Here is a 47,940-nt window from a genome sequence, read left to right as displayed (position 1 = left end):
CACGGCCTGTCGGCCTTCGACGCGATCCACCGCGCCTTCACCGGCAACCTGTGGATGCCGCCCGTCGCACTCGACGCCTGATCAGCTCGTATCACGCAACGTCACAGATCCTTCTGATTGCTTACCCTCGAACACTGTCCGCGACATCGCCTCACCCAGGATCTCCCGGCTTCGGCCCCGAACGTCCTTAGCAGGCCGATCGGCGTCGGATGAAAGGAAACGGTGCATGAGCAGGCTCACCCGTACTGTCGCCACTCTCGCCTTGACCTGCGCGTTCGTCGTTGCTTGCAGCAATTCTGACAATCAACAGCAGACATCGACTTCTAGCATTAAACCACTAGAAAAGGTGACTTATCTGACCTCGTTCGGCAACTTCGGGCGAGACGCGTACGCCTGGGTCGCGAAGGACAAGGGGTTCTTCCGTGAGGTCGGCCTTGACGTGGACATCAAGCCCGGGAGCGGTACGGGCGACAACATTTCGAAGATCGAGGCCGGAGCTGCGATGTTCACCCCGGTCGACCTCACCGGCCTCCTGCTGGCGCGTGGCAACGGCGGCGCTGAGAGCATCGTCGTGGTGGCCGGAATCCAGCAGCGCACCATGGCCGCGCTCATCAGCCTCCAAGGCAACGGGATCGCCACGCCGAAGGACCTGGAGGGCAAGACACTCGCCGACAGCCCGGGTTCGGTGGTGCGCAACCTCTTCCCCACCTACGCCAAGCTGGCGGGCATCGACGCGACGAAGGTCACCTGGGTCAACGGCGCACCCGCGAACCTCATCGGCCTGCTGGCCAGCGGCAGCGTGGCGGGCATCGGTCAGTTCGTGGTGGGCGAGCCGACGGTGGAGTCGGTGGCCAAGGGCAGGCAGGCGGTCGTGCTTCCCTACAGCGATGTGATGAGTGATCTCTACGGCAACGCGTTGGTCACCACGACCAAGATTGCCCGGGAGCAGCCGGACCTGGCCAAGCGTTTCATCGCGGCCCTGATGAAGGGGCTCGTCCACAGCATCGACAACCCAGACGAGACCGGCCGAATCCTCCAGAAGAACGTCCCAGCATCGGTGGCCGCCCCCGCTGCCGCCGAATGCACCCTGATGAGTGCTTTCGTCCGGCCGGAGGGCTCGGGCGACGTGGTTGGCACGATCGATACGAAGCGAGTCGCCCGCAGCATCGAGCTTCTCCAGGACGCCGACGCCATGCCGGCCGGGCTGACCCCCGACCAGCTCATCAGCGCAGACCTGACACCGAAGCCCTGACCGGACGAGGAGCAGGTGACATGGCCGAGGCGGGCGACTCCCGACCCGCGAGACGTGTCGTTCCCAACGGGCGCGCGACGGTCATGGCGGTGGGCTGGCCCGCTCTCGGGCTCGCGGTCGCGATCGGCGGCTGGTGGGTGGTCACTTCGGCGTTCCCCCTCGTCCATCCGGCGGTGCTGCCACCGCCCGCCGAGGTCCTGGCCGCTTTCCAGGTGAAGTCGGCGGAACTGCTCGGCGGACTGACCACGACAACGCTGGAGACGGTGGCCGGCTTCCTGATCTCGGTGGTCGCCGGAGTGCTGATCGGGCTGCTTCTGGCCGCCTCGCGGGCGGCCGAGCGGATGTTTTCCCCGCTGCTGGTGGCGATCAACGCGGTGCCGAAGATCGCGCTCGGGCCGCTGCTGGTCGTCTCACTCGGCTGGGGGCAGCGGCCGATCCTGACCATGGTTTTCCTGCTCTCTTTCTTTCCGATCGTGCTCTCCACCGCGACCGGCCTGACCACGACGCCCGCCGAACTCGCCGAACTGGCCCGATCCCTGGACGCCTCGCGCTGGCAGACCTTCCGCAAGGTACGACTGCCGGCCGCACTGCCGCACATCTTCGTCGGGCTGAAGGTCGCCATGCCGCTGGCCGCGATCGGCGCTGTGATCGGCGAGTTCCAGGCCGGCGAGGGCGGCCTCGGCTACCAGATCGTCCAGTACAGCGGAATCGCCGACAGCGCCACCGCCTGGGCGGCGATCACCCTGGTGGGAACGATGAGTGTCGCGCTCTACTCCGCCCTTGTGCTGGTCGAGCGACTGGCGTTGCCCTGGGTACGGGAAACCACGTCGGAGCGCTGACCTTCATAGCGCAGGCTCCTTCGTACCGTGCTGGACGAATATGCCGGTCATTACCATCGGCACAGGCCACACCGCTCTCTCCGCCTCCGGGCTCCCACCGATGATGACTCCGGTGTGATCCCGCTGCCGATGGGCAGGATCGAGCGCCGTCAAGTCCTCGGCGGGCTGATCAGCGAGTATCAGCGAGTCGGCTGACTTATTTGCGCGAGTTGCGCCCTCTTGTACAGCCGCGTGGCGACTATCGCGTCTGGCATGAGACCCTCCTTGGTTGTCAGGAGCGGTGGATGATGATGTCGCCGTAGGCGGTGTGGGCCTGCACCTCGACGGTCTTGTCGGACTGCGCGGGGCTGTCGCTGGAGTCCAGGGAGACGTCCACGGTGCCGTACTGCGAGCTCACGTCCAGCCAGGCGGAGGTGCCTTCGGGAATCCCGAGCTCCAGCCCGCCGCCGGTGGTCTCCAGGACGACCGAGCCGGAGGCCACCTCGCCGATCCGGAGGCTGCCGTAGGCGGTCTTGGCGGCCACGCCGGACAGGGCACGATCGACGGTGATGTCGCCGTACGCTGAGTTCAGCCGCAGCTCGCCGGTGGCCTCGCCGAGGGTGAGCTGACCGTGGGAGGTCTTGACCACCGCCGTGCCCTGGATCTCACCGATGCGGATGTCGCCGTGGGTGTTGGTGACCTCGGCGTGCCCGGCCGCGCGGGTCACCGAGATGTCGCCGTGAGTGGAGCTCAGTCGCAGCCTGCCGGCCTGCTCGACCCGGATGTCGCCGTAGGAGGTGGTGAATCTCACCTCATCGAGGCTGCCCCGGCAGTGCAGGCTCGCCGCCGCGTTGGCGTCGAGGCGGGATCCCGCGGGCAGGTCGATCGTCACGTCGACCGAGCCGCCCGAGTCGAGCAGCGAACGGAGCCACTGCGCGGGCGCCTCCACCAGCTTGTCGAGTGAGCCGCCCCACCCGGGCGTCGGCGCGGCAGGCTTCTTGGCCGCCTTCACCAGCAGCCTGCCGCCGGCGTAGTCGATCTGGGCCCGCTCGGCGGCCTGCACGCCGGTGTCGTCGAACTCGTCGCTCGCGCGTACCTCGACGACGGTGTCGGTGCGATCGCTCGCGTTGATCCGGATGTTGGCGGTCGCCATGTCGATGATGACGGAGATGGGTTCAGGGGTGTCGAACGTCGGCATCGCGGTGCCCTCCTCATGGGTTCGAGCGGTCATTAGCGCACCCAGCCGGTGTAGCGCTTGCCGGTCTGCGGGGCCGCACGCGGTCCGGAGCGCCGGCTTCCCCCGGCGGGTTCGAGCGCGGCGGAAACGGCGCGGACGAGCCAGGCGTTGACCGAGAGCCCGTCCCGGGCGGCCGACTCCTCGATGCGCGGCTTGAGGTGCTCGGGGACGCGCAGCGAGATCCGCGCCGTGCCGCCCTCGTCGCCGTCCGGCGGGGGCGGCGCGGCAGGCGGCCCGGCGCCTCTCTCGGCATCCCCGGTCTCGCCCGCGGGCTCGAACGGCCGGCCGGCCGGCGGTGACGTCACGACGAAGCCGGGATCACGGCCGCGCAGGCGTACCTCGACCGAGCCTGGGGCGAGGTCGCGGGTGATCTCGTCCGCGGCCGCGGACAGGGCTTCCAGCAGGGCGAGCCGGGTGGCCGGCTCGAGCGCTGCGGCGAGCCGCTCGGCGAGCGCGCGAGCTTCCTCGCCGCCTGCTCCGGCGGCGATCGCGAGTTCGCGGCGGAGCTGATCGACATACGGCGCAAGGTCCATGACGTCACTATGGCATCACACTGGCGTCATAGCAATACCTGGTCGATGCCATGAATGACGTCACCCGGTCAATGACGGCGGGGAGGATCAAATGCCAGAGAATCCCAGCACCGCTAGGCTTTCGACGGGCCACAGCGCGTGGGGAGGTCAGCCTTGGATCGCACGGGAACCAACCTTCCCGCCGTCGGTGGGTACAACCAGACAGTCGTTCTCGACGCCATCCGCCGGCGCCCCGAGGGGATCACCCGGTCCGAACTCGCCGCCCTGACCGCCCTGAGCGGGATGACGGTGACGAAGGTCTGCCGGCGCCTTCTCGATGCCGGTCTCGTCGACGAGCACGGCACGCGCACGAGCGGCCCCGGCAAGCCGGCGGCGGTCGTCAAACTGAACCCGAGCGGCGGTTTCGCGGTCGGGGTGCACATCGATCCCGCAGTGGTGACCTACGTACTCGTCGACCTGTCCGGCACGGTTCGGGACCACTCGCGCACCGGCACACCGACCGCGGGAGACCCGAGCGCGGTCATCGACGAGATGGCGAACGCGATCGAAGCGCTCATCGCGGGTTCCGCCGTCGACAGGTCCCGCATCCTCGGTATCGGTATCGCGTCGCCCGGCCCGGTGAACGTCGACGACGGCGTGCTCTTGAACCCGCCGATGATGCCCAACTGGCATCGGGTGGCCTTACGGCGCTCGCTCGCCGAGGCGACCGGCCTGCCCGTGCTGCTGGAGAAGGATGCGACGGCCGCCGTCGTCGCCGAGCTGTGGTTCGCGGGCCCCGGCAGCAGCCGCGACTTCGCGTTCATGTACTACGGCACCGGTCTCGGCACCGGCCTGTCGGTGTCGGGCGAGGTCGTTCGCGGTATCAGCTCCAATGCGGGCGACGCGGGCCACATGACCGTCGATCCCGGCGGTCCGGTGTGCACCTGCGGCCGACGCGGCTGCGTCGGGTACATCACCGTTCCGCGAGCGCTCGTCGAACGCGCGGTGCTCGACGGCGTGCTCTCAGCAGCCGAGGCCGGCAACCTCGAAGACACGGTCGATGTGGATGCGGCGTTCAGCAGGCTGGCGACCCTCGCCGCGACCGGGAACTCCGAGGCGAGCGCAATTCTGATCGACGCCGCACGTTCTCTGGCGCGCGCGATCGTCGTGATCGTGAACCTTCTCGACATCGACGAGGTCATCTTCGGCGGGCCGTTCTGGGCGCGCATCTCCCCGGCGATACTCAATGCGCTGCCGGATGCGGTGCGCAACGATCCCGCCCTGATTGCGCCGCACCCCGTCCGGTTCGCCCAGTCCGCGATCCCCGTCGATGTCGCCGCCGTCGGGGCGGCGACTCTCGTGCTCGACAACACCTTCTCGCCCCGGCCGTCCGCCCTGCTGCTCGCGGCGGAGTGACCACATCCGACTTTGTCCTTACAAAGTGTTGCGGGCAATTTGAAAACATGATTTGCTAACCTGCCATGGCGCCCGGCGCTTGCGTCCTGTCCATTCCAACCAGAAGACATCCCGAACCCCCTTGCCCGAGGTGTCAACGTCGACCCGTCTAGCGCCGTCGCTAGTCGTTCTCTGGAAGGAAATATGAGCAACACAGTCACGCGCATCCGCCTCGCGGGTGCCGTCGTCGCCGCGGCAGCCAGTGTCGCGGTACTCGCCGCGTGCTCGTCGCCCGCTCCGTCGGGTGATGCATCCGCAGCCTCCTGTGAGCCCGCGAAGGGCAAAGTCACCCTCCAGTACTGGAACACCGTTCCGGGCATGGACCAGGTCGTCGCCCTGTGGAACAAGAAGAACCCGAACATCCAGGTTCAGACGAAGAACATCTCCAACGACCAGTACGGCACCATCGGCAACGCCCTCAAGGCGGGCAAGGCGCCGGAGCTCGCTCAGGTCGGTTACGACGAGCTCCCCAACCTGCGCACCCAGGACGCCTTCGTGGACGCCTCGGCCTGCTCGGAAGCCACCGCGGCCAAGTCGAAGTTCGTGCCGTGGACCTGGTCGCAGTCCAGCTTCGGCGACACCGGCGTGTTCGCCTTCCCGCAGGACACCGGCCCGATGGCCCTCTACGTGCGCAGCGACATCTTTAAGCAGCACGGCCTCGAGATCCCGAAGACCTGGGACGAGTACGCAGCGGATGCGCAGAAGCTGCACGACGCAGACTCCAACCTCAGCATCACGTTCTTCGACCCGAACAACGCCGAGTGGTTCAACGGACTCCTCTGGCAGAACAACGCCGAGATGTACGGTTACTCCGGCGACAAATGGCACGTCACTGTCGAATCCGACCAGAGCAAGCAGGTCGCCGAGTACTGGCAGAAGCTGATCGACGCCAAGCTCGTTCGCACCGACCTCGCCCACGGTTCGACCCCGATGTACGCCGCGTACCAGAAGAACCAGATCGCCAGCTACGTCGGCGCCGCCTGGGGCTACAGCATGTTCCGCGACAACCTGCCCGACCAGGCCGGCAAGTGGACGATCGTCCCGATGCCGACATGGGGTTCGAGCGCCGCATCCGGCGACTGGGGCGGATCCACCGTCGCGTTCATGAAGGGCAACACGCACCTGTACGAGTCGGTCAAGTTCAACTCCTGGCTGAACACCGACCCAGAAGCCCTCGCGCTGGAGAACAAGCTGGGCGGCCTCTACCCGGCAGCCACCGCCGGTTCGGCGCTTCCCGCACTCTCGCAGGGCGTCCCGTACTACAACAACGAGAAGATCTTCGACGTCTTCGCCGACTCGTCCAAGAACATCGACACCAGCTTCACCTGGGGTCCCACCCAGAAGACGGTGAACCTGGCGCTTCAGGATGCGATGGCCAAGGCGGCAGCCGGCAGCGGCAGGCTCACCGACGCACTCTCGGCAGCCCAGGCGACCGCACTGAAGTCGATGAAGGATCAGGCGATCCCGGCTGCGGCGGGCAACTGACCGCAGCATGACTGACATCGCAACCCGCGTGGTGGCAGCGGCCGGAAGCCGTCGTCGTCACAACGGCGGCGGCCCCCGGGCGGGCACCATCGCCGCGTTCCTGATCCCGTTCTTCCTCCCGTTCGTGCTGTTCTACCTGGTGCCGATCGTCTACGCGATCTGGCAGAGCTTCCTCGTCGTGCGCCGCACCGGCGGCCAGTACGGCACGTCGTACACGACCTTCGGCGGTTTCGACCAGTACGTGCAGGTGTTCCAGAACACCGAGTTCTGGGCGAGCATCGGGCGCATCGCACTGTTCGGCATCGTGCAGGTGCCGGTCATGCTGTTCGTCGCGCTGATCATGGCGCTGCTGCTCGACACTCCCCTGCTGAAGCTCAAGTCGTTCTTCCGCATCTCGGCGTTCATGCCGTATGCCGTGCCCGGCGTCATCGCCGCGATCATGTGGTCGTTCCTCTACTCGCCGCAGCTCAGCCCCATCGTCGACGTGCTGAAGGGCATCGGCCTCCAGCCCGACTTCCTCGGCCCAGGCGCCGTGCTGTGGTCGGCGGCGAACGTCTCCACCTGGCTCTGGACCGGCTACAACATGCTGATCATGTTCTCGGCACTGCAGTCGATCCCGCAGGAGCTCTACGAAGCCGCCAAGCTCGACGGTGCGAGCAACTGGGCGATCGCGTGGCAGATCAAGGTCCCGATCATCGCCCCGTCGATCATCCTCACCACGGTGTTCTCGATCATCGGCACGCTGCAGCTCTACGCCGAGCCGGCCGTGCTGCGCCAGATCTCCTCGAACATCTCGAGCACGTTCACACCGAACATGCTCGCGTATGCGGTGGCCTCCGGAAACAACTACCAGCTGGCAGCGGCGATCTCCGTGGTCATCGCCGTCATCACCTTCGTCTTGAGCTTCGGGTTCATGCGACTGACCTCGAAGAAGGCCGGACTGTGAGCAACCAGACCCTGATCCGCGAAAGCCGTGTCAGCCGCACGGCTGCCATGGCTCTGATGTTCCTCCTGGCGATCTACTTCCTGCTGCCGATCTACTTTCTGATCGTCGCGGCGACGAAACCGCAGGGTGACCTCGCCTCCACCTTCGGGCTGGCGTTCTCGCACTTCGACCTGTTCAAGAACCTGAGCACCCTGTTCGGCCGCAGCAACGGCATCTTCGGGCGGTGGGCTCTGAACAGCGTGATCTACGCGGTGCTGGGCGCGGCCGTCGGAACCCTGATCTCCGCGCTGTGCGGCTACGCGCTCGCCAAGTTCAAGTTCCGGGGCCGCGAGTTCCTGTTCTCCGTCATCCTCGGCGGCGTCCTCGTTCCCACCACCGCGCTCGCGCTCCCGCTGTTCCTGCTGTTCTCGGCGACCGGGATCGTCAACACCTACCTCGCGGTGTTCTTGCCCAGCATCGTCAGCCCGTTCGGCGTCTACCTCGCCCGCATCTTCACCGCCGCCGCCGTCCCCGAGGAGATCCTCGAGTCGGCGCGCCTGGACGGCGCCGGCGAGTTCCGCACGTTCTTCTCGGTGGCGTTCAAGCTGATGATGCCGTCGCTGGTGACCATCTTCCTGTTCCAGTTCGTCGGCATCTGGAACAACTTCTTCCTGCCGATGGTGATGCTGCAGAAGGAGTCGCTCTTCCCGATCACGCTCGGCCTCTACGAGTGGAACGGTCAGACCGCCCGTGTCTCGCTCCTTCAGGAATCCGTGATCACCGGCTCGCTGATCTCGATCGTGCCCGTGATCATCGTGTTCATCCTCCTCCAGCGGTTCTGGCGCACCGGGCTCGCCTCCGGCTCCCTCAAGTAACCACTAACAGAAGGTCCCTCGCCCTATGCAGAAGTCCGCCGTCTTCGTGCCCCATTTCCATTGGGACCGGGAATGGTATGAGCCTTTCCAGGTGTTCCGGCACCGGCTTGTCGCCGCTCTCGACACCGTGCTGGAGACGGCCGAGGCGAACGCGGACTTCCGGTTCACCGTCGACGGGCAGATGGCCGCGATCGAGGACTACCTGGAGATGCGACCGGAGAACCGCGATCGAGTCGTGGCCCTGGTCGCCGGCGGCCGGCTCGCCATCGGGCCGTGGCTCATCCTGCTCGACGAGTTCCTCTGCTCCGGCGAGACCATCGTGCGCAACCTGCAGATGGGATGGGCGGCCGCGGCGGACCTCGGTGGCTCGATGCCCATCGGCTACCTGCCGGACATGTTCGGCCACGTCGCGCAGATGCCACAGATCCTCGCGCGCGCCGGAATCGAGCATGCGGCGCTGTGGCGCGGTGTTCCCGGCTCTGTCGACGGTCACGCCTTCCGCTGGCGCGCTCCCGACGGCTCCGAAGTACGCACCGAGTTCCTCTTCGACGGCTACGACAACGGCCTCGACGTCTTGCTGGTGCCCGACCAGATCGGGCGCGCGCTCGGCGAGTACGCGGAGATGACGGTCGAGCGGTGGGGTGACGACCCGGTGCTTGCGATGGCCGGCACCGACCACAACGCGCCCGACCCGCAACTCGCGACCTGGCTGCGGCGCGCATCCGGCGACGAGCGCGTCATCACCATCGCGACGCTCGACGAGTACATCCGCGAGCACGTGCGCGACGAGGTCTCCGCCGTCGTCACCGGTGAGCTGCGCAGCCACGTGCGCGGCAACATCCTCCCGGGCGTGCTCTCCGTGCGGCTCGGGCTCAAGCAGCGAATGTCCGTCGCCGAGCGCACCATCGACCACGCGGAGCGGGTGAACGCTCTGTGGTCCCGGCGCGACGACTCGCCGTTCCTCTCGCTCGCGTGGCACAAGATCATCGAATCGACTGCGCACGACTCGGTCGTCGGCTCCGGCACCGACGAGACCTCCGATCAGGTCGAAGCGCGTCTCGCCGAAGCCACGCACACTGCGCGGGCGGTTCGGGATGCGGCCCTCGCCGAGCCCGCCGCCCTGGTGCCGAGCGACGGCTACCTGGCCGCCAACCCGCTGCCGTTCCCGCGCACGGCATTGGTCGAGGTGGATGTCGTGGCCCCGCCGGAGGGAGCCGTTCTGGTCGCGACCGCCGCCGACGGCTCGGCGCATCCCGTGCAGCTGATCTCAGAGGCCCCGACCGTGCTCAGCGACGAGCGCATGGACGCCTCGCAGCTCGAACGTGTGTTGCGCCGCATCCACCGCCGCGAGCTCTTCGGCCGTCTGATCGACCACTACGAACTCACCCCGGGGTCGCTCGTCTTCCACCTCGCCGAGGTGCCGGCCAGCGGACCGTTCGACCTGCTGATTCTGCGCCGGGAGGTCGCTGCCGCGGCCGCCGCGCATCCGGGTGAGTGGACGGTGCTGACGCTGGCGGAAGCTCGCGCGACCGCGCTTGTGCCCGTGCACGTCCCCGCCTCCGGGCTGGCAAGTTTCCGGGTCGAACCGAGCGACCAGACTGCCGCGCAGTCGACGACGTTCGCACCCGCGACGGCGACGGCCCGCGCGCTTTCGAACGGACTGGTCGAGGTCGCGATCGCCGCCGACGGCACCCTGGACGTGACCGGGGCCGACGGCACCGTGCTGCATGGAGTCGGCCGCCTCGTCGATGGCGGTGACCGCGGCGACAGTTACAACTACGCTCCGCCGGCTCAGGATGTGCTCGTGTCGGAGCCGACGGAGGTCGCCGTCGAACTCCTCGAGAACGGCCCGCTGCGTTCGAGGATGCGTGTCACCCGCGTCTACGAATGGCCCACCGCGCTCTCCTCCGAGCGCGACCTGCGCGGCGGCCAGACCGTGCCGACCCCGGTGGAGACACTCGTGGAGGTGCGCGCAGGTGAGCCGTTCGTGCACGTCTCCACGTCGTTCCTGAACCAGTCCGCCGACCACCGGCTGCGCTTCCACGTACCGCTGCCCGAGCCGGCGGCCGTGTCCGCCTCCGCCGGGCAGTTCGCCGTCACCGAGCGTGGGCTCACCGCCGAGGGCGGCTGGGGCGAATACCCGATCCCGACCTTTCCCGCGAGCTCGTTCGTGTCGGCCGGCGCCGCCAACGTACTGCTCGACCACGCCACCGAGTACGAACTCGTCGGCGACGGCTCCGAACTCGCCATCACTCTGTTGCGCGCGATCGGCTCGATCAGCGTCAACATCCATCCACTCCGTGACGAGCCCGCGGCGACCGAGATCCCCGCACCGGGCGCGCAAGATCTCGGCGTGCGCATCGGGCACCGTTTCGCCGTCGTGCCCTCGGCGACCGGCTGGCAGGGCGCGAACGCGGTCGCTCTCGCCGAAGACTTCCGCAACGACGTGCTGGTCGCCCGCGGGACCGCACCCGCCGAAGGTCAACTGCCCCCCGACGCGACCGGCGTGCAGGTCGACGGTGCGGACATCCTCGTCTCGAGCATCCGCCGCGTCGCCGACGATCGCGGTGCCGGCACCGAGGTGCGGCTGACCGCGATGAGCGACACGGGATCGACCGCCCGCGTGACCGGCGCGTTCACCGAAGCCACCACGGTCGACCTGCTCGGTCGGCCGCTCTCCGCGACGCTGGTCGCGGAGAGACTCGAACTCGCCCTCGGCCCGTGGGAGATCCGAACGGTCGTGGTCCGGTAGACAACTGCCCGCGCCATCCCAGCGCTGCTCACCACAGGTATGCGTTCTTCATCCCCTGAGATGGCCATTGCAGCTAGCTGGAATCTGCGCAACCCAACTATCTGCCATCCCAAGATGGAGGCTGGCATCGAAGACGGCAGGTGTCGGCAGCGGAATCATTAGCAGAGAAAGGAGTTCCGCCACGGAAGTAGCACGATCCAAATGAGCGCAACATATCTGTTCAACGAGATCCCGATGGATATGCCGCACCGCCGCGTGCGCCATGCCACCGCACACCCCTATCGGCAACAGGCCAGCACGCCAGTCAGGCGGAGTTGCCGGCATCACGCGGTACCAGCCGATCCCGCTGGACCACCTGTGGAAGTGATCTCGAGGGCCGCCGGCGACCGACCACGAGTGACGGTTCGCGCTCTGGACTCCATCACGAGCGAGGGAGAGCTACGCCGTAGGGCGATCCATGTGCTGCTCACCAACTGGACGGGCACCTACACGGTCCCCTCACGCACCCTCTATCCCCACCAGTGGAGCTGGGACTCCGCGTTCATCGCCGTCGGCACCGCCCGATGGTCGCCGCGCCGTGCCCGCACGGAGCTGCTGACCCTGTTCGGCGGGCAGTGGATCGACGGCCGTGTGCCTCACATCGTCTTCAACCCGGCGGTACCGCCCGATGCCTACTTTCCCGGCCCGGAGTTCTGGGGGGCGCGGGCGCCGTCCGGAGCCAGGACCTCCGGCATAGTGCAGCCTCCCGTGCACGCCATGGCCGCCTGGCGTGTCCACCTCGCCGAGCCCGACCGGGCCTTCCTACGCCGCCTCTACCCGTGGCTGGCCGCGCAGCACCGCTACCTCCGTGAGGCACGGCGGATGTCGGGCACCGACCTGGTGTCGATCGTCCATCCGTGGGAGTCGGGCATGGACAACAGCCCCGCCTGGGACGGCCCGCTCGCGGCCGTGCCCGCCCCGCCGATCGGCGAGCGGCGGCGCGACCTGGCGCACATCGTGGCGGCCGAGCGGCCGACCGACCGCGACTACGAGCGCTACATCGAGTTGGCCCGCGCCTACCGCGACGGCGGTTACACGGGCGCCACCGCGTTCGTGGTGGAGGACCCGATGTTCAACGCGGTGTACGGCGCGGCGGAGGCCGACCTGGCCCGGATCGCAGCCGTCTGCGGCGCCGATCCCACGCCGCACCTGCGCCGGGCGGAGGAGATCACTCAGGCGTTGCTGGACCGGCTCTGGGACGAAGAGAACGGCATCTTCCACGCCCGTGACGTGGTCACCGGCGAGCTCCTGCCGGCCGACAGCGTCTCCGGTCTGGTGCCGCTGATCCTTCCCGGGCTGCCCGCCGACGTCGCCGACCGGCTGATCGCCACGGCCGTCGACCGGTTCGGCCTGGGGGATCACCTGCTGCCGAGCTACCCGCCCGGCGGGCCCGCGTTCGAGCTGTCCCGCTACTGGCGCGGCCCGAGCTGGATCAACACCGCGTGGCTGGTCCTCCAAGGGCTCAGGAGCCGCGATCCCGACCTGGCCGCGAAGCTGACCGCCGGGATGATGGAGGCCGTCGCGACCGCGGGCTTCCGCGAATACTTCGACCCGATCACCAGCGAGGGGCACGGCTGCCGTGACTTCAGTTGGTCGGCCGCCCTCCTCTTGGACGTGCTCGTCCCCTCGGCGGCGCCCCCAGGGGTGGAGGACGGCCTGGACGCAGTTCTTGCGGCGCCCAGCGATCTCGACGAGGAGGCACGAAGCCTCGTCGAAGGGGACGACATCGGTGTCAAGGTGCTCACGTAGCACCTCGCCCCGCGCCTGGATCAGCCCGATCGTGATGATCCGCGGAGTCTGGGGAATGGAATCACCACCGCACAAGCGCCGATCCGCCGGCGCACCGCAACCGGCGGTGCGGCTGGTCATGACCGGCCTGGCGGATGGCGGATCGCACACGGGGCCGCAGGCGAGGCAGCAGCAAATCGGGGAGATGTGATGAAGGGGTACGACTTCGAGGGACCGGCTCTGGGACTCGGGACCCTGGTGCGTGAGGACGGCACCGCAGATCCCTCAGAGCAAATCCGGATCCCCCTGAGCACGCTGAACCGGCACGGACTGGTGGCCGGGTCCACCGGAACGGGGAAGACCAAGACCCTCCAGCTCATGGCGGAGCAGCTCTCAGCCCAGGGCGTTCCGGTCTTCCTCGCCGACATCAAGGGCGACCTGTCGGGGCTCGCATCCCCGGGCACACCCTCGGAGCGCGTCACCCGGCGTGCCGCCGAGGTGGGGCAGAGCTGGCACCCCGAGGCCTGTCCGGTGGAGTTCTTCTCCCTGGGCGGTCTGGGGGCCGGCGTCCCGCTCCGCGCCACCATGACCGCCTTCGGACCGACCCTGCTCGCGAAGGTCCTCGGGCTCAACGAGACGCAGGAGTCGTCGCTCGAGCTGATCTTCTATTTCGCCGACAAGCACGGAATGCCACTGCTGGACCTCAAGGACCTGATAGCGGTCATCCGGTACCTGACCGCCACCCCAGAGGCGCTGAGCGCGATCGGCGGGCTGGCGACGGCCACGGCGGGAGTCATCCTCCGCGCGTTGACCACGTTCGAGGCGCAGGGGGCGGAGGCGTTCTTCGGCGAGCCGGAGTTCGACGTGCGCGACCTGCTCCGGGTGACACCAGACGGCCATGGGCTGATCTCCGTTCTCGAGCTGCCCGCCGTGCAGGACCGGCCGCGGCTCTTCTCCACCTTCCTGATGTGGCTGCTCGCCGATCTCTTCGATGCGCTGCCCGAGGTGGGCGATGTCGACAAGCCGAAGCTCGTGTTCTTCTTCGACGAGGCGCATCTGCTGTTCGACGACGCGTCCAAGGCGTTCCTGCAGTCGATCACTCAGACCGTACGGCTGATCCGGTCGAAGAGTGTGGGCGTGTTCTTCGTCACCCAGACGCCGAAGGACGTGCCGGCCGATGTGCTCGCCCAGCTCGGGGCGCGCGTGCAGCACGCCTTGCGCGCTTTCACCCCCCAGGATGCCAAGGCGCTCAAGGCCACCGTGTCGACGTTCCCCAAGTCCTCCTACGACCTGGAGCGACTGCTCACCGAGCTCGGCATCGGCGAGGCCGTCGTCACGGTCCTGTCGGAGACGGGCGCGCCGACCCCGGTGGCCTGGACACGCCTGCGCGCTCCTCAGACGCTCATGGCACCGTCGAGCCCGGACGTGATCCAGGACGTCATCGCCGCCTCGCCGCTTCAGCAGAAGTACGGCACGGCGGTCGACCGCCAGTCGGCCTACGAGATCCTCTCCGCGAAGCTGGCCGAGACTGCCGCGCCCGAAGCCCCGCCGCGCAGCGAGCAGGAGCGCGAACCGGAGCAGTCCATGCTGGAAAGCGTGCTGGAGTCGAAGGAGCTCCGTTCCCTGGCACGGTCGGCGGCCTCCGCCCTCGGCAGGGAGATCACCAGATCCATCTTCGGCACCGCCCGTCGCGGGCGACGCTGATCCAAAGCGCATGGAGCCGGCCCTGTGCATGCAGGAACGTGTCGGTGACCACCGCGGCGGCCCGGTTCTCCACCGCCATCGGCGCGAGTCCCCGCCCGCAGGCGGTCGAAGATCATGCACGCGAGCGCCGCGCCGCCTGGGGGCTGTCCGAACTCTCGGCGACCTCCCGATGGCCATGCGGCAAATCCTCTTCTACCTCGGAAACCGTGGCTGTTAGCCTCCCGGGCATGTCGGCACCAGATCTCACCGCCGCGCTGGAGCGCATTCCCGGCTGGTTCTGGCCGGCAGACCAACGTCTGTTCGAGTGGTTCCTGTCGGGCAGCGCCTCGGGCAACGTCCTCGAACTCGGGACGTACCTCGGCAAGAGCGCCGTCCTGATCGGCGGGCATGTGCGGCCAGGGGAGACCTTCACTGTCTGCGACCTGTTCGAGTCGGACGCGCCCGATGGGGACAACGACGCCGAGACCAGCAGGTCGTACTCCACGCTCACCCGCCGCCAGTTCGAGCAGAACTACCTGAGCGTCCACGACAACCTGCCTGAGATCGTGCACGGGCCGACGTCGATCATCCTCGACCACGTGCAGGCGGGCACCTGCAGGTTCGTCCATGTCGACGCGTCGCACCTCTATACGCACGTCAAGGGTGACGTCCTGGCGGCGCGGGCCGTGCTCAAGGACGGCGGGATCGTCGCCTTCGACGACTACCGCAGCGAGCACACGCCGGGCGTCGCGCTCGCGGTCTGGGAGGCTGTCGCCGGCCTCGGGCTGGCGCCGATCTGCATCAGCGCGCAGAAGTTGTATGCCACCTGGGGCGATCCGGTGCCTGTCCAGCGGCGCCTGCTCGAATGGCTCAGGTCTCGTACCGATCTGTGGCACACGACGGACGTGCTCGGGGATCGGGATCTCGTACGCGTCAACCAGCGCAAGAAGCCGAAGCCCGCGCCGCCCGGGAACGACCTGGACCGGCTCACCGCCGAGCTGCGGCGCACAACGGCGGAGCTTAAGAAGGTCACGGCGGAGTCGCAGAACGCCGTCCAGGCCCTGAAGAAGGCCACCAGAGAGGTCAGCCTCCTTGGCCCCGTCGCTCACCGTGCGGCCGGTTGGCTCCGCCGACGCTCCACTCCTCGAAAGTAATCCTCGCAGCTCGGCGAGGTGGGCACCGGGCGGGGCGGATCGCGCCGCGTCACCACGAATCATGACATCTCCGCATGGCTACGTTCAGTGAGGGTATATCACTCTCCGTACCATTAATAGGGCGCCTAGCCTGAAATATGCCTATTTGTCGGGGGACTGGAGGCATCGAAGATGCGGAACGGCGGGACCATATTCGTCAGCACGTTCACGGCGGTGCTGCTCCTGACCGCAAGTTGCACCTCGGGTGGCTCGAACACGCCGCCTGCGAAGCCGCCGGAGCGGGCCCCGGTGGCCAAGCTGTCGATCACGCCCGCCGACGGCACGAACAAGGTCCCCCCTGACACCTCGATCAGTGTCAAGGTCAGCGACGGCAAGGTCACCAGGCTGACCGTCGCGGACGCCAAGGGACACGAGGTCAGCGGGCGCGCGAGCGCGGACGGGATGTGGCGGCCCACCTGGCCGTTGCAGCCGTCAACGGCGTACACGGTGAGCGCACAGGCGACCGGCACGGACGGCAAGCAGGTCACGACGCAGGCCGAGTTCACCACAATGAAGCCGAAGCGGGTGCTGGAGAGCGGCATGTCGCCCCTGGACGGCGAGAAGGTCGGCGTCGGGATGCCCGTCCAGCTCCTGCTGTCGAAGCCGGTGACCGCTCAGACGGACCGGGCCGCGATCGAGCGGTCGCTGACGGTGCAGATGTCCAAGCCGGTCGAGGGCGCCTGGAGCTGGGTGAGCGACCGGGAGGTCCAGTTCCGGCCGCGCGAGTACTGGCCGACCGGCGAAAAGGTCACGGTGGTCGCCCACCTGGCCGGCCTGCGGGTCGGACGAAACCTGTGGGGAACCAAGGACCGCAGCCTGACCTTCACCGTCGGTCCCGAGCACATCACCAAGATCAGCGAAGCGACCCACCAGGCGGTCGTGCGGAAGGACGGCGAGGTCGTCAAGACCATCCCGATCAGCCTGGGGAAGCCGGGGGACGACAGCTACTCCGGTGTCATGATCGCCCAGGAGAAGGCCGCGGAGACTCTCATGGACTCGGCCACCATCGGCAAGCCGGGCGAGTACCGCGCCCGCACCAAGTGGAACGTCAGGATGACCTACAGCGGCATGTTCTTCCACGCCGCGCCCTGGTCGACCGAGGCGCAGGGCAAACGCAACGTCAGCCACGGCTGCGTGAACGCCAATATGGCCAACGCCCGCTGGTTCTACAAGTTCACGCAGCGGGGAGACATCATCGAGGTCACGGGGACGTCGCGGAAGCTCCAGTTCGGCAACGGGCCCACGCCGTGGGCCAAGTCGTGGGAGGACTGGCTGGCGGGCAGCGCCCTCGGCAAACTGATCAACGGCTGACCCCTGGTCTGACCCGCCGCCCGGGCCCGCCGGGGAAGCGTGGAGCCGCCCGCCGCACCCGCGTAGTGGTGGAGTCGAAGCCCAGCCCCGCGGCGACCTCCCGGATCTCTTGGGGCGGCTGGAGGATGTGACTCCCGTCCCGCACGCAGACCGCGCTGAACCGGTGTGAGAGCGCGGTTCACCACTGCACCGCCACGTACTTGGACTCCAGGTAGTCGAGCAGGCCGTCGTGACCGCCCTCGCGGCCGATGCCGCTCTGCTTCACCCCGCCGAACGGCGCGGCGGGATCACTCACCACGCCGCGGTTCAGGCCGATCATCCCCGCCTCGAGGCCCTCGCTCACCCGCAGCCCGTGCGCCAGGTTCCCGGTGTAGACGTAGGACACAAGGCCGTACTCGGTGTCGTTGGCGAGCCGGACGGCCTCGTCGAGGTCGTCGAAGACCACGATCGGGGCCACCGGGCCGAAGATCTCCTCCTGGAGGATCGACGAGGACGGATCGACGTCGCCAAGGACGGTGGGCTGGTAGAACCACCCCCGCCGGTCCACTGAGCCACCCACGGTCAAGGGCCGGGCGCCGTCGTCGACGGCGCTCTCGACGAGTTCGCGCACCTTGACGACGGCGGCCTGGTTGATCAGCGGTCCGACCTGGGTTCCGGGTTCGAGTCCCGGCCCGACGACGAGGGCGTCCATCGCGGCGGCGAGCCCCTTCGAGAACTCACCGGCGACCCGGCGGTGGACGTAGAAGCGGTTGGCCGCCGTACACGCCTCGCCGCCGTTACGCATCTTGGCGATCATCGCGCCGGCGACGGCCGCCTCCACGTCCGCGTCGTCGAGCACGATGAACGGCGCGTTGCCGCCCAGCTCCATCGACGTGTTCACCACGCGGTCCGACGCCTCGCGCAGCAGGACCCGGCCCACCTCGGTGCTTCCGGTGAAGGAGAGCTTGCGCACTCTGGGGTCGTGCAGCATCGCCGACACCACCGCCCCTGAGCGCCGCGACGGTACGACGTTGACAACGCCGTCTGGCACTCCGGCCTCGGAGAGGATCGCGCCGATCGAGAGTGCGGTCAGGGGCGTGTCGCTAGCGGGCTTGAGCACCATGGAGCACCCCGCGGCGAGAGCGGGCGCGATCTTGCGAGTCGCCATCGCGGCCGGGAAGTTCCACGGGGTGACAAGGACGCACACGCCGACCGGCTGGCGCAGCACGAGGATGCGGTTGGCCCCCGCCGGGGCCGTGGCGAGGGAGCCCGCCGCACGCACTGCCTCCTCGGCGTACCACCGGAAGAACTCCGCGGCGTAGGCGACCTCATTCCGCGCGTCCGGCAGGGCCTTGCCGTTCTCGAGCACGATCAACGTGGCGAGGAGCTCCGCGCGTTCGGTCATCAGCGTGAACGCCCGCCTGAGCACCTCCGCTCGTACCCGCGGCGGGGTGGCGGCCCATTCCGGGCCGGCGTCCGCGGCGGCGTCCACGGCGGCCACCGCGTCCTCCACCGTGCCATCGGCCACATGAGCGAGGACCTCGGTGGTGGCCGGGTCGTACACGTCCATCACCGAGCCGGCCTTCGCCGGTCGCCACTCGCCTCCGACCAGGAGGTTCGTGGGGGCGAGTGCGAGTGCTTCGGCATTCATCACTGCATCACCTTCCGTACGGTGTCGGCGACGCGTGTGACCGTGGGGATCGTCGCGTCCTCGAGTGTGTCCGAGCGCTTGCCCACGTCACGTGTGCGAGCCGAGACCATCGTCGACCTCTGCGGCCTCGGGCTTCAGTTCCAGGCCCGCCGCGACGGCCATCTGGTCGAGCAGGACGGAAAAGTCCTCCTCGCTCCGGCCGCCTCCGATGGTGGCCTGGACCAACTGCTGTGTCAGGGCTGCCACGGGCATGGACACGCCCAGTTCAGCGGCCGCCCTGAGCCCGAGGTCGAAGTCCTTGCGCAGCAGAACGGGGGTGAAGGTGGGGGTGTAGTCGAGTTTCACGAGTGCCGGCGTCTTGTAGCGGGTGAACGTGGAACCCATGACGCTGTCGTTGAGGAACCTGAGGAAGGCCGCCCGTGAGACGCCTCCCTTCTCAGCGAGCACCGTGATCTCGGCGAGCGACTGTGCCACGACGCCGAGCAACAGGTTGTGGCAGATCTTCACCAGCCGGGCCGCCTCCCCCTCCCCCACGTAGGAGGCCGAACGGCCGATCGCGCCGAGCAGCGGCGCGACCCTGTTGTAGACCTCCTCAGAACCGGAGACGACGAAGCTGAGTTTCCCCGACGCCACGACCTTGCCGTTGCCGCTCACCGGGGAGGCGAGGAACTCGGACCCGCGCTGCTGAGCGGCTGCCCGCATCGCCGCCGAGGTCTCCGTCGACACCGTGGAACAGTCGACGATGATCGCGGGAACGGGACCACCCGCGGTGAGGAGACCGCCTTCGCCGACCAGCACCTGCTCGAGGTCCTCCGATGAGGACACCATCGTGAAGACCACGTCGCGGTCGGCGAGGTCACCGATCGACTCGGCCACCTCAGCCCCGTCGGCCACGAGTGCCTCGGCCTTCGACCGCGTCCGGTTCCACACCGCCACGTCGACGCCGGCCTGCGCGAGCCGACGTGCCATCGGCGCGCCCATCCGGCCTGCTCCGATCCACCCGACTCGCAGCGGCGGGAATGGTATAGGGCTCATGCGGGCTCCTTGCAATCGATTGCTACGAACGTACTGAGGCACTTGTTCAGCGTCAAGGTTCACTCACCCGCTCCGAGCTGGGCCGCCACCCAGTCCGCCGTCTTCTGACGGTGCTGTGCCGCGACGTTCATGCATCCGTGGTTGCCGTCATCGAGGAGCAGCAGCCGGGTCGTTCCTCCCGCCTCCTCCGCGAGACGGGAGGCGTGCTGCCACGGAATGAGCCGGTCACGCCTGCCGGTGACCACGAGCAGCGGGCAGGTGATGGAGCCGGCCCGCCCTTCGAGGCTGAGCGTGTGCGCGATCTCGCGCGCGTGCTCGTCGTTCTCCGCTCCGGATCGGGCACGGAACGCCTGCCGTGTGAGGTCCGGCAGCTGCCCCCAGCACTCACCGAAGTCGTAGGGTCCGGCGAGCGCGACGCAGGCGCGCACCCGGCTGTCACCACTGGCGATGCGAGGGGCGTAGTAGCCGCCGAGGCTGACGCCCCAGACCGCGAGCCGGTCCGGGGCGATGCCCGGCTCCGCCGAGACGGCGTCGAGGATCGCGCCGCCCGGGACCTCCCAGTCACCGCGGATGGCGAGGTCGTACTCGGCTTCGCCCTGCCCAGGGCCGTCGACGCTGAAGGTTCCCACGCCCCGCTCGAGGAAGAGCGTCTCGGTCGACCGGAACTCCTCCTTCGCGGAGTCCAGGCCTGGGACCATGACCACCACCGGGTGCGGCCCGGGGCCGTGGGGCAGGCGAAGCACCCCGACGAGGCGGGATCCGTCGAACGGGATCTCGATCCGCCGCCCCGGCGGATCGAGGTACGGGAGCGCGGCGTCGAGGCATCGCACCGCGGCCAGGTGCGCCTCGCGCATCTGGCCCGGATCCTGGACGAAGAGGAACTTGCCGAAGTGGTGACAGACGGAGGCCTGGACGTAGTGCTGCCCGGCCGACCGAAGGCGCCCCTCCCGCATGGCCTCGGCGCCGAGCGCCTCGTACTCCGCCCCCACCGAGGACCACGCCGAACACCAGCCGTCCCAGTCTTTCAGACCGGATATCACGCGTTCGAAATCCGCGACCGCGACCCCGTTCGTCGTGAACCTCGGGGCCCAGTGCGAGACCGCTGAGGCGACGAGCTCATCCATGATCCACTCCTGTCATTGCAATCGTTTGCATCTTGCTCGATCATATGAGCCATGTCAACGCTCCCCCTGGAAACGCCCCCAGCCCCGTTCAGCACTGGAGAACTGCATTCCAGACGTGCGCTCATGCGAGCCGCCGCCACGGCGCACGGTGCGGATGTCGTGCTCGCGTACGGTGCGAACCGGACCGGCAGCGCGATCCCCTGGCTCACCGCCTGGCCGGTCACCCGGGAGGCGCTTTTCGTGCTCCCAACGGACGGGGCGGGGCATCTGCTCGTGGGGTTCCACAACCACGTTCCCGACGCACGGCGCACCGTTCTCGACGCCGGCCTCGGCGACGAGGTCGACCCGATCGGCGACGACCCGGCACATGCCGCGGTGCGGGCGCTGAGGCGGCTCGGTCCCGCGCTCCGGGTCGGCCTCGTCGGCCCGGTCCCGGCCCGGGTACGGGACGCCGTCGGCGAGTGGGCGAGCGCCGTCGTGGTGCTGGACGAGCACTACACCCGCCTCCGTATGGTCAAGTCCGACGAGGAGCTCCGGTGGCTGGAGCACGCGGCGGCGCTGACCGACCTGGCCGCCGAGGCCCTGCTCGACGCCGCCGGGCAGGGGGCCGACGAGCGGGAGATGGTCGCCGCCGCGGAGCACGCGTACCGCACGGAAGGGGGCACACATCACATCTGCTACGTCACGACGACGTCGATGAGCGCGCCCGACCGCTGCGTTCCAGCCCAGTGGCCGAGCGAGCGCAGGACACGACCCGGTGCGGTCGTGATATTCGAGCTCAGCGCCGGCTGGGGTCCGGACCACCCCGCCCAGTTGCTGCGCACCGCGGTGGTCGGCGCCGAGCCCACCGCGCTGTACCGCCGCCTGCACGAGGTCGCCGAGACGGTCCGTGACGAGGTCATGGGCCGCCTGCGCGCGGGAGTCCTGCCTGCCGAGTTGCTGGCGAGCCTGCGACACGTCCGGGCCGAGGGATTGACCACCGTCGACGACCTCCTCCACGGGCTCGGCGGCGGATACCTGCCCCCTGTTCTGAGCGGGCGGGACCTCACACCGCGTGGCCTGCACGCCGAGCCGCTACGCGCAGGAACGACGCTCGTGGTGCAACCCAACATCTGTACTCCTGACTTCCGTGCCGGCGTGCAGACCGGCGAGATGGTCGTGGTCACCGATACCGGCTACCGCTCCCTGCATCGGTTCCCGCCCGGCCTGCTCACCCTTCCCTTCGCCCCTTCGACGGCTCGGGGCCGTACGGCTGCTCAGGACGGTGAGGAGGCTCCGGCGCGGTGACCGGAACCTCTGCGCACGCGACCGAGGAGCCGGACCTTCGACATGGCGTCTACATCAACGCGGCGAGCTCACCCTCGGGCTCAAGGACGAACAGCCCTCCCTCCATGCGATCGGTCACCCAGACGAGGCCGTCGCGATCGACGAACAGGTCGTTCGCCTGTGGAGCGGCCTGACCGGGTGGCGTCTGCGAGATCCAGTGCGCGATCTCGCGTGGACGGCCGGGATCCTCGAGGTCGTAGACCCGGACACCGGCGCTGAAGTACGTCGCGAAGATCAGACGTCCGCTCTGGAACGACCCTTGGCGGTTCTCGTGCAGGCAGTGTGGCCCGTATCGCAGGGGCAGTCCGGTGAAGTCGCCCTTCGGCTCCGGGAGTGCCCTGAGATAGCGCGGGTTCGCCGGGTCGAGGACGTCGATCAGGTGGATGCGCCGGGCCGGGGCCCACGGTCCGTCGTGTTGCTGCTCGTCGGTGACGACGAGCAGGTTCCGGCCGGGCAGTGGAAGGCACGTGTGCGTGGCACCGCCTCCCCATCGGCAGAACCCGATCGCCCGGGGGGAAGAGGGGGCCGCGATGTCGAGGACCACGAGATTCGCGTCGTCGTAGCCGAGGTAGGCGAGGTTGCCGTCGAGGAGCGCATGGTGTGCCGCGTGCCGCTGTCCGGCCGGCCACTTCGGCTGTTCACCTGCGGCCGCCCATTGGCCGGGCCACCACCATCGGCCGGCCTCCACCGGGTGGTGCGGGTCCGAGAGGTCGAGAATCATCCAGATCCGGTCGGTGAAGCCGTCCGGCGTGACGGAGACGTAGGCGAAACGCCCGCCTTCCCACACGATCCGATGAACCCCCTTGCCGGAGGACTGCCAGAACGCGATCTGCCTCGGTGCCAGGGGATCGGCGAGGTCGTACACCGCGAGGCCCGCCGAGTGCGGCCCCAGGGGTGCGGCGGGCCGGTACGGAAAACGCTCGTGATTGATCAGCAGTAAGCCGTCGGCGACCTGCACCTTGTGCGTGTGCGTGTGGTCCGGCGCAGCCCACTGGTCCACCAGCTTCGGATGCCGGGGATCCGAGACGTCGAGGATCGAGGTGCCCGCCCTCGACGTCCCCGCATGACCGACGTACACGACGTCCTCATGACGCATCACCTGCATCCCGTCGCCCTTACCGGCGAGATCGTGATGTGCGAGCAGTCGCAGGCCCTTCGCCTCAGCCGTCTTCACGTTCATCGGTCACATGTCCGCGAGCGCGGGGTTGAGCGGCAGGCCCAGGGCCTTCTGCGCACGCCAGAGCGGAACGAGATAGGTGAACTGGCGCCAGTCCGTGCCTTCGGGCACCGTCTTGTACGCGATCTGGTCACCGATGAACTTCTCCATGTCCGCCGGCTTGAACCCGCCGTCGCTCACGTGGTACGTGGGCGCGTTCTCCGCCCCGTACGCGTCCGCGTACTCGGTGGGGATGTCGAACTTCTTGGCGCGCATGATGGTGAGCACTTCTTCTTTGTTGGCCTGGTTGGTGATGAACTGACGCGCCTTCAGCGTGGCGGCGAGGAACGCGGTCACGGTTTCAGGGCTCTCCTGGAGCAGCTTGGACACGGACCAGCCGTTCTGCGGCACTTCGCGGGTCTCCTCGAACAGGACCTTGCCGCCCGCCTTCTCCAGCACCGTGCGGTGGCGCAGCTGGATGCTGGCGCCGTCGACGGTACCGGTGATCACCGCCTGCAGCCGCTCGTTCGACTGGCCACCGGTGCTGACGATCTTGACGTCCCTGTCGGGCTCGACACCGTTGTCTCGAAGCAGTTGACGTATGATCGCGTCGTTCCGGCTGCCGAACTGGCCGCCGGTGATGGTCTTGCCCTTGAGATCGGCCCCTGAGTTGATCCCCTTGCCCACGCCCAGGACGTTCGCCTCACCACCGAGGTAGACCGAGAGGAATCGCAGGTTCTGATCGCCCTTCCTGGCGGCGGCGATGGCGGTGTCGGTGTCATACAGGGCCAGGTCGAGTGAGCCGCCGATGAGCGGCGGCAGCGGGTCCTCGATCGTCTTGACCTCGACCGCGTCGATGCCGAACTCCTTGAAATAGCCCTTGGAGAGCGCGATTTCGATGTCGTGGTGGAAGAGGTAGTACGGGTTGTCCACCCCGACCACGAGACTCTTCTTGACCTTGCTCTTGTCGATCGTCCCGTTGATGTCGGCGTCGCTCTTCGGCAAGTTGGCCTTGTTCGCGTCCATGGGCCCGGTGCCCGCAGTACCGGCGCTGTCGCTGGAGCCACCGCAGCCGGCCAGCGAACCCGCGAAGAGGAGCAACACGCCGACCACTCCGATGCGTCTGGTGAACCTGTTCATTCGCTTGACTCCTGCTCTGCCGATGGCGAGGTCTGGGTCTGGGAACGACATCGTCGGGGAGGATCCGAGAACGCGATCACGTGCGCAAGGTGTCTCTCCACGGCGCGGCGCGTTGCTCGAGCCAGCGCATGGACTGGATGAGGCCCACGGACATGACGGCGAGGAGGATCAGGACCGCGTACAGCATCGGCGCCTCGAACTGATCCCCGGCTCGGTCGAGGAGAAAGCCGAGGCCGTTGCCGCCTCCGCCGAGGAGTTCGCCGATCAGCATCCCGACGAGGCCACGAGCGATTCCCTGGTTCACGCCCGCGATCACGAACGGCAGCGTGAACGGAAAAATGATCTTGGAGTACGTCTGTACCCGGCTGGTACCGAACACCCGTCCGGCGCGCAACAGCGAGGGGTCGACGGTCTTCACGCCGGCCATGCAGTTGACCATGATCGGGAAGACGGCCGAGAGGACGATGATGGTCAGCTGCATCGAGTTGTCGAATCCCATGATGAGGATCAGCAACGGGATCAGGGCGACTCGAGGCAGCGACGCCATCGCCCACACGTAAGGGCTCAGGATGAGGTCCGCGACCCTGCTCGCGCCCATCAGCAGACCGACGGGAATTCCGATGACTATGGAGATGGCCAGACCGATCAGGAAGTTCGAGAGGCTATGCCATAGTTCGGGCAGGATCGTCCCATCGGCGAAGCCGTGGTACATGGCCGAGAACATCTCCGACGCCTTGGGGAAGAACAGCGCGTTGATCAACTCGGCCCGCGCGAGGAGCTCCCACAGCAGGAAGAACACGGTGAGGTTGGCGATGGTGACCGCTGCGCTCTTGAACGGTGCGTACCTGCTGACGGTGATCGTCTCGACCTGCGCGATCCTCTGTGTGCTCTGTTCGGCCGGCGCGACGTGCGTCATGTGGTCTCACCTTCCTGCTGTGCGACGGACCGCCACTTGGCGCCGAGCGCCTCGTCCGAGAGAAGCTTCCAGAGGTGGCTGCGGATCTCGCCGAACCTGGCCGATCGCTTGATGTCATTGCGCTCGTCGAACCGGGGGCGCGGCAGGTCGACGTCGATGATCTCCCGGATCGTCCCCGGGCGGTTGGACACCACGACGATGCGGTCGCCGAGCGTGATGGCCTCATCGATCGAGTGGGTGATGAACACGACGGTCTGCCGGGTCTCAGCGATGATCTTCTCCAGCTCGGCCTGCATGGCCTCCCGCGTCATGGCGTCGACGGCACCGAACGGTTCGTCCATCAGCAAGATCTCAGGCTCGCCGACAAGAGCCCTGGCGATGCCGACCCGCTGACGCATGCCGCCGGAGAGCTCATGCGGATAAGACTTCTCGAATCCGGCCAGCCCCACCAACTGCAGGGCGCTCGCGATCCGGCGCCGCCGCTCGGGCTTCGGGACATGTCCTCGCCGGTTCTCTATCGCGAACTCCACGTTGCGTTCGACGGTTCGCCACGGCAGCAGGGCGTAGTCCTGGAACACCATCGCGCGGTCGGCCCCGGGGCCGTCGACCTCCACGCCTCGTACCTTGACCACACCGGAGATGGGTTTGACGAATCCGGCGATCATGTTGATCAGGGTGGTCTTGCCGCACCCGGACGGGCCGACAATGGCCAGGAACTCACCCTGCGTCACCTTGAAAGAGATGTCGCGCAGTGCGATCAGCCGGGTGCGCTCGCGCTGGTTGTCGTATCCCGCGCTGACCTCGACCGCCTCGATCAGCGTGGACCCGGCGGTACTCGCGTGCTCTTTGGCCGGACGATCGGTTTCATGAGACCCGACGTGCACCATTTCAGCTCCCTGCCCAACCAGTGCGCGGCGCTTACGTGCCGGCATGAGCGGACTGTGACGCGCTTCACACTGCAATCGTTTGCGGAACGGTATCTAATGATGACGGCGACGTCAATGACTTCTCACCCGAGTTCGCCCATCCGGGTGCGCGCGACGCGCCTGGGACCTGCGACGAGACGATCTACATCCGGCAATATGCGCTCGGCGTCCGCCGACCTCGGAGGCGGCGTCCGCGCGGCGACGGCGGCCGGCCGCGAACCACCACCGCCACGACTCCCGCCTACGCCCTCTACGCGTCGATGGATAACAATCGTTTGCTGTACCCTGCTGCGGAGGAGGTGCACCATGCGTACGTGGCAGATCGGCACGTTCGGCCCGTCTGTGGTGCTCGGTGTCGCCACGGCGACCGGAGCACTCGACGATGCCGGGCTCGCGATCACCCACCCCGGGCTCCTGGACGAGCGCTTCCTGCCCGGATCCGCGCCGTGATGCCTCCCCCGCCCCCCGACACCGAGCCCAGCCTCCACACTGCGTCCGTGGCACGGCGGCCGACTCTCAAGGACGTGGCCAGTGAGGCGGGCGTCCACCCGGCGACCGCCTCCCGCGCGCTGAACCCCGAGACGCGTCACCTGGTCAACGACGAGACAGCACAGCGGGTGCACCAGGTCGCGGACTCACTCGGCTACCAGCCGAACCCCATCGCCCGCAGCCTCAAGACGGCGCGTTCCGCAAGCATCGGCCTGATCATCCCCGACCTCACCAACCCCTTGTTCCCACCGATCGTCAGAGGCATCGAGGACGTGCTCGGCGGCGTGGGCTACAACGCCTGGATCATCAACACGGACAACGACCCCGCCCGTGAGACGGCTGCCGTCGAGTCCCTCCGCAACCGGAGTGTCGAAGGCTTGGTCTTCGCGACGGCGCGTCTCCACCACCCGTTCATCGAGCAACTGGCAGCCGGCGGCACCCCCACCGTCCTGGTGAACCGCAGGCTCGCGGTGTCGGATGTCCCCTCGGTGACAGGTGACGACGCCGGCGGAGTCGCGATGGCGATGCGCCACCTCGTCGACCTCGGGCACCGCCAGATCGTCCATCTCGCCGGCCCGCAGGACCTGTCCACCGGGGTGAACCGGCTGCGTGCCTTCCGGCAGGCGCTGGAGGACCACGGGCTGGAGAACTCCCCGTCGCGTCTGAAGCTCTGCTCCGCGTGGGCCGAGACCGCCGGCGCGAAGGCAGTCACCGAGCTCCTCGACGACGGAGTCGAGTTCACCGCCGTCCTCGCGGGCAACGACCTTCTCGCGCTCGGGTGCTACGACGCCCTGGCCGAACGTGGGCTGTCGTGCCCGGGCGACGTCTCCGTCGTCGGTTTCAACGACATGCCGTTCGTCGACAAGCTGAGCCCTCCGCTCACGACGGTGCGCATTCCTCACTACGAGCTCGGGGCCGAGGCCGCGCATCTGCTCCTGGAGCGGCTGAGGGCCCCGGACCGAACGGCCCGGTCCGTCCTGCTGCCGCTCACGCTGGTGAACCGGCAGTCCACCGCCCCTCCACGCCGGCTCTAGCGACCAAAGATCGCTAGCAGGTCGAAATGTTTGCTGTTCGCCCAGTTCGCCGCCGGCTGTACGGGCCACAGTCCGGAATACCGGGGCCGCGGCGGCGATCAGAAGGCCGTGTGGTCGCTACAGGAGTTCTTCGGCGCGGCTCGCGAGCCGTCACGCCGATCAGGGTCCGTACGCCAGAAGGTTGAGGACCTTCTCGACGTGTTTCGGATCGTGCGGCCATAAATTGCCGGACGCTCTGACGAAATGTGACAGCGGTATCGGCGACCGGCTGGTGCGCCGGACGCCGATACCCCCGGCACGTCAGGCCGGTGACGTGGCGGTCCGGCCGAGGTGCCGGGCGAAGAACCGGGTCGCGCTGTCGACCTCGAATCTGGGGACGTCGCCATGCCCGCCCGCGTTGGCGTGCAACGTCTTTTCCTTCGAGGCGAAGGCGTCAAACAACGCGAGACCGGATTGGCGTTCGACGTGCTCGTCGTCCCACTGGAGCAGGAATTCGATCGGGACGGTGATCTGTGCCGCCGCCTCGGTCAGGGATTCATGCCCGAGACAACCGAAGACCGCCGCGGTGATCCTGGGTTCGACCGCCGTCAACGGCACCCCGATCCCGGTGCCCTGCATGATGCCCCAGAAGCCGATCGGCCCTTCGGCGCCGATCTCCGGCAGTTCCTGGAGGGCGTCCAGGGTCGCCTGCCATTCCGGCACGGCACGCGCCGCCAGGTCGATGTGGATCCCCACGACGACCGGGCCGAGCGGCTCACCCGCCGCCTGAGCCTGCCGCAAGACGGCGATGTGCTGCTCGTCCGCCGCCGTTCGGGGCCGGTCGCCGTGTCCGGGCGCGTCGATGGCGGCGACGTTGAAACCACAGCCGGTCACGAAGCGGTGTGCACGGCCCAGGATTCCCGATGCTCTCTTGTGCTGGCCGCCGCCGTGCGCCATCAGCACCAGGGGCGCGTGATCGGAGCCGGATGCGGGCGACCACAGCAGGCCGGTGACCTCACCCAGAGCGAAATTGCGTTCGACGACACCGTTCGACGATGTCTCCGCAGTGAAATGCATAGGTTGTTGCCTTTCGGGATTGCCTTGTTGAGGCGCTCCCGGCGACACCTACGTCAATCGCCCAACCGTGAAGAAGATGGGGAGCACCCAATGGATACAGCGTTCACGGGTCTCACCTCCTCGCGCGTGTCACGGACTCCCGGACGCTATCACTTCTCACTGCCTGCGCCGCTTGGGACAGTCCGGACCGTACGGCGCGCCCGGACGCGATGGCGTTCCGGGCGCGGCTGTTCATTGATCACCGGCGAGAAGATCGAATCGTGATCCCTTCCACAATGGTGTGGATCATTGTCTTCCAGCTGGGTATCACCCACGATCTTGCCACGAACCCAGCGGCCGCTTCGACGACGGCTTGAACGACTGCGAGCACGGCGGACACGGTGTGCGTCGCACAGTAATACAAGACGCACAACGATGTGTTTCAAGCTACACATGTGGCGACGCCGCCGAGGGACCGCTCATCCCCAGGACGAAACCCCAGCTCTTGCGAGCCAAGACGATCATGAGCCAACAGTCGGCTTGTATCTGCAGGAGCTCGTGCCCAGTGGTATCGCCCGGAGGAATCGCAGCGCCGCCGCGCCGGAAAGGTAGGCGATCAGCGCCGGCGTCGGCCACCCGAACAGGGTGGGGCTCGTGCTGGGCAGCAGGCTGTTGCCGAGCATGCCCAAGGTGACGCCGGCGAACCCCGCCACGACCAATGCCAGGCGCGGCACCGGGCGGCTCGCTGCTCGAACCAGGCCGAGCGAGATCCCGCTGGGGCGCCGATCGCGCCCGCGGACGCCACGGACCTCGATCCGTCCGAAGATCGCGACCAGCAGCGCGAGAACGAGGATGAGCATGATCAGCCAGGGGACCCTCCAGGCGAACCACGCCCCCGAGCCGACGCTGGGAGTGGGCAGCACGCCTGCGAAATGCAGTGCGGCCGTGAGCAGGATCGCGGCGCTGCTATGCCAGAGGAAGATCGTCAAGATCACCGCATTGACGGCGACCACCGCCATCCACGCGCGTGAGTGCCGCAGCCACCGCTCAACCCGGTTACGCACCAGCAGCGCCACCCCGAGTTGAACGGCGGCCACCGCCAGCAGGGCCAGACTCGGAGGCGACATGTTGTGCAGCCGCTCGCCCGGCACATTGATCATGCTGACCGGGTAGGGGCCGACAAGGGTGAGCAGCAGCAACGCGCCGAACCCGCCCAACAGCAGCGGCAGCACCACGCGGGCGCGAGCCGCCAACTGGCCGTCACGCCAGGCGAACCCCATCTGGTGGATGGCCAGCCAGCCGAACAGGAAGTTGCCGTTGGCCCAGAACGGCTCGCCGAAAAGGCGAGCAAGGTCGCCGACGGCGACCAGACCGACCAGCGCCACCGGAACCGCCGGGCCATACCGGCGGTGCAGGGCGTACATCGCCGGAGTCAGCACGACCACGACCAGGTACGCCACGAGGAACCACAGCGGAATCGAGGCGAACCACACCACCAGACGAACCCGGACGGGGTCGGCATCGAACAGGCGGGCGACCAGCGCGCCACCGGCCATGATCAGCACCAGGGCCGTGGTCGGGCGGATCAACCGGCCACTCCGGTTGACCAGCCATTCGGTCGCATTTCCGCCACGGCGGCGTTCGGCGGCCAGCGATACCGCGTTGGCGTACCCGCCGACGAAGAAGAACACCGGCATCACCTGCACCACCCAGGTGAGGGGATGCGCCCATGGCAGGTCCGGCAGCGCCGACCGGCCGGTCAGCTCGCCGCCCTCGTCGTAGCCGACCACCGTCACCAGCCAGTGCCCCAGGACCACGGCCAGGATGGAGATCCCCCGCAGCAGATCGATGAACCGCTCCCGCGACGGCGGCGACTGCTCAGCACGCCGCCGAACCCCTCGCAACGCGGCGCCCATGCCGTCCATGTCGTACAGTGCCCCGTGATAGTGCCCAACGCCAGACCCCTACCCCCTCATCGCCCGCGCTCCCCTCGGATCAACATGGTGGCGACCATCACCCGTGAGGAGAGATCGAGCCTGAGCCGGTTCCTCTACCGCGTCAGCGACGACCCGGTCCGTTCAGCCGAGCACTGGCGCCAGGTCTACTTCACCCACCCGCCTGCCGAGTTCAGCGACGACACAACGACCAGCTGAGCGCCCAACCAGAGCACAGGAAGTCGGGACGGTCCGGCCGCGCTGTCGGAGACCGAGCGGCTGGTTCGGTAATGGCGGTGGAGTCGGCTGCTGGCAAGGGGCTTAAAACGGATGGAAGGGTGCCATGCAGGCTAAAAGGGTCTGTGACGCTATGAACCGCAACATACTGCATGCAAAAGACATCATGCTGTGCGGAACCTTCCATGAGTGCCCATGACGTCCAGGTGATGCGGCAGGCGGTGCTGCGATTCCTCGGCTCGCTCGACACCGAGCGGAGGGCCGCGGCGACGGCGGCGTTCGGCTCGCCCGAGCGCACCGAGTGGTCCTATCTCCCTGGTCCTCGTCCAGGGCTGCCGCTGGTCGCGATGACCTCCGGGCAGCAGGAGCCGGCGCTCGCCCTTCTCGACATCGGCTGCGGCGTGGCCGGTGCGCGCACGGCGAGAGGCGTCATCGAACTCGAGCGCGTCCGGCGCCGCCTGGTGTCCGGCGTCGACGAGATCGACGGCGACCGCTACTGGTTCCGGGTGTTCGGCGACCCGGGAGGAGCGGACCCGTGGGCGTGGCGGGTCAACGGCCACCACCTCGCGGTGCACATCACGGTCGTTGGCGACTCGATCGCCGTCACGCCGAGCTTCCTGGGTGCCGAGCCGGCCATGGTCCGAGCCGGCCATGGTCCTGTCCGGGCCGCAGAAGGGTCTGCGGCTGCTCGTCGACGAGGAGGAAATGGGCCGCGCTCTTCTCGCCGAACTCGCGCCACACCAGCGATCGATCGCGATCACCGGCGAGGTGGCCCCCGACGACGTCCTCACCCGCAACGACCCCGTGCCCGATCTCGACCGCATCCCCCGCGGGCTGTCCTACTCAGACATGTCGACGCCGTCCAAAGATCTGCTCGAACGGCTTGTCCGCCGCTACTTCGACCGCGCCCCCGGCTGGTACGGCGAGACCTGCTGGCGGGACGCGCTCAACGCCGGCCTCGACAAGGTGACGTTCGCCTGGATGGGATCCGACCAGCGAGGACAGGGCCACTACTACTGCGTCGCCGGGCCCACGTTCCTGCTGGAGTACGACAACACCCAGGACGACGCCAACCACATCCATTCCGTATGGCGCGACCTGCGTAACGACTGGGGCGGAGACCTGCTCGCGCGGCACTACGCCGACCACCACTGACCACTCGCGCCAAACCGGCGGCAATGACGCCCGGCAACAGCCACACGTCCCGGGGATACTCGCTGTCCCAGCCACCGCCGTCGACCAGATCGCCGACGACGAGCCGCTCATCACCGCGGGCATCCGTGCCGTCCTTTCGTCGGCAGGAGACATCGAGGTGGTGGCCAGCGCGGCGAACGGGAGCGAGGCCGTGGAGGCCGCCCGCCGGCACCACGTCGGCGTGGCACTGCTCGACATCGCGAGCCGGTGCTGGACGGCCTGGCCGCGGCGGAGCTGACGGGATCGCGGTTCAGCGTCTTGACATGCCGACGGCTGAGTGGATCAATTGCGGACTTGTGCGCATTCTTCTAGGAACACTCGTGGTCGCTACCATGGTCGCCGGGTGCTCGAGCGACCCCGTCGACGCGTCGCCGCCGGTCGCGCCCTCTTCGCCCACGGCCGCGAGCCCTAAGCCGCACGTGGAGACCGTAACCCCTTCGCCGACTCGTTCGCCGACCCCTTCGCCGCGAGCGACGCTGAGCCCGGTGCCGCTGACCGTCGAGCAGGCGGCCCGGCGCTATCTCGGCATCGTGCGGCCGTACAACATCGCGATCGAGCGCCTCGAGCAGGCGATCAACGGCGGCCAGCCGGTCGCGGCGCTACGCCGCCGAGCAGCGCAAGTCGCCACCGCGAACAGGACGCAGATCCGACACCTGACCGACACCGCCTGGCCCAAGGCGCTACGCGGGCCGGTGGCGCAGCTCAAGGACGAATCGCTCAAGGCGCAACGGCACTGGCTCCTGGCCGCGCGTGCCCGCGCCCGCAGCGCGCTTATCCAGGACGTGCTGAACGCCGCCCGCTACGACGGAAAACCGGCGGTGGGAAAGATCCGCAGCCTGCTCCACCTTGGGCGGTACGACGAGAACGACTACTCGTGATCGTCGAGTATTACCGCCACGGGTCCGTCGCCACCCGCTCAGCGCATCCGATGCGTGGGTCAAGCTGCTCAAGCCCGCCGATCGCCGCGGGTTGACTCCCTTGTTCTGGCAGCACGTCCAGCCCTACGGAGAGGTACGGCTGGACGTCGCCAAGCGTCTTGCCGCTCGGCGGCAGTGTAGGTAAGGCGCAGCCGGGCGGCGCGGAGTAGTTCACGATCGTGTCGTTGTCCGATGCGTCCGCGCGGGTGGTCAGTTGAAGTCGTCGTCGAAGGCGGCGCCGAGAGCGGCGGCGATCAGGCCGGGCAGGTCCGGGCGCCCGTCCTCTTGGGCCCAGCGCATCAGGGCGACGTGCATTGCGGCCAGGCAGGTGCTGGCCGCGACCCAGGTGCGGAACTCCAATTCGGGGTCCGGTGCGTCGCCGAGCAAGGCGTCGACGATGGCCTTCTGGGTGGCGAACTGGCTGTCCAGGTGGCGGGCGCGCAGGGCCGGCGTGTCGATCATCAACCGAAGGCGGGCGAGCAGCAGGTCCTTCTCGGGCGACGAGCGCGCTCCCGGCGCCTCGTCGGCGGGTCCGACGGCGGTACGGGTCGTTTCGACCAGGGTCCGGGTCGTTTCGACCAAGGTCCGCCCGATCCGGCGCACCAAGGGCTCGTCGGCCGGTCGGGCTGCGACCCGGGCCGCGATGAGGGGGTCGTACCGGTCGTAGAGCACCAGGTCTTCCTTGGTCGGGAAGTGCCGGTAGACGGTCATCGTCGAGACCCCGGATGCCCTTGCGACGTGGTCGACGGTGGTCGCGTCGTAGCCGTGCTCGATGAACAGCCGCATCGCGTGCGACTGGATCATGCGCTGGGTCTCCGTCCGCCGGCGTTCGCGCAGATTTGGCCTTTCGCCACTCATGTGCGATACAGTACCGTGCTGGTAGTTACTAACAGATCGAGAGTTACTAACATATCGAGGTGAGTGGAATGGGCAGACTGGCTGGCAGGACCGCCGTGGTGACCGGAGCCTCGCGCGGCATCGGGCGGGCCATCGCCCTGCGTCTCGCCGCTGACGGCGCGGACGTCGCCGTGCACTACGGCGGTAGCGAATCCGCGGCGAACGAGACGGTCGCCAGGATCGAGAAGGCCGGTGGGCACGCCTTCGCCGTCCGGGCCGAACTGGGAACGGCCGGGGACGTCGACACCCTGTTCACCGGCCTGGAGCGCGGGCTGGCCGGGCGACCGCTGGACATCCTGGTCAACAACGCCGCGGCCCTCCCGGCCGGCCCGATCGAGACGGACACGCCGGAGCAGTTCGACCATCTCTTCGCGGTGAACGTCAAGGCGCCGTTCTTCATCATCCAGCGGGCGCTCCCGCTGCTGCGCGACGGAGGCCGGATCATCACCCTGACCTCGGTCGCCACCCGGGTGGCCCTCCCCGGCCAGACCTCCTTCGCCATGGGCAAAGGCGCCCTCGAGACGATGACCCTGACCCTGGCCAGTGCGCTGGGTACCCGCGGGATCACGGTCAACGCCGTCGCCCCCGGCGCCACCAAAACCGACGTGAACGTGCCCGTCTTCGAGGCCCCGGGCATCGAGGAGTTCCTCACCGGCCAGACCGCCCTCAACCGCCTCGGCCGGGCCGAAGACGTCGCCGACGCCGTCGCCTTCCTCGCCTCCGACGACGGCCGCTGGATCACCGGCCAGGTCCTCGACGCCAGCGGCGGCCTCCACCTCGGCGTCCGGAGCTGACCCCACAGCCCCCGCCACTGCCCCGGCAGCCGCCGCCATCCGGCGGTACCTCTTGCTCACCGGGCACAGCGAACCCGAAGGCAGGCGTCACGGTCCCACCGCAACCCCCGCCATTTGACGGTTTCATCGCCGGCCCCGGGGACGACAAGGACAGTCCATTCGGCACCAAAGGCCAAGGCGGCACGAGTGGCTGGGCGACGGCAGAGAAGACGCCGGCGGCCGGGTCCCACACGCCGCGTCGAGCGCGGCGGCCAGGAGTCCACCGAACCGGGCGCGTGCCTGGTCCCGTTCGTACGGCGTCAGCCTGGCCTCAATGCTCACTGAGCCGTCCACCTGCAGGGCCGTCCAGCCCCGTGTCCGCGTTGGCCAGGTCGCGGCCGGTGGCCGCCGCCGGGTCGTCTGCGAGTTCTAGCAAACCGGTGGCGGCCGCGCGTCGTACGTCACGCATCTCACCGAGGACGGCCGGCCGAACTTCACGAGCCGGCTCGCGGCGGCGGAGCGGGCCGGCCAGACGGTGGGGGCTCGAACGGCCGCTGTCGCAGATTCGGTGCTGATGGCGAACATGTGGCAGCTGTCGAGACGCCCGTCCGGTTGTGCAGGGCTGGAGAGGTCAGGCAAGCAGGAAGCCGCCGTCGACGGGCAGCGTGGCGCCGGTGACGAAGCTGGCCTGGTCGGACAGGAGCCAGGCAGCAGCGGTGGCGATTTCCAGCGGCTGGCCGAGGCGGTTCATCGGGCTGAAGGAGTTGAACTTGGCGACGATCTCGGCGGGGGCGTGCTCCATGCCGCCCAGGAACATTTCGGTGGCCGTGGAACCCGGGGCGACGGCGTTGATGCGCAGGTTCTGCTGGCCGTATTCGAAGGCGGCGGCTTTGGTCAGGCCGATCACGCCGTGCTTGGCGGCGATGTAGGGGGCCAGGCCGTAGTTGCCGATCAGACCGCCGACGCTGCTGGTGTTGACGATCGCGCCGCCGCCGTCGGCCAGCATGGCTTTGATCTCTGCCTGCATCGCCAGGAAGACACCCTTGAGGTTGACGTCCAGCAGGTGGTCGTAGGTCTTCTCGGTGTACTCGTGGAACGGTTCTACGGCGCTGGCGCCGGCGTTGTTGAACGCCGCGTCCAGACGTCCGTACAGACTGCGCGCCTGCTGCACGGCGGCGTCGATCGTGGCGCGGTCGGTGACGTCGATGCGGATCGAATCGACCTCGTGCCCCTGACCGCGCAGCTCGTCGCGCAGGGCTTCGATCGCTGCCACGTTGCGTGCGCCGATGACAAGCCGGGCGCCCTGGGAGGCGAAGTGCCGGGCGGCGGCGGCGCCGATACCCTGGCTCGCGCCGATGACCAAGGTGGACTTGCCGTCCAGCAAACCGGTAACCGTGGTGGACATCAGAAGAGTGCCTCTCTTGGGGGAAGCGGCAAGGAGCGTTACTCGCACTCGCATCGAGTGGCTGCTCCCGCCGTGGTGCTTCCAGCGTGGATCAGCGCAAGGACGTCAGCCAGTGCACCCTGCGGCGGTAGGACTCGCAGTACCCACCCTCACCAGCCCATCCTGGGCGAGACTGAGAAGGTGACCAACGAACGCAACCCGCTCGGCGCCGCGCTACGCCGCTGGCGTGACCGACTCGCCCCGGCAGACGTCGGCCTGCCACGCACCGAGGGGCGCCGCGCCGCCGGCTTGCGTCGCGAAGAACTCGCCACATTGGCGGGCCTTTCCGTGGACTATCTCGTCCGCCTGGAGCAGGGCCGCGCCACCCGGCCCTCCGAACAGGTCGTGGAGGCGCTGGCCCGCGCCCTGCACCTGGAGGCGTCCGAACGGGATCACCTCTACCGCCTCGCGCATCTGCCGCCGCCCGCGTCCGGACGTGTCTCAACGCACATCCCGCCCAGCGTCCAACGCCTGCTCGCCGGACTCGGAGATCAGCCCCTGGCCGTCTTCGGAGCGGACTGGACCCTGCTGACGTGGACGCCTCTGTGGTCCGCGCTGGTGGGCGACCCCGCCCAGATCCCGAAGAGCCAGCGCAACCTGGTGCGCGACACCTTCCTCGCCCCGCCCACCCGCGGGCACTGGCCCGTGCGCTCCGAACGCGGTCAAGGCGCCATCGAGGCCGCCCTCGTCGCCGACCTGCGTACCGCAGAAGCCACCTGCCCCGACGACCCCGACCTGCACCAGCTCATCCGCGAATGCCGGAAACACAGCCCCCGCTTCGCACAGCTCTGGTCCCATGGAGCCGTGGGACAGCACCTCCACGACCACAAGACCATCACCCACCCCCTCGTCGGGGACGTCACCCTCGACTGCGACGTCCTCACCGTCCCCGGAGCAGACCTCAAGATCGTCGTGTACACAGCACCCGCCGGAACACCGCCCGCAGAGAAACTCGACTTCCTCCGCGTCACCGCCATACACACCCACGCCACCACAGACACGCTGTAGCCCGCTGAATCAGGATTTCGCCGGGCGCGTGCTGTCGCGGCCGGACCAGGCCATGGACCTGCTCAACAACCCCCTACTGCAGATCCATCCCGGCCGCGCGATGGTCTGCGTGTTCGATCCGGACAAGGCGCTGTGCCAACTCGCCCGGGTCGAAGGCGCCGATTGGCTGCGGCCATGAAGCGAGGGTGCCCAAGATCCGCTTGTTACGACGGAAATGAGCACCTTCGCGACCGCACAGCACGTGGAGATCGACTATCAGCCGATAGCCCCGCGCGCAGCAACGTCCCGTACGAGTACGTGCTGGACGCGATGTTCGACCATGCCGTGCGCTGGGCGCGGGAGGACCGGCGGCCGCCCGCCGCCCCCAAGCTGGAGATCACCGACATCACCACCAGCCCGGCCACCGTGGCCAGGGACGCCAACCAGATCGCCCGTGGCGGCATCCGGCTCGCGGCGGTCGATGTCCCGACGGAGCGCAACACCGGCTGGGCGGCCGCCTCAGCGTTCGATCATTCGCATCTGCTCTTCGTTGTGGTGCTCGCCGGCGGCCGGGGGCAGATTGTCGAGCTTGGCGATCTGCTCGGCGGTCAGCTCGATGCCGTCGGCGGCGATGTTCTCCTCCACGCGGGCGACCCGCTTGGTGCCGGGGATCGGGACGATGTGCTCGCCCTTGGCCAGCAGCCAGGCCAAAGCGATCTGTGCCGGGGTGGCGTTCGCCTCGGCGGCGATGGCCTGCACCTCGTCGGCGAGGGCCAGGTTGCGCTGGAAGTTCTCGCCGGTGAAGCGCGAGTTGGTCTTGCGCCAGTCGGTGTCGGCGAACTGCTCGGGAGAGCGGATCTGGCCGGTGAGGAAGCCGCGGCCCAGCGGCGAATACGGCACGAAGCCGATGCCCAGCTCGCGCAGCACCGGCAGCACCCGCTCCTCCACGTCCCGGGTCCACAGCGAGTACTCCGACTGCACCGCGGTGACCGGGTGCACGGCGTGGGCGCGGCGGATCGTCTCCGGCCCGGCCTCGGACAGGCCGATGTGGCGGATCTTGCCCTGCTGCACCAGCTCGGCCAGGGTGCCGACGGTGTCCTCGATGGGTGTGTTCGGGTCGACGCGGTGCTGGTAGTACAGGTCGATGTGGTCGGTGCCGAGCCGCTTGAGGGAGCCTTCGACGGCGGTGCGGATGTTGGCCGGGCTGCTGTCGAGATGTCCCGGACCGCCGCCGGCGTGCGAGATCATGCCGAACTTGGTGGCCAGCACGACTTCGTCCCGGCGGCCCTTCAGGGCGCGGCCGAGGAGTTCCTCGTTGGCGTACGGGCCGTAGATCTCGGCGGTGTCGAGGAAGGTGACGCCCAGTTCCAGCGCCCGGTGGATGGTGCGGATGGACTCGGCGTCGTCGGTGCCCGCGCCGGTGTAGCCGGAGGACATGCCCATCGTGCCGAGGCCGATACGGGAGACGTCCAGATCTCTCAGGGTGGTGTGCTTCATGATCACCTCTCGGGGACGAGTTTGATGGTGGCGGCGCGTGAATCGGGGTTGACGACGCCGCCGATGATGTTGGCGGCGTAGCGGCGGTACTTGGTGCGGTAGACCTCGTCGATCTGGTCGTGGACGGCGGAGCCGGCGGGATCGGCGTCGGCGAAGGTGACGTCCGCTTCGACGCCGCCGGCCGAGATGCGGCCTTGGTGGCGAGTCTGGGTGCCGCGGTACCAGGCGCCGGAGCGTCCGTTCATGGAGCGGACATAGAGGTCATCGCCGACGCGGACAACCCACATCGTCACCGGGCGGCGCAGTGTGCCGTCGTCGCGGCGGGAGGCGAGGTCGAGTTCTTCGGCGTCGCCGATCGCGGTGAGTTCGTCGCTGGTCCAGGTGGCCATCGCGGACGTCTCCTTCGGGTCAGGGCTGGATGAGGACTTTCAGCGCGGTGCGGTCGTTCATGGCGCGGTAGCCGTCGGGCACCTGCTCCAGGCCGATCGCCTGGTCGAACACCCGGCCCGGCTCGACCGTGCCGTCCAGCACGTCGGGCAGCAGTTCCTCGATGTAGGCGCGCACCGGAGCAGGGCCGCCGGTCAGCGTGATGTTGGGGCCGAACAGGCTGCCGAACCCGATCGGGGCGTCCTCGTACTGCGGCACGCCGACCCGGCTGATCACCCCGCCGGGGCGGACCACGCCGACCGCCGTCTCGTAGGCGTTCATGTAGCCGACTGCCTCCAGCACCGCGTGGACGCCCTCGCCGCCGGTCAGCTCGCGTACGTTCTCGATGCCTTCGGCGCCGCGCTCGGGCACCACGTCGGTCGCGCCGAAGTCGATGCCGAGCTTGGTGCGGTTATCGTGGCGGCCCATCAGGATGATCCGCTCGGCTCCGAGCCGCTTGGCCGACAGCACCGCCATCAGCCCGACCGCGCCGTCGCCGATGACCGCCACTGTCGTGCGCGGGCCGACCTGGGCCTGCTTGGCGGCGTGGTGGCCGGTGCCGTACACGTCGGCCAGGGTCAGCAGCGACGGCAGCAGCGGCGAGTCCTCGCCAACGGGCAGCTTGACCAGCGTGCCCTGCGCCTGCGGCACGCGGATTGCCTCGGCCTGGCCGCCGCACACGCCGCCGGCGGCCCAGAAGCCGCCGTTGTGGCAGGAGGTGTGCAGGCCCTCGCGGCAGAAGACGCAGGTGTTGTCCGAGTAGGCGAACGGCGCCACCACCACATCGCCGCGCTTGAGCCCGGACATCTCCTGCCCGAGGTCCTCGATCACGCCGAGGAACTCATGCCCCATCGGGGTGCCCTGCGCCGAAGCCGGCAGGGAGTGGTACGGGTGCAGGTCGCTGCCGCAGATGCACGAGCGCACGATGCGCACGATTGCGTCGGTGGGCTGCTGGATCGCCGGGTCGGGCGCGTTCTCCACGCGCACGTCCCCGGCACCGTACATGAAAGTAGCTCGCATCAGAGTTTTCCGTATCTCGTATTCGATCGTCGGACCTACCCGCGGCCGGTTGACCGGCACGCCTGGTCCAAGTCCGTTACAGGTAAATCCGGCCTGCCGCCGCAAGGGCTGGCACCGACCTGCTCGACCAGCCCGAGAAACTCGGGGCCGATCCGGCCGCCGTGAGGCTGGGCCGGTTTCGGGGTGTCCGGCCACAGGCCGCTGCCGCATCTGCGGGACCACGTCGGTCGGTTCGTACAGTTTCGGCTCCGGCACGGTCTCCACCCACACGTCACCGGCGCTGTAGATCAACGTTGCCCTCGTGCGCCCTTTCCGTGGTGAATGCCGAGGTTTTCTCTGGTCAACCTCCATCAAACGCGCGCGCTCGGCCACGCGGCAGGGCCTGCTGTTACAGGTAATGACAGAACCCCCCAGCGGGGTTTACGGGGCCCCTTGCGCTGCCCGTGCCTGGGCCGGCAGGGGTATGGACGCGGTGCGGGGTGCGTCCTCGACGCGATGGACAGTGCGGGGCATGGTTTCGCGCCGCGGGTCGCGCACTTTGGGATGTAGAGCCAGGATGTCGGTGGCGCGGGTCAGGTCTGGTCCGGGGCCGCCGGCCGCGCCTCGGCGAGGTCCTGAGTGGCCGCCCAACTGGCGAGCATCTTGAGTCCGTCGGCGGTGGGGCTGTTGGGGGCGGCGGTGTAGACGTTGAGGGTCAGGCCGGGTTCGGAGGGCAGCTCCATCGATTCGAAGTTCAGGTCGAGCTGGCCGACAACCGGGTGGCGCAGCCGTTTCTGACCGCTGCGGTGGAACTGCACGTCGTGGGAGGCCCAGCGCTGCCGGAAGACCTCGCTCTGCGTCGAGAGCTCCCCGACCAGTTCGATCAGCGCCCGGTCGTGCGGGTTGCGGCCCGCTTCGAGCCGGAGCATGGCGGCGGCGTCGTTGGCGATCCGGTCCCAGTCGACGAAGAACTCGCGCGCGGCCGGGTCGAGGTAGAGGAACCGGGTGGTGTTCGCCGGTCGGCGGGGGTCGGCGAGGACGGGGGCGTAGAGGGCGCGGGCGAGGCGGTTCATGGCGACGATGTCGTGGCGGCCGTTGCGCACCCAGGCCGGTGCGTCGGTGATGGCATCGAGTACCTGCTGGATCGCGGGCCGCACACTGGTCGGCGGCGTGCGGCGGCCGCGAGGGCCGGGGCCGGCGGCCCGGGCCAGGGAGAACAGGTGGTCACGCTCGGCCTCGTCCAACTGCAGAGCGCGGGCCAGGGCGTCCAGCACGCTGTCGGAGGCACCGGAGAGGATCCCCCGCTCCATGCGGACGTAGTAGTCGATGGAGACGCCGGCGAGCATCGCGACCTCCTCCCGTCGCAGTCCCTTGACACGGCGGTTGCCGCCGTAGGCGGGTAGTCCTGCCTGCTCAGGCGTGATGCGCGCCCGCCGCGAGCTGAGAAACTCACGGACCTCGGCGCGGTGGTCGATCTGGCCCATAACCCCAGGATAAGCAAGGTGGCGGGAGCAAAGGAGGTAACGCCAGTACCCCGAACAAGGGGCACTCCCTCGGCCGCCCGGATTCGTCGTTGACTGGGAGCATCCGACCCGCAACGAACACCGCCGAGGAGGTAGCAGCGTGAACACCACCGGCTGGACCACCAACGAACTCCACCGGATCGGCGGCGCGACCGAACTGCGGGTCGCGTCGTACCGGCCGCACGGCACCCTGCGGCCGTATGTCACCATCTGGACCGTCGCCACCGACGACGCGATCTATGTCCGGTCCGCGTACGGCCCGGACGACCCGTGGTTCCGGCGGGCGCTTGCCGGCGGCCGCGCCGCATCCGGGCCGGCGGGGTCGAACGCGACGTCGAGTTCATCCACCTGGACCCGGCACATGTGAACGTCGACGCCACCTACCACACGAAACACGACCGGTACGGCCCGGCCATCGTCGGCTCCGTCACCGACGACCGCGCCACACTTCGGCTGGCCCCGCGGTGACCGACCGTCTGAATCGACGCAGGTTCCTGCGTGCAAGCGCCCTGACCGCAATGGCAGTCACGGGAAGTACCTGGTTGTTGGGCTGCAGCACCGAGACCCCGAAGGGTACCGACGACGTCCTGCCGGTCGTCACCTACGCCGTGAGCGGGCTGGGCACCGCAGTCGAGGAGTACGCGGCGGCCTGCCCCGGCGCCACCGTCGGGGACGGGCTCGCCGTGCGCGGCGAAGAGGTCCACCAGGCGAGCGCCGTCGTCCTGTCATGACTGCGGCGCGTCGGCCTGCGCTGACCACCCCCGCACAAGTGCCCTAGAGGAGGTGCAGGTCGCGTGCGGCCTGGATTGCGGCTTTGCGGTCGCCGACACCGAGTTTTCGGTAGATCGCGCGGCAATGTGTCTTCACGGTGTTGAGCGTCACATACAGCTCCGACGCGATGTCGCGTTGCGACATATTCGCGGGCAGGTACCGCAAGACGGCCATCTCCCGCTCAGTCAGTTGCTCGACGAGCACGGCGACTCGACTGCCCCTCACCTCAGCGATGCCATGGCGAGATTCGGTGCGAGTCAAGTATCGACCGGCAACGCCAGGGTCAGGGCACCTAGCGAGGACGGACCGGGCTTCTGCAAGGAGCGGCTCTCCGGCGGAATCACCCAAGCCGATGAGCGTGTCGCCACAGGCCGTCAGGACGAAACCAAGAGCAAGATCGGTGGACGCCCGTCTGGCCAAGTTCAGAGCGTGCACCGCGTCCGCGTGAGCGCGAGCGGGGTCACCGCCGGTTCGTGCTCGAATCGCATACGCAGGTGCGACACCGTGGTAGGCGGCCAGCCCGAACCTTTGTGCAGTGTCTACTGCTGTGGACGCAGCGGTCTGAGCGCTCGCTGCGGAGTCGTCATCGAACTCCACAATGGCCTGGTACACGAGGGCCAAGACGTGTGCTGTTCGGAACCGTTCGGCAGCGGCTTTCTCTGCCGCGAACCGGAGGGCCCGCCTGGCTTCGTCGGTCTGCCCCGCCCAGGCGTAGGCCGCGCCAGTAGCGGTCGCGAGATCGCACGAGTATGACATCAGTTGATCGGTCGCGGTCACCTGTCGAGCGGTGTCGAGCGCAGTGGCGACGTCACCTCGGGCGAGCGAGATGTTCATGCGCAGGGAGATCGCCGGGGTCTGGTCGAAGCCCTCCGGCGCCACATCGAGCATGATGTCGAGCCAACCCTCCGAATGCGAATAACGACCGCCGATGTATTCGCACCAGCCATACAGCAGAGCGCACCACGTCACGGTTTTCGCCACGTCGCCAAGTTGTTCGAGGAAACCCCGGAGGGTTTCGGTCTGGCCACTGGCGAGCAGCCGCGGTCCGTGGACGAGCAGAAGTTGGGCCGCTTTGTGGACGTCACCGCCGGCAAGCCGATGGACGATTGCTTGGCCATGGTCGCCCTGGGATTCAAACCACGCCGCGGCGCGTGCGTGGAGGTCGGGTATCCGCTCCGGGAACGCTTGGTGTGCTTCGAGCCGAAGCAGATCGCGAAGCAGGTGGTGGTAGCGAAACCAGGTGCGGGTGCGATCGAGACCGATCAGGAGTTGGTTCACGCTTGCGGTGTCGCTCAACCACTTCGCGCCGCCGGCTGCGCCGGTGACGGAATCGACAAGGGCGCCATTGAGCTGTTCGAGGATCGATGTCTCCAGGAGGCGTTGGCGATCGTCCACATCGACCGCGGCGAGGAACTCGTCGCGGAGATACTCGACAACAAGTTGATCGTCGCCCCGGAACGCTTCGATGAACTCGCTGGGGTCGGTAGCCCGTTCAAGAGAGAGACCCGCGAGCACGAGTCCGGCAGCCCAGCCTTCGGTGCGGCCACAGAGCTGATCGAGAAGAGCTCGGTCGAGCGATTGCACCGCAGAACCGAGCAGACCGGAGGCCTCGTCGGTATCGAAACGTAAATCGGCACCTCGAATCTCCGCGATCTGATCGCGTACTCGTAACCGACCGAGCCGGAAGGGCGGATCGATCCGGGTGGAAAGCACGATGGTGACCTGGTGCGGGCAGAGATCGATGAGGCGTTCCATGCCCCGCTGCACGCTGCCGTTGTCGATCAGGTGGTAGTCGTCGATGACGACCACGAGCGGGCCGGCGACTTCGGCGAGCTCGTTCACAAGAGCGGATACAACGACGAGGTCGTCGCCATTCGAGCCGACCACGACCGACTTCAAGTCGCTTGCGGCGATCGGGTGAGCTTGCCCGATGGCTTCGACCAGGTAGGACCAGAACCGGGCCGGATCCGAATCGCTCTCCTCTGCCTGCAGCCACGCGACAGCTTCGGGCCGGCTGGCCAACCACGACGCTAGCAGGGTTGACTTGCCTGAGCCGGCCGGAGCGCTCACCAAGACCAAGCGGGCGTGGCTGTCGATGCCGGAGTCGAGGATGTCGTCGAGTCGGGACCGGCGAACAAGCTGACCGGGCGGCACGGGTGGACGCAGCTTCGTAGCCGCCAGGCTCATCCCCCACACCGCGGTCACCTTCAAGACCCTACAGCCCGGATCTCACCCGGGTGAGATGGCGAATCGTGTGAGGCCGCGTCATGCCCCTCGTCGTGATGATCGAGCCATGTCCCAGCCAACCACCTACGAGATCGTGATCCGAGGCCGAGCCAGCGCTCGGCTCCTGCGGCCGCTCCTCGACGACTTCACCATCGACCATGCGAGCGACGGCGTCACCCGCCTGGTCGGCAACATCGGTGACGCCTCTCACATGCACGGAGTCTTGGCCCATCTGACGTCGGTCAACATCGAAGTGATCTCCATCGCGCCCCTCGACAGCGCCCCGTAGAGCGAACCTCGAACCGACTCGTCCATGCGACCACCTCACCCACACAACACGCTCGGAGTCCGCCCGTGATCACGGTTTCAGGTATCACCAGCGGGCGGGCGGGGCCGGACTCGGCGGCGCAGCTGGCCAGGACGGCGCGCGTGAAGAGCACCATCATCCGAAGGGAAAGCAGTCATGGGATCTCAACAGCAGCACGCTGCGACAGGCGGCGACGGCAACAGCAGGGCGACGGCGGGAAGCACGATGCAGGCCATCGTGCAGGACACCTACGGCTCAGCCGACGTCTTGCGCCTCGCGCGGATCACCCGACCGGAGGTCGCCGACAACGGGGTGCTCCTACGAGTGCACGCGGCAGGGCTCGATCGGGGCACGTGGCATGTGATGACGGGCCGGCCGTACCTGCTCCGCCTCGCCTTCGGAATCCGCGGACCGAAGAACCCGGTGCCCGGGCGAGATGTCGCCGGCACGGTCGTTGCGGTCGGTTCGGCGGTGACCAGGTTCTCCCCCGGTGACCAGGTGTTCGGGATCGGCCAAGGCTCGTTCGCCGAGTACACCGTGGCCCGGGAGGACAAGCTGGCCCGCAAACCGGTGAACGCCACCTTCGAGCAGGCCGCGGTGGTTCCGGTCTCGGCGGTCACCGCCTTGCGGGGTGTATGCGATGCCGGCGGTGTCCAGCAGGGACAGAAGGTGTTGATCACCGGTGCGTCGGGCGGCGTCGGCAGCTACGCCGTGCAACTGGCCAAGGCCTTCGGGGCGGAGGTCACCGGCGTGTGCAGCACCACGAAACTCGACATGGTGCGATCCCTCGGTGCCGACCAGGTCATCGATTACACCCGCGACGACTTCGCCGACGGTACCCACCGCTACGACCTGATCGTCGACATCGCAGGGAACCCCGCCCTGTCACGGCTCCGCCGCGCGCTCACGCCCACCGGGACGGCCGTCCTCGTCGGCGGTGAGGAGGGCGAAGACTTGACGGGAGGCATGGGCCGGCAGCTACGGGCCCTGGTCCTGTCACGGTTCGTGGGCCAGCGGCTGACTGGTTTCGTCCCCAAGGAGCGCTCCAGCGACCTCGAACGGCTCACCGAGCTCATCGAGGCGGGCAAGGTGACGCCGAGTATCGACAGAACCTACTCGCTGGATCGAGTGCCGGAGGCCATGCGCTACCTCGTTGCCGGGAAGGCGCGAGGGAAGGTCGTCATCACAGTCTGAGCGAACCTCGCCGGTCCCCACATACGTCGCGGTCCACGAAGTCACGATCGTCACCGGGGTCACCAAACTGGTCGCCGTCGAAGGATCGTTGCGCGGGTGAACTTCTCATCAAGCAAAAACTTAGAAAGGACAGTCCAGCCATGACAACCCGAAAGATCGCGGTCGCGGTGGGAGCCTTGTTCATCGTGCAGATGGTGTCGGCCATGATCGGCACTACGCTCACCCAGGCATTCATCGACGGTAACTCCGACAAAACGGCGCTGACGGCCGGCGTAGCGCTCATGATGTGCTCGGCCCTGGCCGTGGTAGGAATCGGCCTCCTCATGTACCAAGTCCTCAAGGGCTTCAACCAAAAGCTGGCCCTCTGGTACCCGGTAATGAGGGTCGTCGAGTTCGCGGTCTCCGCCACCTGCGGCATCTACCTGTTGACCCAGCTGCAAGCCGTCCCCAATACGATGTTGTGGATATACATTCCCACAGCCATCGGCGGACTGGTGTTCACCTACCTGCTGTTCGTGTCAAGAATAGTTCCTCAGCCCATCGCGGTCCTCGGACTCATCGGCTACGCTCTGCTTCTGCTGGGAGTGGCGCTGGACCTCCTCGGTGTCCTGGACATGGACATGGGACTGGGCATGATCTTGCTGGCTCCGGGCGGGTTGTTCGAAGTCCTGGTCCTGCCCATCTGGTTATTCGCCAACGGCTTCAAACTGCCTCAGCCGGCGCGGGTTAGCGCGGCGTAGCCAACCGGCACGTGTTAGCTAAGGCCTCCGGCGGATTCACCTGCCGGGGCCTTTTCTTTTTATCTATAAAAATGAAAAGCCCCGAGTCAGCCAACCGGACGCCGGGGCTTTCTCAAGCGCTTGGAGACGATCTCAGCGCGCGTTTCCGGCCGTGGGCACTCTTATAGACGGAGCCCGCCTCCGTCATCGAGATCGGCCAACACCGCAGGCAAACCCACACTCAGCATTCTCCGCCGGACGTGCCCCAACAGTCTGGCCATGAAGAACCCGCCGATGCCGGTGAAGCCGGTGTGTTCGAAGACGAAGCGCGTACCACCGGCGTGCGATTCGAGTCGGTAGACGACCTCCGTGACGTCGCCGCCTTCGTCACCGGTCCACGAATAGCGAAGCAGCGACGGCTCGTTCACCTCGAGCACCTCGCAGTCGACGACGCCTCTCCAGCCGGGCTTCGGCTTCGCAACGAACTGGAACTTCGCGCCTGCGGCCGCTCTGAATCCATCGGCCCGGCCGCCGGCGCCGGTAGCGGTCCACAGCGGGATGAGTGCCGGATCGGTGACGGCTCGCCAGACGGTCAGTGGGGAATACGGATAGTCGTGGATGATGCGGATGGCGCTCACTCGGGGCTCCTCACGCTGTGGGAATGTCAGGTGATTCGATGCTCATGCCGCTGGATGTCAACGGCCAAGTGCGTGTCGCCGCTGGTGGCCATGTAGAAGTCCCCGCCTCTTCGTAGTTGACTACTTCTTGATCAGGCGTGCTGGTGTCCTGGTTCGTGCCTGTTTCATCCGGAAGGACTCG

At 68.0% G+C, this 47,940-nt stretch carries 45 protein-coding genes and 2 pseudogenes; 27 read left to right on the top strand and 20 right to left on the bottom strand.

From position 1 onward, the window contains the following. Positions 1–226 precede the first annotated feature (226 nt). Together ACFLIM_RS46305 and ACFLIM_RS46300 are read left to right on the top strand one after the other, a co-directional pair. Complete coding sequence (locus ACFLIM_RS46305) at positions 227–1,252, top strand: ABC transporter substrate-binding protein (RefSeq protein ID WP_393176539.1); 1,026 nt, start codon at positions 227–229, stop codon at positions 1,250–1,252. A gap of 20 nt (positions 1,253–1,272) precedes the next feature. After that, the gene (locus tag ACFLIM_RS46300; RefSeq protein WP_393176537.1) at positions 1,273–2,091 is read left to right on the top strand and encodes an ABC transporter permease; all 819 of its coding nucleotides are present in this window, start codon (positions 1,273–1,275) and stop codon (positions 2,089–2,091) included. Positions 2,092–2,362: 271 nt separating this feature from the next. Here ACFLIM_RS46300 and ACFLIM_RS46295 read toward each other — a convergent pair whose 3' ends face one another. Together ACFLIM_RS46295 and ACFLIM_RS46290 are read right to left on the bottom strand one after the other, a co-directional pair. Next, a complete protein-coding gene (locus tag ACFLIM_RS46295; RefSeq protein WP_393176535.1) occupies positions 2,363–3,301 on the bottom strand; it encodes a DUF4097 family beta strand repeat-containing protein in 939 nt (312 codons plus the stop codon). After that, on the bottom strand, positions 3,301–3,840 hold the full coding sequence (locus ACFLIM_RS46290; RefSeq protein WP_393176533.1) for a hypothetical protein: 540 nt from the start codon (positions 3,838–3,840) through the stop codon (positions 3,301–3,303). Before ACFLIM_RS46290 ends, ACFLIM_RS46295 begins: the two co-directional genes overlap by 1 nt. Before the next feature lie 153 nt (positions 3,841–3,993). Between ACFLIM_RS46290 and ACFLIM_RS46285 the strand changes: the two genes are divergently transcribed. From ACFLIM_RS46285 to ACFLIM_RS46245, 9 genes are all read left to right on the top strand, one after another. Beyond that, a complete protein-coding gene (locus tag ACFLIM_RS46285; protein WP_393176531.1) occupies positions 3,994–5,235 on the top strand; it encodes an ROK family transcriptional regulator in 1,242 nt (413 codons plus the stop codon). Positions 5,236–5,418: 183 nt separating this feature from the next. Next, a complete protein-coding gene (locus tag ACFLIM_RS46280; protein WP_393176529.1) occupies positions 5,419–6,759 on the top strand; it encodes an ABC transporter substrate-binding protein in 1,341 nt (446 codons plus the stop codon). 7 nt (positions 6,760–6,766) lie between these two features. After that, positions 6,767–7,705 (top strand): carbohydrate ABC transporter permease, encoded by a 939-nt coding sequence (locus ACFLIM_RS46275; protein WP_393176527.1) that lies wholly within the window; start codon positions 6,767–6,769, stop codon positions 7,703–7,705. Next, positions 7,702–8,559, top strand: coding sequence for a carbohydrate ABC transporter permease (locus ACFLIM_RS46270; protein WP_393176525.1), 858 nt, complete (start codon positions 7,702–7,704; stop codon positions 8,557–8,559). The genes ACFLIM_RS46275 and ACFLIM_RS46270 overlap by 4 nt, the downstream gene beginning before the upstream one ends. A gap of 25 nt (positions 8,560–8,584) precedes the next feature. Continuing rightward, entirely contained in the window at positions 8,585–11,311 is a 2,727-nt protein-coding gene (locus ACFLIM_RS46265; protein WP_393176523.1) for a glycoside hydrolase family 38 N-terminal domain-containing protein, read from the top strand. Between the two features lie 396 nt (positions 11,312–11,707). Continuing rightward, complete coding sequence (locus ACFLIM_RS46260; RefSeq protein ID WP_393176521.1) at positions 11,708–13,099, top strand: amylo-alpha-1,6-glucosidase; 1,392 nt, start codon at positions 11,708–11,710, stop codon at positions 13,097–13,099. A 189-nt stretch (positions 13,100–13,288) separates the two neighbouring features. Then, positions 13,289–14,782, top strand: coding sequence for a helicase HerA-like domain-containing protein (locus tag ACFLIM_RS46255; protein ID WP_393176519.1), 1,494 nt, complete (start codon positions 13,289–13,291; stop codon positions 14,780–14,782). Positions 14,783–15,009: 227 nt separating this feature from the next. Continuing rightward, on the top strand, positions 15,010–15,915 hold the full coding sequence (locus ACFLIM_RS46250) for a class I SAM-dependent methyltransferase (protein ID WP_393176517.1): 906 nt from the start codon (positions 15,010–15,012) through the stop codon (positions 15,913–15,915). Between the two features lie 171 nt (positions 15,916–16,086). Further along, on the top strand, positions 16,087–17,265 hold the full coding sequence (locus tag ACFLIM_RS46245) for a L,D-transpeptidase (RefSeq protein WP_393176515.1): 1,179 nt from the start codon (positions 16,087–16,089) through the stop codon (positions 17,263–17,265). A 178-nt stretch (positions 17,266–17,443) separates the two neighbouring features. Here the strand turns inward: ACFLIM_RS46245 and ACFLIM_RS46240 are convergent, their stop codons facing one another. The 3 genes from ACFLIM_RS46240 to ACFLIM_RS46230 all read right to left on the bottom strand — a co-directional run bounded on the left by ACFLIM_RS46240 (position 17,444) and on the right by ACFLIM_RS46230 (position 21,054). Continuing rightward, a complete protein-coding gene (locus ACFLIM_RS46240) occupies positions 17,444–18,895 on the bottom strand; it encodes an NAD-dependent succinate-semialdehyde dehydrogenase (RefSeq protein WP_393176513.1) in 1,452 nt (483 codons plus the stop codon). A gap of 87 nt (positions 18,896–18,982) precedes the next feature. Further along, entirely contained in the window at positions 18,983–19,972 is a 990-nt protein-coding gene (locus tag ACFLIM_RS46235; RefSeq protein WP_393176511.1) for an NAD(P)-dependent oxidoreductase, read from the bottom strand. Between the two features lie 17 nt (positions 19,973–19,989). Beyond that, positions 19,990–21,054 carry an alpha/beta hydrolase family protein gene (locus ACFLIM_RS46230; protein WP_393176509.1) on the bottom strand — a complete coding sequence of 355 codons (1,065 nt, stop codon included), beginning with the start codon at positions 21,052–21,054 and terminating at the stop codon, positions 19,990–19,992. A gap of 123 nt (positions 21,055–21,177) precedes the next feature. Here ACFLIM_RS46230 and ACFLIM_RS46225 point away from each other — a divergent pair, with 123 nt between their 5' ends. Beyond that, the gene (locus ACFLIM_RS46225) at positions 21,178–22,341 is read left to right on the top strand and encodes a M24 family metallopeptidase (protein ID WP_393176507.1); all 1,164 of its coding nucleotides are present in this window, start codon (positions 21,178–21,180) and stop codon (positions 22,339–22,341) included. 49 nt (positions 22,342–22,390) lie between these two features. Here the strand turns inward: ACFLIM_RS46225 and ACFLIM_RS46220 are convergent, their stop codons facing one another. From ACFLIM_RS46220 to ACFLIM_RS46205, 4 genes are all read right to left on the bottom strand, one after another. Then, on the bottom strand, positions 22,391–23,560 hold the full coding sequence (locus tag ACFLIM_RS46220) for an LVIVD repeat-containing protein (RefSeq protein ID WP_393176505.1): 1,170 nt from the start codon (positions 23,558–23,560) through the stop codon (positions 22,391–22,393). A gap of 3 nt (positions 23,561–23,563) precedes the next feature. Further along, positions 23,564–24,676 carry an ABC transporter substrate-binding protein gene (locus ACFLIM_RS46215; protein ID WP_393176503.1) on the bottom strand — a complete coding sequence of 371 codons (1,113 nt, stop codon included), beginning with the start codon at positions 24,674–24,676 and terminating at the stop codon, positions 23,564–23,566. Positions 24,677–24,752: 76 nt separating this feature from the next. Beyond that, positions 24,753–25,592: an ABC transporter permease gene (locus ACFLIM_RS46210; protein ID WP_393176501.1), complete on the bottom strand. Its 840-nt coding sequence runs from the start codon at positions 25,590–25,592 to the stop codon at positions 24,753–24,755. Next, entirely contained in the window at positions 25,589–26,479 is an 891-nt protein-coding gene (locus ACFLIM_RS46205; RefSeq protein ID WP_393176499.1) for an ABC transporter ATP-binding protein, read from the bottom strand. The genes ACFLIM_RS46210 and ACFLIM_RS46205 overlap by 4 nt, the downstream gene beginning before the upstream one ends. 345 nt (positions 26,480–26,824) lie before the next feature. Between ACFLIM_RS46205 and ACFLIM_RS46200 the strand changes: the two genes are divergently transcribed. Both ACFLIM_RS46200 and ACFLIM_RS46195 read left to right on the top strand, forming a co-directional pair. Next, positions 26,825–26,968 (top strand): hypothetical protein, encoded by a 144-nt coding sequence (locus ACFLIM_RS46200; protein WP_393176497.1) that lies wholly within the window; start codon positions 26,825–26,827, stop codon positions 26,966–26,968. Positions 26,969–27,015: 47 nt separating this feature from the next. Further along, the gene (locus tag ACFLIM_RS46195; RefSeq protein WP_393176495.1) at positions 27,016–28,041 is read left to right on the top strand and encodes a LacI family DNA-binding transcriptional regulator; all 1,026 of its coding nucleotides are present in this window, start codon (positions 27,016–27,018) and stop codon (positions 28,039–28,041) included. 300 nt (positions 28,042–28,341) lie between these two features. Here ACFLIM_RS46195 and ACFLIM_RS46190 read toward each other — a convergent pair whose 3' ends face one another. Beyond that, entirely contained in the window at positions 28,342–29,145 is an 804-nt protein-coding gene (locus ACFLIM_RS46190) for an alpha/beta hydrolase (protein ID WP_393176493.1), read from the bottom strand. A gap of 452 nt (positions 29,146–29,597) precedes the next feature. Beyond that, complete coding sequence (locus tag ACFLIM_RS46185; protein ID WP_393176491.1) at positions 29,598–31,001, bottom strand: acyltransferase family protein; 1,404 nt, start codon at positions 30,999–31,001, stop codon at positions 29,598–29,600. Between the two features lie 75 nt (positions 31,002–31,076). Here ACFLIM_RS46185 and ACFLIM_RS46180 point away from each other — a divergent pair, with 75 nt between their 5' ends. From ACFLIM_RS46180 to ACFLIM_RS46165, 4 genes and pseudogenes are all read left to right on the top strand, one after another. Next, positions 31,077–31,229: a hypothetical protein gene (locus ACFLIM_RS46180; RefSeq protein ID WP_393176489.1), complete on the top strand. Its 153-nt coding sequence runs from the start codon at positions 31,077–31,079 to the stop codon at positions 31,227–31,229. Between the two features lie 170 nt (positions 31,230–31,399). After that, positions 31,400–31,837, top strand: a pseudogene (locus ACFLIM_RS46175) (DUF3500 domain-containing protein); the annotation flags it as partial. A gap of 61 nt (positions 31,838–31,898) precedes the next feature. Next, positions 31,899–32,402, top strand: coding sequence for a DUF3500 domain-containing protein (locus tag ACFLIM_RS46170; RefSeq protein WP_393176487.1), 504 nt, complete (start codon positions 31,899–31,901; stop codon positions 32,400–32,402). Positions 32,403–32,926: 524 nt separating this feature from the next. Then, positions 32,927–33,319 carry a hypothetical protein gene (locus ACFLIM_RS46165; protein WP_393176485.1) on the top strand — a complete coding sequence of 131 codons (393 nt, stop codon included), beginning with the start codon at positions 32,927–32,929 and terminating at the stop codon, positions 33,317–33,319. A 249-nt stretch (positions 33,320–33,568) separates the two neighbouring features. Here ACFLIM_RS46165 and ACFLIM_RS46160 read toward each other — a convergent pair whose 3' ends face one another. Then, positions 33,569–34,216 (bottom strand): TetR/AcrR family transcriptional regulator, encoded by a 648-nt coding sequence (locus ACFLIM_RS46160; protein WP_393176483.1) that lies wholly within the window; start codon positions 34,214–34,216, stop codon positions 33,569–33,571. A 68-nt stretch (positions 34,217–34,284) separates the two neighbouring features. On the opposite strand from ACFLIM_RS46160, the gene ACFLIM_RS46155 reads away from it, so the two are divergent. Continuing rightward, positions 34,285–35,049, top strand: coding sequence for an SDR family oxidoreductase (locus ACFLIM_RS46155; RefSeq protein WP_393176481.1), 765 nt, complete (start codon positions 34,285–34,287; stop codon positions 35,047–35,049). Between the two features lie 310 nt (positions 35,050–35,359). Here ACFLIM_RS46155 and ACFLIM_RS46150 read toward each other — a convergent pair whose 3' ends face one another. Then, positions 35,360–35,497, bottom strand: a complete 138-nt coding sequence (locus ACFLIM_RS46150; protein ID WP_393176479.1) for a hypothetical protein — start codon at positions 35,495–35,497, stop codon at positions 35,360–35,362. Between the two features lie 162 nt (positions 35,498–35,659). Then, on the bottom strand, positions 35,660–36,433 hold the full coding sequence (locus tag ACFLIM_RS46145) for an SDR family NAD(P)-dependent oxidoreductase (protein WP_393176477.1): 774 nt from the start codon (positions 36,431–36,433) through the stop codon (positions 35,660–35,662). 180 nt (positions 36,434–36,613) lie between these two features. On the opposite strand from ACFLIM_RS46145, the gene ACFLIM_RS46140 reads away from it, so the two are divergent. From ACFLIM_RS46140 to ACFLIM_RS46130, 3 genes and pseudogenes are all read left to right on the top strand, one after another. Then, a complete protein-coding gene (locus ACFLIM_RS46140) occupies positions 36,614–37,480 on the top strand; it encodes a helix-turn-helix transcriptional regulator (protein WP_393176475.1) in 867 nt (288 codons plus the stop codon). Positions 37,481–37,532: 52 nt separating this feature from the next. Then, the gene (locus tag ACFLIM_RS46135; RefSeq protein WP_393176473.1) at positions 37,533–37,658 is read left to right on the top strand and encodes a hypothetical protein; all 126 of its coding nucleotides are present in this window, start codon (positions 37,533–37,535) and stop codon (positions 37,656–37,658) included. Further along, positions 37,655–37,966, top strand: a pseudogene (locus ACFLIM_RS46130) (alpha/beta hydrolase domain-containing protein); the annotation flags it as partial. The gene ACFLIM_RS46135 and the pseudogene ACFLIM_RS46130, both read left to right, overlap by 4 nt. Before the next feature lie 12 nt (positions 37,967–37,978). Here the strand turns inward: ACFLIM_RS46130 and ACFLIM_RS46125 are convergent. The 4 genes from ACFLIM_RS46125 to ACFLIM_RS46110 all read right to left on the bottom strand — a co-directional run bounded on the left by ACFLIM_RS46125 (position 37,979) and on the right by ACFLIM_RS46110 (position 41,856). Next, positions 37,979–38,956: an aldo/keto reductase gene (locus ACFLIM_RS46125; protein WP_393176471.1), complete on the bottom strand. Its 978-nt coding sequence runs from the start codon at positions 38,954–38,956 to the stop codon at positions 37,979–37,981. Positions 38,957–38,958: 2 nt separating this feature from the next. After that, positions 38,959–39,345, bottom strand: coding sequence for a DUF2255 family protein (locus ACFLIM_RS46120; protein WP_393176469.1), 387 nt, complete (start codon positions 39,343–39,345; stop codon positions 38,959–38,961). Between the two features lie 19 nt (positions 39,346–39,364). Beyond that, a complete protein-coding gene (locus tag ACFLIM_RS46115) occupies positions 39,365–40,402 on the bottom strand; it encodes a zinc-binding dehydrogenase (protein WP_393176467.1) in 1,038 nt (345 codons plus the stop codon). A gap of 572 nt (positions 40,403–40,974) precedes the next feature. Next, positions 40,975–41,856: a helix-turn-helix transcriptional regulator gene (locus ACFLIM_RS46110; RefSeq protein ID WP_393176541.1), complete on the bottom strand. Its 882-nt coding sequence runs from the start codon at positions 41,854–41,856 to the stop codon at positions 40,975–40,977. Between the two features lie 148 nt (positions 41,857–42,004). Here ACFLIM_RS46110 and ACFLIM_RS46105 point away from each other — a divergent pair, with 148 nt between their 5' ends. Beyond that, positions 42,005–42,271 (top strand): DUF2255 family protein, encoded by a 267-nt coding sequence (locus ACFLIM_RS46105; protein WP_393176465.1) that lies wholly within the window; start codon positions 42,005–42,007, stop codon positions 42,269–42,271. 151 nt (positions 42,272–42,422) lie between these two features. Then, positions 42,423–42,635, top strand: coding sequence for a hypothetical protein (locus ACFLIM_RS46100; RefSeq protein ID WP_393176463.1), 213 nt, complete (start codon positions 42,423–42,425; stop codon positions 42,633–42,635). 43 nt (positions 42,636–42,678) lie between these two features. Here the strand turns inward: ACFLIM_RS46100 and ACFLIM_RS46095 are convergent, their stop codons facing one another. Further along, positions 42,679–44,880, bottom strand: coding sequence for a helix-turn-helix transcriptional regulator (locus ACFLIM_RS46095; protein ID WP_393176462.1), 2,202 nt, complete (start codon positions 44,878–44,880; stop codon positions 42,679–42,681). A gap of 88 nt (positions 44,881–44,968) precedes the next feature. Between ACFLIM_RS46095 and ACFLIM_RS46090 the strand changes: the two genes are divergently transcribed. The 3 genes from ACFLIM_RS46090 (at position 44,969) to ACFLIM_RS46080 (ending at position 47,142) form a co-directional block, all read left to right on the top strand. Then, positions 44,969–45,190 carry a hypothetical protein gene (locus ACFLIM_RS46090; protein WP_393176460.1) on the top strand — a complete coding sequence of 74 codons (222 nt, stop codon included), beginning with the start codon at positions 44,969–44,971 and terminating at the stop codon, positions 45,188–45,190. Positions 45,191–45,364: 174 nt separating this feature from the next. Continuing rightward, positions 45,365–46,402 (top strand): NAD(P)-dependent alcohol dehydrogenase, encoded by a 1,038-nt coding sequence (locus tag ACFLIM_RS46085; protein ID WP_393176458.1) that lies wholly within the window; start codon positions 45,365–45,367, stop codon positions 46,400–46,402. A gap of 140 nt (positions 46,403–46,542) precedes the next feature. Next, positions 46,543–47,142: a DUF4386 family protein gene (locus tag ACFLIM_RS46080; protein ID WP_393176456.1), complete on the top strand. Its 600-nt coding sequence runs from the start codon at positions 46,543–46,545 to the stop codon at positions 47,140–47,142. Between the two features lie 161 nt (positions 47,143–47,303). Here the strand turns inward: ACFLIM_RS46080 and ACFLIM_RS46075 are convergent, their stop codons facing one another. Further along, positions 47,304–47,759, bottom strand: a complete 456-nt coding sequence (locus ACFLIM_RS46075) for an SRPBCC family protein (RefSeq protein ID WP_393176454.1) — start codon at positions 47,757–47,759, stop codon at positions 47,304–47,306. Positions 47,760–47,940: the final 181 nt, after the last annotated feature.

Source organism: Nonomuraea marmarensis, from assembly GCF_043197025.1.
GTDB lineage: Bacteria > Actinomycetota > Actinomycetes > Streptosporangiales > Streptosporangiaceae > Nonomuraea > Nonomuraea marmarensis.
The sequence above is the reverse complement of the archived record's forward strand: the minus strand, read 5'-3'. Positions and strand labels throughout refer to the sequence as shown.

Excerpts from the sequence above, each read along its gene's own strand:
- ACFLIM_RS46230 (WP_393176509.1), bottom strand. The coding sequence starts at position 21,054 with ATGGATGAGCTCGTCGCCTCAGCGGTCTCGCACTGGGCCCCGAGGTTC.
- ACFLIM_RS46280 (WP_393176529.1), top strand. The coding sequence starts at position 5,419 with ATGAGCAACACAGTCACGCGCATCCGCCTCGCGGGTGCCGTCGTCGCC.
- ACFLIM_RS46215 (WP_393176503.1), bottom strand. The coding sequence starts at position 24,676 with ATGAACAGGTTCACCAGACGCATCGGAGTGGTCGGCGTGTTGCTCCTC.
- ACFLIM_RS46160 (WP_393176483.1), bottom strand. The coding sequence starts at position 34,216 with ATGAGTGGCGAAAGGCCAAATCTGCGCGAACGCCGGCGGACGGAGACC.
- ACFLIM_RS46135 (WP_393176473.1), top strand. The coding sequence starts at position 37,533 with ATGGACCTGCTCAACAACCCCCTACTGCAGATCCATCCCGGCCGCGCG.
- ACFLIM_RS46125 (WP_393176471.1), bottom strand. The coding sequence starts at position 38,956 with ATGAAGCACACCACCCTGAGAGATCTGGACGTCTCCCGTATCGGCCTC.
- ACFLIM_RS46290 (WP_393176533.1), bottom strand. The coding sequence starts at position 3,840 with ATGGACCTTGCGCCGTATGTCGATCAGCTCCGCCGCGAACTCGCGATC.
- ACFLIM_RS46255 (WP_393176519.1), top strand. The coding sequence starts at position 13,289 with ATGAAGGGGTACGACTTCGAGGGACCGGCTCTGGGACTCGGGACCCTG.
- ACFLIM_RS46090 (WP_393176460.1), top strand. The coding sequence starts at position 44,969 with ATGTCCCAGCCAACCACCTACGAGATCGTGATCCGAGGCCGAGCCAGC.
- ACFLIM_RS46085 (WP_393176458.1), top strand. The coding sequence starts at position 45,365 with ATGGGATCTCAACAGCAGCACGCTGCGACAGGCGGCGACGGCAACAGC.
- ACFLIM_RS46120 (WP_393176469.1), bottom strand. The coding sequence starts at position 39,345 with ATGGCCACCTGGACCAGCGACGAACTCACCGCGATCGGCGACGCCGAA.
- ACFLIM_RS46145 (WP_393176477.1), bottom strand. The coding sequence starts at position 36,433 with ATGTCCACCACGGTTACCGGTTTGCTGGACGGCAAGTCCACCTTGGTC.
- ACFLIM_RS46225 (WP_393176507.1), top strand. The coding sequence starts at position 21,178 with ATGCGAGCCGCCGCCACGGCGCACGGTGCGGATGTCGTGCTCGCGTAC.
- ACFLIM_RS46295 (WP_393176535.1), bottom strand. The coding sequence starts at position 3,301 with ATGACCGCTCGAACCCATGAGGAGGGCACCGCGATGCCGACGTTCGAC.
- ACFLIM_RS46240 (WP_393176513.1), bottom strand. The coding sequence starts at position 18,895 with ATGAATGCCGAAGCACTCGCACTCGCCCCCACGAACCTCCTGGTCGGA.
- ACFLIM_RS46155 (WP_393176481.1), top strand. The coding sequence starts at position 34,285 with ATGGGCAGACTGGCTGGCAGGACCGCCGTGGTGACCGGAGCCTCGCGC.
- ACFLIM_RS46180 (WP_393176489.1), top strand. The coding sequence starts at position 31,077 with ATGGTGGCGACCATCACCCGTGAGGAGAGATCGAGCCTGAGCCGGTTC.
- ACFLIM_RS46170 (WP_393176487.1), top strand. The coding sequence starts at position 31,899 with ATGGTCCTGTCCGGGCCGCAGAAGGGTCTGCGGCTGCTCGTCGACGAG.
- ACFLIM_RS46100 (WP_393176463.1), top strand. The coding sequence starts at position 42,423 with ATGGCAGTCACGGGAAGTACCTGGTTGTTGGGCTGCAGCACCGAGACC.
- ACFLIM_RS46250 (WP_393176517.1), top strand. The coding sequence starts at position 15,010 with ATGTCGGCACCAGATCTCACCGCCGCGCTGGAGCGCATTCCCGGCTGG.
- ACFLIM_RS46210 (WP_393176501.1), bottom strand. The coding sequence starts at position 25,592 with ATGACGCACGTCGCGCCGGCCGAACAGAGCACACAGAGGATCGCGCAG.
- ACFLIM_RS46185 (WP_393176491.1), bottom strand. The coding sequence starts at position 31,001 with ATGGACGGCATGGGCGCCGCGTTGCGAGGGGTTCGGCGGCGTGCTGAG.
- ACFLIM_RS46205 (WP_393176499.1), bottom strand. The coding sequence starts at position 26,479 with ATGGTGCACGTCGGGTCTCATGAAACCGATCGTCCGGCCAAAGAGCAC.
- ACFLIM_RS46275 (WP_393176527.1), top strand. The coding sequence starts at position 6,767 with ATGACTGACATCGCAACCCGCGTGGTGGCAGCGGCCGGAAGCCGTCGT.
- ACFLIM_RS46245 (WP_393176515.1), top strand. The coding sequence starts at position 16,087 with ATGCGGAACGGCGGGACCATATTCGTCAGCACGTTCACGGCGGTGCTG.
- ACFLIM_RS46220 (WP_393176505.1), bottom strand. The coding sequence starts at position 23,560 with ATGAACGTGAAGACGGCTGAGGCGAAGGGCCTGCGACTGCTCGCACAT.
- ACFLIM_RS46150 (WP_393176479.1), bottom strand. The coding sequence starts at position 35,497 with ATGCGTGACGTACGACGCGCGGCCGCCACCGGTTTGCTAGAACTCGCA.
- ACFLIM_RS46300 (WP_393176537.1), top strand. The coding sequence starts at position 1,273 with ATGGCCGAGGCGGGCGACTCCCGACCCGCGAGACGTGTCGTTCCCAAC.
- ACFLIM_RS46115 (WP_393176467.1), bottom strand. The coding sequence starts at position 40,402 with ATGCGAGCTACTTTCATGTACGGTGCCGGGGACGTGCGCGTGGAGAAC.
- ACFLIM_RS46200 (WP_393176497.1), top strand. The coding sequence starts at position 26,825 with ATGCGTACGTGGCAGATCGGCACGTTCGGCCCGTCTGTGGTGCTCGGT.
- ACFLIM_RS46305 (WP_393176539.1), top strand. The coding sequence starts at position 227 with ATGAGCAGGCTCACCCGTACTGTCGCCACTCTCGCCTTGACCTGCGCG.
- ACFLIM_RS46265 (WP_393176523.1), top strand. The coding sequence starts at position 8,585 with ATGCAGAAGTCCGCCGTCTTCGTGCCCCATTTCCATTGGGACCGGGAA.
- ACFLIM_RS46080 (WP_393176456.1), top strand. The coding sequence starts at position 46,543 with ATGACAACCCGAAAGATCGCGGTCGCGGTGGGAGCCTTGTTCATCGTG.